At 45.4% G+C, this 57,671-nt stretch carries 39 protein-coding genes and 1 pseudogene (1 of these 40 running past the window's edge); 21 read left to right on the forward strand and 19 right to left on the reverse strand.

Annotated elements, in window-relative coordinates; all coding sequences use genetic code 11:
• Window positions 1–510: 510 nt before the first annotated feature.
• The 4 genes from RH949_RS26840 to RH949_RS26855 all read left to right on the forward strand — a co-directional run bounded on the left by RH949_RS26840 (window position 511) and on the right by RH949_RS26855 (window position 4,310).
• Window positions 511–1,416, forward strand: a complete 906-nt coding sequence (locus RH949_RS26840; RefSeq protein WP_006106272.1) for an MBL fold metallo-hydrolase — start codon at window positions 511–513, stop codon at window positions 1,414–1,416.
• Between the two features lie 140 nt (window positions 1,417–1,556).
• Window positions 1,557–2,534 (forward strand): bifunctional riboflavin kinase/FAD synthetase, encoded by a 978-nt coding sequence (locus RH949_RS26845; protein WP_446357434.1) that lies wholly within the window; start codon window positions 1,557–1,559, stop codon window positions 2,532–2,534.
• Between the two features lie 17 nt (window positions 2,535–2,551).
• Entirely contained in the window at window positions 2,552–3,460 is a 909-nt protein-coding gene (locus tag RH949_RS26850) for an AAA family ATPase (RefSeq protein WP_006106271.1), read from the forward strand.
• A 304-nt stretch (window positions 3,461–3,764) separates the two neighbouring features.
• Window positions 3,765–4,310 (forward strand): cytochrome c, encoded by a 546-nt coding sequence (locus RH949_RS26855; protein ID WP_006106241.1) that lies wholly within the window; start codon window positions 3,765–3,767, stop codon window positions 4,308–4,310.
• Window positions 4,311–4,604: 294 nt separating this feature from the next.
• On the opposite strand, the gene RH949_RS26860 is transcribed toward RH949_RS26855, so the two are convergent.
• Window positions 4,605–5,546, reverse strand: coding sequence for a phosphodiester glycosidase family protein (locus RH949_RS26860; protein ID WP_446357437.1), 942 nt, complete (start codon window positions 5,544–5,546; stop codon window positions 4,605–4,607).
• Here RH949_RS26860 and RH949_RS26865 point away from each other — a divergent pair.
• Entirely contained in the window at window positions 5,538–6,341 is an 804-nt protein-coding gene (locus RH949_RS26865; RefSeq protein WP_446357439.1) for a pentapeptide repeat-containing protein, read from the forward strand. The genes RH949_RS26860 and RH949_RS26865 overlap by 9 nt on opposite strands.
• Window positions 6,342–6,846: 505 nt before the next feature.
• Here the strand turns inward: RH949_RS26865 and aroF are convergent.
• Window positions 6,847–7,689 carry a 3-deoxy-7-phosphoheptulonate synthase gene (gene aroF / locus RH949_RS26870; protein ID WP_446357441.1) on the reverse strand — a complete coding sequence of 281 codons (843 nt, stop codon included), beginning with the start codon at window positions 7,687–7,689 and terminating at the stop codon, window positions 6,847–6,849.
• A gap of 706 nt (window positions 7,690–8,395) precedes the next feature.
• Between aroF and RH949_RS26875 the strand changes: the two genes are divergently transcribed.
• The 4 genes from RH949_RS26875 to RH949_RS26890 all read left to right on the forward strand — a co-directional run bounded on the left by RH949_RS26875 (window position 8,396) and on the right by RH949_RS26890 (window position 15,287).
• On the forward strand, window positions 8,396–9,526 hold the full coding sequence (locus RH949_RS26875) for a tRNA (guanine-N1)-methyltransferase (RefSeq protein ID WP_446357443.1): 1,131 nt from the start codon (window positions 8,396–8,398) through the stop codon (window positions 9,524–9,526).
• A gap of 254 nt (window positions 9,527–9,780) precedes the next feature.
• A complete protein-coding gene (locus RH949_RS26880) occupies window positions 9,781–10,518 on the forward strand; it encodes a peptidylprolyl isomerase (protein ID WP_446357445.1) in 738 nt (245 codons plus the stop codon).
• Between the two features lie 57 nt (window positions 10,519–10,575).
• A complete protein-coding gene (locus RH949_RS26885; protein ID WP_446357447.1) occupies window positions 10,576–13,626 on the forward strand; it encodes a peptidase domain-containing ABC transporter in 3,051 nt (1,016 codons plus the stop codon).
• A gap of 119 nt (window positions 13,627–13,745) precedes the next feature.
• Entirely contained in the window at window positions 13,746–15,287 is a 1,542-nt protein-coding gene (locus RH949_RS26890) for an HlyD family efflux transporter periplasmic adaptor subunit (RefSeq protein WP_446357449.1), read from the forward strand.
• A gap of 100 nt (window positions 15,288–15,387) precedes the next feature.
• On the opposite strand, the gene RH949_RS26895 is transcribed toward RH949_RS26890, so the two are convergent.
• Both RH949_RS26895 and RH949_RS26900 read right to left on the reverse strand, forming a co-directional pair.
• A complete protein-coding gene (locus tag RH949_RS26895; RefSeq protein WP_315897244.1) occupies window positions 15,388–15,756 on the reverse strand; it encodes a toxin-antitoxin system TumE family protein in 369 nt (122 codons plus the stop codon).
• A 16-nt stretch (window positions 15,757–15,772) separates the two neighbouring features.
• On the reverse strand, window positions 15,773–16,063 hold the full coding sequence (locus RH949_RS26900) for a hypothetical protein (protein ID WP_446357451.1): 291 nt from the start codon (window positions 16,061–16,063) through the stop codon (window positions 15,773–15,775).
• 261 nt (window positions 16,064–16,324) lie between these two features.
• Between RH949_RS26900 and RH949_RS26905 the strand changes: the two genes are divergently transcribed.
• Window positions 16,325–18,181: a protein kinase domain-containing protein gene (locus RH949_RS26905; protein ID WP_006106259.1), complete on the forward strand. Its 1,857-nt coding sequence runs from the start codon at window positions 16,325–16,327 to the stop codon at window positions 18,179–18,181.
• Window positions 18,182–18,408: 227 nt separating this feature from the next.
• Here the strand turns inward: RH949_RS26905 and RH949_RS26910 are convergent, their stop codons facing one another.
• Entirely contained in the window at window positions 18,409–18,645 is a 237-nt protein-coding gene (locus RH949_RS26910; protein WP_006106228.1) for a hypothetical protein, read from the reverse strand.
• 314 nt (window positions 18,646–18,959) lie between these two features.
• On the opposite strand from RH949_RS26910, the pseudogene RH949_RS26915 reads away from it, so the two are divergent.
• Window positions 18,960–20,325, forward strand: a pseudogene (locus RH949_RS26915) (IS4 family transposase).
• Window positions 20,326–20,497: 172 nt separating this feature from the next.
• Here the strand turns inward: RH949_RS26915 and RH949_RS26920 are convergent.
• Together RH949_RS26920 and RH949_RS26925 are read right to left on the reverse strand one after the other, a co-directional pair.
• A complete protein-coding gene (locus tag RH949_RS26920) occupies window positions 20,498–20,896 on the reverse strand; it encodes a hypothetical protein (protein WP_006106265.1) in 399 nt (132 codons plus the stop codon).
• Between the two features lie 533 nt (window positions 20,897–21,429).
• Window positions 21,430–22,188, reverse strand: a complete 759-nt coding sequence (locus tag RH949_RS26925; protein WP_446357455.1) for a calcium-binding protein — start codon at window positions 22,186–22,188, stop codon at window positions 21,430–21,432.
• 722 nt (window positions 22,189–22,910) lie between these two features.
• Here RH949_RS26925 and RH949_RS26930 point away from each other — a divergent pair.
• From RH949_RS26930 to RH949_RS26955, 6 genes are all read left to right on the forward strand, one after another.
• Window positions 22,911–24,227, forward strand: a complete 1,317-nt coding sequence (locus tag RH949_RS26930) for an HMA2 domain-containing protein (RefSeq protein ID WP_446357457.1) — start codon at window positions 22,911–22,913, stop codon at window positions 24,225–24,227.
• A 71-nt stretch (window positions 24,228–24,298) separates the two neighbouring features.
• Entirely contained in the window at window positions 24,299–26,566 is a 2,268-nt protein-coding gene (locus RH949_RS26935) for a heavy metal translocating P-type ATPase (protein WP_446357459.1), read from the forward strand.
• Window positions 26,567–26,781: 215 nt separating this feature from the next.
• Window positions 26,782–27,078: a DUF5132 domain-containing protein gene (locus RH949_RS26940; RefSeq protein ID WP_006106261.1), complete on the forward strand. Its 297-nt coding sequence runs from the start codon at window positions 26,782–26,784 to the stop codon at window positions 27,076–27,078.
• Window positions 27,079–27,165: 87 nt separating this feature from the next.
• Window positions 27,166–27,453: a DUF5132 domain-containing protein gene (locus tag RH949_RS26945; protein ID WP_446357461.1), complete on the forward strand. Its 288-nt coding sequence runs from the start codon at window positions 27,166–27,168 to the stop codon at window positions 27,451–27,453.
• A gap of 102 nt (window positions 27,454–27,555) precedes the next feature.
• A complete protein-coding gene (locus RH949_RS26950) occupies window positions 27,556–28,113 on the forward strand; it encodes an HMA2 domain-containing protein (RefSeq protein WP_446357463.1) in 558 nt (185 codons plus the stop codon).
• A gap of 460 nt (window positions 28,114–28,573) precedes the next feature.
• Complete coding sequence (locus RH949_RS26955) at window positions 28,574–31,606, forward strand: pentapeptide repeat-containing protein (protein WP_446357465.1); 3,033 nt, start codon at window positions 28,574–28,576, stop codon at window positions 31,604–31,606.
• Window positions 31,607–32,425: 819 nt separating this feature from the next.
• Here the strand turns inward: RH949_RS26955 and RH949_RS26960 are convergent.
• From RH949_RS26960 to RH949_RS27010, 11 genes are all read right to left on the reverse strand, one after another.
• Window positions 32,426–33,139, reverse strand: a complete 714-nt coding sequence (locus tag RH949_RS26960) for a PEP-CTERM sorting domain-containing protein (protein ID WP_446357467.1) — start codon at window positions 33,137–33,139, stop codon at window positions 32,426–32,428.
• A gap of 278 nt (window positions 33,140–33,417) precedes the next feature.
• Window positions 33,418–34,761: a DnaJ domain-containing protein gene (locus RH949_RS26965; RefSeq protein ID WP_006104119.1), complete on the reverse strand. Its 1,344-nt coding sequence runs from the start codon at window positions 34,759–34,761 to the stop codon at window positions 33,418–33,420.
• 223 nt (window positions 34,762–34,984) lie between these two features.
• A complete protein-coding gene (locus RH949_RS26970) occupies window positions 34,985–37,858 on the reverse strand; it encodes a type I polyketide synthase (RefSeq protein WP_006104113.1) in 2,874 nt (957 codons plus the stop codon).
• Between the two features lie 63 nt (window positions 37,859–37,921).
• Window positions 37,922–39,133 carry a cytochrome P450 gene (locus tag RH949_RS26975; protein WP_446357470.1) on the reverse strand — a complete coding sequence of 404 codons (1,212 nt, stop codon included), beginning with the start codon at window positions 39,131–39,133 and terminating at the stop codon, window positions 37,922–37,924.
• Between the two features lie 110 nt (window positions 39,134–39,243).
• Entirely contained in the window at window positions 39,244–41,265 is a 2,022-nt protein-coding gene (locus RH949_RS26980; RefSeq protein ID WP_044209762.1) for an AMP-binding protein, read from the reverse strand.
• 187 nt (window positions 41,266–41,452) lie between these two features.
• A complete protein-coding gene (locus RH949_RS26985) occupies window positions 41,453–43,354 on the reverse strand; it encodes a S9 family peptidase (RefSeq protein WP_446357472.1) in 1,902 nt (633 codons plus the stop codon).
• 296 nt (window positions 43,355–43,650) lie between these two features.
• Complete coding sequence (gene rnc / locus RH949_RS26990; protein WP_446357474.1) at window positions 43,651–44,817, reverse strand: ribonuclease III; 1,167 nt, start codon at window positions 44,815–44,817, stop codon at window positions 43,651–43,653.
• Between the two features lie 168 nt (window positions 44,818–44,985).
• Window positions 44,986–45,837 carry a heme-dependent oxidative N-demethylase family protein gene (locus tag RH949_RS26995; protein ID WP_446357476.1) on the reverse strand — a complete coding sequence of 284 codons (852 nt, stop codon included), beginning with the start codon at window positions 45,835–45,837 and terminating at the stop codon, window positions 44,986–44,988.
• A gap of 90 nt (window positions 45,838–45,927) precedes the next feature.
• Window positions 45,928–47,508, reverse strand: coding sequence for a BamA/TamA family outer membrane protein (locus RH949_RS27000; protein WP_446357478.1), 1,581 nt, complete (start codon window positions 47,506–47,508; stop codon window positions 45,928–45,930).
• A 128-nt stretch (window positions 47,509–47,636) separates the two neighbouring features.
• Entirely contained in the window at window positions 47,637–47,939 is a 303-nt protein-coding gene (locus RH949_RS27005; RefSeq protein ID WP_446357480.1) for a helix-turn-helix domain-containing protein, read from the reverse strand.
• On the reverse strand, window positions 47,936–48,538 hold the full coding sequence (locus RH949_RS27010; protein WP_446357482.1) for a hypothetical protein: 603 nt from the start codon (window positions 48,536–48,538) through the stop codon (window positions 47,936–47,938). Before RH949_RS27010 ends, RH949_RS27005 begins: the two co-directional genes overlap by 4 nt.
• Window positions 48,539–48,770: 232 nt before the next feature.
• Between RH949_RS27010 and RH949_RS27015 the strand changes: the two genes are divergently transcribed.
• The 3 genes from RH949_RS27015 (at window position 48,771) to RH949_RS27025 (ending at window position 52,880) form a co-directional block, all read left to right on the forward strand.
• Window positions 48,771–48,989 carry a hypothetical protein gene (locus tag RH949_RS27015; protein ID WP_446357484.1) on the forward strand — a complete coding sequence of 73 codons (219 nt, stop codon included), beginning with the start codon at window positions 48,771–48,773 and terminating at the stop codon, window positions 48,987–48,989.
• 94 nt (window positions 48,990–49,083) lie between these two features.
• Window positions 49,084–51,852: an N-6 DNA methylase gene (locus RH949_RS27020; protein ID WP_446357486.1), complete on the forward strand. Its 2,769-nt coding sequence runs from the start codon at window positions 49,084–49,086 to the stop codon at window positions 51,850–51,852.
• Complete coding sequence (locus RH949_RS27025; RefSeq protein ID WP_446357488.1) at window positions 51,849–52,880, forward strand: ComEC/Rec2 family competence protein; 1,032 nt, start codon at window positions 51,849–51,851, stop codon at window positions 52,878–52,880. Before RH949_RS27020 ends, RH949_RS27025 begins: the two co-directional genes overlap by 4 nt.
• Window positions 52,881–52,902: 22 nt before the next feature.
• On the opposite strand, the gene RH949_RS27030 is transcribed toward RH949_RS27025, so the two are convergent.
• A complete protein-coding gene (locus RH949_RS27030) occupies window positions 52,903–56,316 on the reverse strand; it encodes an alpha-mannosidase (RefSeq protein ID WP_446357490.1) in 3,414 nt (1,137 codons plus the stop codon).
• A gap of 254 nt (window positions 56,317–56,570) precedes the next feature.
• On the opposite strand from RH949_RS27030, the gene RH949_RS27035 reads away from it, so the two are divergent.
• Window positions 56,571–57,671, forward strand: the 5' portion of a protein-coding gene (locus RH949_RS27035; RefSeq protein ID WP_446357492.1) for a hypothetical protein. Its footprint extends 486 nt past the window's final position; 1,101 of the gene's 1,587 nt are visible here — the first part of the coding sequence; the start codon lies at window positions 56,571–56,573; its stop codon lies beyond the right edge, outside the window.

Here is a 57,671-nt window from a genome sequence, read left to right on the forward strand (position 1 = left end):
CGTTGGGTAATGCCAAGACATCTTGGACTAGGTGAGCGAAGGGACTTATTACAGGTTTTGCTGGTTCCTGGGATTATATCCATTTAAAAACCAGCATTTAATTGTAAAGCTGTCTTATAAAGACAGGGTTTGGGACCCAAAAGAGTTTCGATGAGCGGTGTGAGCAACTCAAAAGCGTCAGGAACGGATTTATCGCGATCGCGGAAGTTATTCCCTGGTGATAAATTCCGCAGGCGTTACGTGTTACTTGACGTCCCTAACCTCATCCATCCACAATCAAAACAACTGGTTCAAATCAGCTTAAACAGAAAAACTCCTAAACTACCATGACTATTCTATTTAAATCTCTCCGGGAGTTTTATTGGGTTGCCTGCCGCTAGCAAGAATATGTTGATGATTACTCCGGGTCGGTGGAGATGTTAAGACTGTGGGAATTGGATGAAAAAGACTCCTCATCAACCTGAAAACACTAACAAATGGACTGTCTGAAAAAGCCTGCAAGGAAAAATTATGTCTAGTCAGCACAACGGATTCACAATTCACTTTTGGGGCGTTAGAGGAAGTATTGCCTGTCCGGGTCCAGAAACGGTTCGCTATGGCGGAAATACCCCTTGTGTGGAAATGCGAGTGGGTAGAGAACGATTAATTTTTGATGGGGGTACGGGCTTGCGGGTGTTGGGACAGTCCATGTTGTCACAAATGCCAGTGGAGGCTCATCTGTTTTTCACCCACTCCCACTGGGATCATATTCAAGGGTTTCCGTTTTTTGTTCCCGCGTTTATCAAAAGCAATCGTTTCCGTATCTATGGAGCGATCGCGCCCAATGGTTCTACGATTAAGCAACGCCTCACCGATCAAATGCTCCATCCCAATTTTCCTGTCCCGTTGCAAGTCATGCAAGCTGATTTGCAGTTCTATGACCTAGAGGTTGGTGAAAGCGTTGAGCTGGGCGAGATTACCGTCGAAAATACTCTGCTCAATCATCCCGGTGAAGCGGTGGGATATCGAGTGAATTGGCGGGGTCATGCAGCCGCCTACATTACCGATACCGAACATAGACCCAGTGGTTTAGATGAAAATATCTTAAAACTGATTCAGGATGTGGATGTGCTGATCTACGACGCCACCTACACGGATACCGAATATTATTCTCCAGCAACCAGCAAAGTGGGGTGGGGTCATTCGACTTGGCAAGAAGGGATTAAGTTAGCCAAAGCCGCTAACGTGAAAACTCTGGTTATCTTTCACCACGATCCGTTACACAATGATGATTTCTTGGATCGAATTGGGGAAGAAGCCATTCAACACTTTCGCAATACCGTTATGGCTCGTGAAGGCTTGTCCATTTCTTTGGTGGAGTCGGCTGTCTCCGATCCAGTACCCCTGCAACAAGAGGCAAAAGCTTCGATTCGATAATATAGCACGCTATATCCCCGACTGTATCTCTCCTACCCGATCCCTGACGTCTTGAAGAAGTTGGGGATCTAATTTAACTCGAAGCCAACGAATTGGTCAAGATCTAGCCACGACTCCGAGAATGTGTAAAAATGTAAAGCGTGTGGGTTACTTCTTCTCTTGCCACTGCTTTAACACCAACTGCTGTTGCCCTAGGAAACTTTGACGGCATTCACCGAGGGCATCAACAGGTCATTCATCCTATTTTGCAGCACTCTAGCCTTTTACCCGGTCAGTCTGAGCCGATAAATCCTCAAGAGAGGGTTAATCGGGAAGGAAAGCATATTTATCCGACTTTGGCAACCTTTTATCCCCATCCCCGTGAATTTTTTTCCGGTCAACCGTGGAAGCTATTGACACCCAAGCCCGAAAAAGTAGATCAGTTGCAGCGCTTGGGCATTGAACAACTGGTACTACTGCCCTTTGACCGAGAATTGGCAGCATTAAGTCCAGAACAATTCGTGGACAAGATTTTAATTGAACAATTGCGAGCCACCCATGTCAGTATTGGAGAGGATTTTCGCTTCGGATATCGCCGGACTGGAACCGCGAAGGATTTGCAGGCGATCGCAGCCACTTATGGGGTTAAGGTTACCATTGTTACTATCCAAACCTGTCAAGGTGAACGAATCAGTAGTTCCTTAATTCGCCAATCCCTAGAGGAAGGAGATATCCTCAAAGCTAATCGCTTATTGGGTCGTCCGTACAGCATTATGGGTCAAGTGGTCAAAGGGCAGCAATTAGGCAGAACCCTAGGCTTTCCCACCGCCAATCTAGAATGGTTCCCCGACAAGTTTTTACCCCGCAATGGGGTTTACTGTGTGCGAGTCAGTCGTCCCTCATTCCCGGATCAATGGGGTGTAATGAATATAGGAGAACGTCCTACCGTCAAAGGAACCTGCTTGACAGTTGAGATTCACCTGCTAAATTGGTCTGGTGATTTATACGGACAGACGATAACCGTGAGCCTAGAGCAGTTTTTGCGACCGGAACAAAAATTTGCGTCCTTAGATGACCTAAGGACGCAAATCCAGGCTGACTGTGCGGCGACGACAACTTTTTTTGAAACCCAGCAATAGGGAATGGGGAAACGGTAATGAGAGAACGGATTGAGCAACTCAAAGAAAATCTGGCTAGGACGATTGTGGGTAAAGCCGATGCTATTCGTTTAGTCTTGGTTGCTTTGCTCTCAGGCGGTCATGCTTTGCTAGAGGATGTACCTGGGGTGGGTAAAACTCTGCTGGCGAAATCCTTGGCACGTTCCATTGATGGGCGATTTCAGCGAATTCAATGTACACCTGACCTCTTACCTGCGGATATCACCGGGACAAATATTTGGAATCCCAGTAGCCGTGAATTTGAATTTCTCGCTGGTCCAGTCTTTGCCAATATTTTACTGACTGATGAAATTAACCGGGCAACCCCGCGCACGCAGTCAGCATTACTGGAGGTGATGGAAGAACGGCAAGTGACTGTGGATGGGGAATCTCGTAAAGTTCCCCAACCCTTTTTTGTGATTGCTACTCAAAATCCGATTGAGTATCATGGCACGTTTCCCTTGCCAGAGGCGCAAATGGATCGATTTACCCTATCTTTATCCCTGGGTTATCCGACGCCTGAGGAAGAACTGCAAATGCTGCAACTGCATCAGGGAGGGATGGTACTTTCGGATCTTAAACCCTGTATTTCAACGGAGGATGTTTTGGAGTTACAACGTCTTTGTCAACAGGTGCAAGTTGAACGGGAGTTACAGCAGTATATTCTCAACTTGGTACGGGCATCTCGTGAGACGGAAGATGTGGTATTGGGAGTCAGTCCACGGGGTACTTTGGCATTACAACGGGCGGCACAAGCTTTGGCATTTTTAGAAGGGCGAAATTATGCGATTCCTGATGATGTGAAAATGTTGGCACCTCATGTTTTGTCCCATCGTCTCATGGCAGCCGGGGGGCGACAAGCCAAGCCGATTGTTGAACAGTTATTGCGTTCTGTGGCAATTCCGTAAGAGGAACTCGTGGAAAATTGTCATAAAAGCGACAAAATTATCTTGGTTAGGACAAAGGGTAGGTTTTGCTGTTCGATTATCGGTGGGGAGGAGAGGTTTTGTTTTTGATGTAGTTGATTTATGGGTGAGGAGGGCGGGTTTTGTTGAACATTTATTGGTGGATATCTGAATTAAGTCCCTAAACCCGCCCCTACGATTTGTCCCTAAAGGGAATTTCTCAAATTGACCCTGATACATTTTTGGAGGGTCAGAAATAAAAAATGACAAATGACGTAGCTTGCTTCTCGCTTAGCGAGTATGACGAATGAGAAACTATCACAATCTGCGATCGCACGCTGTCTTATTTGTACTTGTACTGGTGTGGAGTATCCTCCTCGGCGGCGGTATGGCAGGAGTTTTAAGGGCAGCAGAAACACCCCAATCCCCGAATTCAGAAACACTGGTGGCGATTGGCACTATTGACCCAATTCCAGAGCGTTATCAAACTGGATTAAAACTGTACCTGGAAAACTGTAGCAGTTGTCATGTTGCTTTACCCCCAGAAGTCATGCCAACTCAAACCTGGGAAACTTTGCTATTAGAACCAGAACAGCATTATGGACAACGGTTAGAGCAGATTCCGCGCCCGTTTATCTTCATTGTCTGGAATTATTTACGAACATTTTCTCGTCCTTTAGGGGAAGATGAGCAAACGCCCTTTCGGGTGACTGAATCACGGTATTTTAAAGCACTTCATCCCCGTGTTGATTTACCTCCGACATTGACGGCGGCTGGGTGCATCAGTTGCCATCCAGGAGCAAGAGATTATAACTATCGGCGTTTAACACCAGAGTGGGAAGATTCACCGTAAGGATGTGGAAAGATTATGGATTTGATGGTCATTTTTACACTGATAGAGCCTCTGATACCAAATCCGCCTTTATTACACCCTTTTGCTAAGGCGATTGAAATCGCTTCTACACAAACATAGGCGAAGCCTTCCCGAAGGGTAGTCCGCCTGCGCGGACTGGGTTATATAGCAACCGCCATGGCTGTTAGGACACATCATTTATGTAGAGACGCGCCATGGCGCGTCTCTACAATGATGCCTTAACTATCGTCACAAGCTGAGAAAAAATAACACATAATATCCCAAAAATTCGATTTACTGATTTTCTATCGCGGGTAAAGCGTAAAAGCCTAAGTGATTGGCAACTGGACGTTCAACCATGGGAAGTTTGGTATGAATTGGCGCATTTAATACAGTCGTTCCTGATGAGGTTGCCATTACTAATGTGCTGGAACCGCCTCCATCTAAGTTTAAGGCTTGATCAGCGCCTAAATTAATTACAATTTCAGCTAATTCAGCTAAGGTTACTCCTTCGCTGTAAAAGGGTTGTTTACCATCTACAGCAATCAGCCACAACTTTTGACCCTGTTGATCAACAGCGACAGCGATTCGTGAGTAGGGTTTGGTGTTACTGTGCTGAGAGAAACTAGCCATGACAGGCTTACCATGGTTGACAAAAAGACGATTACCCGCAACCGCTTGCACTGTACCCTCTGGACAGTTTCCCGGTTCAACGATTTGGGCGCGATCGCTCTCTAAAAAGCATAACGCCGACCAATTCGTTTTCGGGGGTGAGTAACGATTGCTATTGGATATGGCTTGTCCGATTACAGTCGTGCGATCGCCACTGTGAGGATAATAGTCCCAAGGCGTCTTTTCCCGAAAGGGATAGAAGAAGTTAGCATTGATTGCTAGTTGTAGTTTAAATTCGCGGACAAATTCTGAGGTGGTTCGCGCATTGGTTACGGTATTGTCTGACGTTGGTGTTCCTGGCGTAACAAATACCTTCACTCCGGGTGCTGTCAAGTCAATGGTGACACGATGAATAACCAGTGGGCGGGGTGATAATCGGACATCACGTTTATAAACAATACCTTGAAACAGGAGTTTTTCCACATCAGTACGGGGTGGGCGTAAGCTAATCAGCCGACTATAAAGTATTAGTGGGATAGCTAAGATACCCATACCCGCAATGATGAAAAATTGCTTCCAGTTAATCCAATTTCGGTGATTCATCGTTCTCGATTCATGATTCATTCGCACTCGCTCAACTTGACTAACCAAGACTTGCGAAACCGTTCTTTTAAAGGTCAAAACCTCAACGGTGCAGACTTTAGCGGTTCAGATATTCGAGGTTGTGATTTTAGCTATGCTTCATTAAAAGGAGCCAATTTTGAGCGCGTCAAGGTGGGTCAAACACTCAGACAGATCATCTTGGTACTAGGGGTGGTGCTGATAGTGGCATTATTAGCAGTTGATGCGATCGCGCATACAATTTTTGGGGCTTTGGGTCAGATTTCGGGAGGTTCAACTTGGGCTTATATTCTAGCCTTATATATTAGTTTGGGAATGGCTGGGGCGGGTTCGGGAGTTAGGGAGATTACGGGTATCAAGTCTAGCGTCGGACAGATTGCAACCGTGATATCGGGAACAGCATCTGGTGCTTTGCTGAGTTTCTTCTACGCCGGAACTACCACTGACAACAACCCTCAAATCGCTACGGCGGCGGCGGTGTTGGGAGGAATAGTCGCAGCGATTGTGAGTTTCAAAGTGAGAAGTCGATTCGTCGCCATTGCGATCACAGTGGCGGGAACTGTCGCGGGGTATGGGTTTGCCTTTCTGGTGGGAACGAGTGCGATCGCGTATTTAAGCGTGCAAAAGCTGATTGGAGGAGTTATCTGGAGTTGTTTATCGGTGAGTTTTCTCTGGTTGACAATGCACTCCTTGATCCTCGCGATTCGAGAAATTCAAGAGTTTTCGGGGACATGCTTTAGAGGTGCTAACTTGACGAATGCTGTGTTTGCAGCTAAGTCGCCGAGAAAAAGCGAATAACTCAATTCTTGTCTGGATCAGCAATTTTAGGGGATATGCCAATCAAATAAATAGTTTACCGGAGTATCAGGGGATGGGTTTTTTACCCCGATTGCACCCCCTATCTCTCTTGATGGAGGTTGTCTCTGATTCCTTGACTATCCTAAGCAGTATCTCAGGGGAAATCCCTGTTCATTCAACATTTTTGAGGCTTTAGCTGTTATTCATGCAATATCGAACAACAATAGGGTGGTCGCTTCTTACTTCGGGAATCGTAACCCTCTTACTCAAGAGTTTCCCAGGTAACACCCTTTGGTGGGGAATTGGTTTTCTCGTTATCGGAACGGTTATACTCTTGGCGCGAAAAGCCAGTTAGTGTTCCTGAAACCTCGCATTATTAGGCAAGATGACTCATTTTGCTCGACCACCAGCGACAAGGGAATCGACCTGACAAACGACAATATCCCGGAACTGTTTCCAAGTCCGGGATGAGGCGATCGCATCAGCCGAAAACTCAATTTAAACCTCAAGCTGACACAGCCGTTAAACTGGCTGGAATTTTTCGCCCGACGGCGGCGGCGACGGGGTGTAAGCTGTGAACCAACTGCACCATATCGTCTAACGATAACGCTTGACGGGCATCCGATACAGATTTTTCCGGTTCGGGATGACACTCGATGATTAATCCATCCGCACCCACGGCGACAGCCGCTTTCGCCAAGGCGGGAATTAATTCCCGTTTGCCTGTGGCATGGGAGGGATCTACAATCACAGGCAATGAAGTCATCTGCTTTAGTGCCACAACTGCCCCCAAATCTAAGACATTTCGGGTATAGGTATCGAAACTCCGAATCCCCCGTTCACACAGTACCACCTGAGAATTCCCATGACTGAGAATATATTCGGCTGCCATAACGAATTCTTCTAGAGTCGCCGCTAATCCCCGCTTCAGCAGAATCGGTTTATCAACTTCACCCAAGGCTTTGAGTAAATCAAAGTTTTGCATATTACGACTGCCCACCTGAAGCATATCAGCATGGGCAGCGACTAACTCGATTTGGGTAATGGACATAACTTCCGTCACCACGGGAATCTGATGACGCGATCGCACCTGGGATAATATCTCTAGTCCCTCTACCCCTAAACCTTGGAACGAGTAAGGAGACGTGCGAGGTTTGAAAGCACCGCCGCGTAACGCTTGAACCGGGGCGCGTTGCAGTTGAGTGGCGACGGTTTCCATCTGTGATCGACTCTCCACCGTACAAGGACCAGCAATAATCACCAGTTCCTCACCCCCGAAGGCGATATAATCCGACAGATGAACTAGAGTTTGGCGATCGGATTGAGTGGCAAGTGTAGCATTCAACATCAGACTAATTCCTTTAAACAATGAGTGGACAATAAAAAAACCCGGTTCCTTGCAGGTTCCGGGTTCTGAGAAAATTTAACGCAGCATCACCTACCCGGAACTGCTTCCGAACCAAAAAAAGTAAAACAAGGTAAACCAGTGACTCAGGTAGGTTGTCATTAGATACTCCTTAAAAAACAAAAAGACCGCAGCTTTCGCTCTGCGGTCCACCGGGGAGGTTCCATGAGGAACTCTGCTCACCTCCGGTGAACCTCCGTAAACCAAAAATAAAAGTAGTTGTTGTAGTTGAGCATAGCTGAGGGCTTTTTATGAAACGTTAACGAGATGCCTGTTACTGGACACGATAGCAAGCTGTTGTGGCTAAGTCAATACCTGATCTGGATCAAGTTTCTGTTTTCCACGGGTGTGATCATGCACCTGGGGGAGCTGGGGAAGCAGGGGAAGCAGGGGAAGCGGGGGGAGGATAAAGTTATAGCACTTCTCGATTGGGTGCAATACACCTTGGTAGAGACAGGGTGTGGGGTGTGGGGTGTGGGGTGTAGGGTGTAGGGTGTAGTGCTTTCAAATGAGAACCGCTATATATCTTTGAATGCAACTTGGTATAAAGTACAGTCTATTCAAGCAAGATCCCCGACTTCTTTGAGGAGTCGGGGATCTGTTTACATCACTTATTTAAAAAATAATATAAGACTCAAAAGCGCAAACAATGACCCGAAATTTAACCGAACATACAGAAGGCAAAGCCACATTTAAAATTGGTAATGCGTTTTATCGCCCAGGGACGCAAGTGGTGCGAGATTTAGGGGTTTTAGCTGCAACAATTTATAAATCTAAAATTGGTCACTTACGAGTAATTGATGCGATGAGTGGCTGTGGAGTGCGTTCTCTACGCTATAGTTTGGAAAGTCAAGCGGATTGGATCTGGGTGAATGAGGGAAATCCTGAGCTGAACCCGATTCTACAGCAAAATTTAGCAGGCGCGATCGCCAGCCATAAAGCTACCCTTACCCATCTCGACGCTAATCAGGTCTTTTTTGAGTGCTATAACCGCCGAGATTACTACGATTTCATCGATGTGGACTGTTTCGGTTCCCCTACTCCCTATCTGGATACCAGCCTCTGGGCGCTGAAACTAGGGGGACTTCTCTATCTCACCAGTACCGATGGGCGTAAACTAACAGGTCATGCTTCAGAAAGCAGTTTGGGGATTTATGGGGCGTATCCCCGCAACCATCCCGCCGCCCAGGAACAAGGATTGCGAGTGGTGATTGGTAAACTTCAGCAGCAAGCCATCGCCAAGGGTTTGGGAATTGAGCCGATTTTCTCCCTGTTTACAGGTCAAACCTATCGCCTGATGGTGCGTTTGGTCAAAACCCAGCCGTTGACGCTGCAAAATTACGGGTTTCTGGGTTATTGTCATCACTGTGGCAATTATCAAACTGTTTCCTGGCGTCAATTAGGGCGCGTGGTTTGTGCTTATGACCAAAAATCCCTGACCCTGAGTGGTCCCCTGTGGCTGGGACTGTTGCATAATCAATCTTGGTTAAGACAGATGCAGGGATTAGCTCAAAAGTGGCACTGGTCAAAACGGGTACAACTCCTCAGTCTCATGGAAGCCGAAGCCGATTTCCCGCCCTACTTTTATACCTTGGCGGAAATTGGACGCCGAGGGCGTTTGGATATCCCCAAACGAGACCATCTGATTCAGGCGTTGCGCGATCGCGGATATTTCGCCTGTGCGACTCATATTACACCGGGAGCGATTAAAACCAATGCCGATATTCACACTTGTATAGCTGTCGCCCTAAATTCTGTACACTGTACTAAGAAATGTTAACAAGCTTCAAACCCTTACGAAGGACGTAGCTTGCTTCTTTTCGGGAGCGAGTAGGGCAATGGCAAATGACGAATTATTACCGTTGCACAAAAAAATTAACCAAATTCTCCCCCCAAGGAAAAATCTTAACTTTCATAAACTTTTAATTCATCGTGGTGCTAGAGTATAACGCTGAGTTGAAGCAAGATGTTATCTTGGAAATCGCCCAGTCCATTACCTATTGAAAACACTACCTTGAGAGGCTTCTCACCACGATGACTGCCATTTTAAAGGTTGGCGACCGAACCATCACGGCTGAAGAAGTAATTCCCCTGTTAGCCAAATATCAATTACTCCCTCAGTTATTGCGAGAAATCATTATTGATCAAGCCATTGCCACCCTAGATTGTACCGACGAAGAAAAAAATGCTGCCTGCGAGCAGTTCTATACTAAAAATCAGCTAACTTCCGAGGAAGAGCGTCAAGCGTGGCGCGATCGCCAAGACTTAAGCTTAGAACAAGTTGAAGAATTAGCGGTTCGGGGACTGAAGCTGGAAAAATTTAAACAGGCAACCTGGGGACATAAGATTGAATCCTATTTCCTCAAGCGCAAAGGACGCTTAGATCGGGTCATTTATTCCCTAATTCGGACAAAGGAGGCGGCGATTGCCCAAGAACTCTATTTTCGTATCCAAGAAGGAGAACAATCGTTTAATGAACTTGCCAGGGATTATTCCCAAGGACCAGAGGCGCAAACAGGCGGATTAGTCGGACCTGTGGAACTGAGTACACCCCACCCCACCTTGGCGCAAATGTTAACCGTTAGCCAACCCGGTCAACTTCTACCCCCTACCCGCTTGGGGGACTGGTTTATCGTCATTCGTTTAGAAAAGTTTTTACCCGTACAACTAGATGATGCCATGCGTCAGCGACTTCTGGATGAAATGTTTACCACCTGGTTAAAAGAACAACTGCGACAACAGATATCCTTAGGTACACCCATTCAATCCTAAACCCTGTCCAGACGTAGCATGCTACGTCTCTACAATGCAATTCCCTGAGGCTTGCCCATGACCTACACAAAGACAACGATTCAGGATTTTCTGGCAGATATCGTTCCCTTCAATCAACTTGAAGCCTCGACGCTAAACAAGTTGGCGGAAAAAAGTCAACTGCTGCGCTATCGTATGGGTCAACCGATCCTGGTGCGAGACAAAATGCCCTCTCAAATCTCGATTCTCTATGAGGGAAAGGCGCGGCTTTTAAGTTACGAACAAACCACCCAAAAACCCGTCACCCTGGACCTGCTGAAACCGGGCGCAATTCTGGGTTGGGTGAGTCTGATGCGGGGTATCCCTTGTGAAACCGCGATCGCATCGACGGAATCGGTTTGCTTAACCATCCCCACAGGTCAGTTTTTAGCGCTGATGGCACAGGAACCCACCGCTACCGCCGCGTTCCAAAACCAGTGCAGTGTCATCGAAGCCTTCGAGTTAATTGGCGCGGAGTTGGTGCGCCAAGCCAGTGGGATTATGAATCTCAAAGAACTGGCAAAAAACGCTTACCAAGATGCCCAGGTGCGTTACCTCTATCCCATGACAGACGCCACTGAACTCCTGACACCAGATCGGGTGTGGTTTGTTAGTGGCGGGAGTGTCGTCCAAGATTTTCTCGTGGGCAGTCGGCTGACGCCAGAGGCAATTTCTCAGGGATTGGACATCCAAGGATCTACCCCCGCCCGGATTGTCGGCTTTCGCGAATCGGATTTAGTCGGGGAACCTGAAACCGAACCTCCCACTACCCCAGTGACAGTAGTTGGCGAACAAACCCCCCTAACCACCGACGATGACCCCTGGCTGGATGATAACAATGGCAACGAGAGTATCCCCTATGCCCCTGATAAACCGCCAGAAGCCACAGAGGACGTAGATCAAACCTCTGACCAACGCCGCAAATATCCCCATGTCCGAGGGAAAGGACTCCTCGATGGTACCCTAGCCTGTTTCCAAATGCTGAGTAAGCATTTAGAAATGCCTTTTCGCCGCGATGTGATTCGTCGGGTACTTAATGAACAGATGCAGCGCACCGGGGGGCTGTCGTTACCCCTGTGTGGGGCGGTGGCGGATTTAATCGGTTTACATGCCCAATTGGTAAATGTACCGCCCCAATCGATTAGTCGCCTGCAAACCCCCGCCCTGGTTCCTTGGTATGAAGGCTTTGCCGTTCTCTATGAAGCCAAGCCCCGGGAATTGCTGCTGGGCGTGCCAGAATTGGGGATTGTCCGCCGCAAACCTGCTGATTTACTGGATAGTTTACCGAGAAGCGAAGACGGGCAGTCACCGGAAGCGATCCCGGTGCTGCTGGTACAACGGACAAAGCACACGCCGCAACAACGGTTTGGCTTGCAATGGTTTCTCCCGTCTCTGGTACGCTATCGCCGCGTCTTAATTTTGGTGTTTATCGCCTCGTTTTTTGTGCAGCTATTTGGACTGGCGAATCCGTTGATGATCCAAGTGATCATCGATAAGGTGATCGTACAGAACAGTATTGATACGCTGCATGTACTGGGGTTTTTCCTGGTCATTATTGCCGTTTTTGAGGCGCTATTAACCAGTTTCCGGACGTATTTATTTGTGGATACGACGAACCGGATTGACATGCATCTGGGTTCGGAGATTATTGACCACTTAGTCCGCTTACCGTTGCGCTATTTTGAAAAGCGTCCAGTGGGGGAACTGGCGAGTCGAATTAATGAGTTGGAAAATATTCGTCAGTTTCTTACGGGAACGGCGTTGACGGTGGTGTTAGATGCGGTGTTTTCCGTGTTGTACATCGTGGTCATGTTTATTTATAGTTGGGTGCTAACCATTGTCTCATTAGCGATTATTCCCCTGTTTGTGCTGTTAACCGTAATTGTGTCACCGATAGTCCGTCGCCAACTGCGGGTTAAAGCTGAACGGAACGCCCAGACGCAATCCTATTTAGTGGAAGTCATGTCTGGGATTCAAACCGTAAAAGCGCAAAACATCGAGTTGCGAACGCGCTGGCAATGGCAGGAACGCTATGCCCGGTATGTATCGGCGGGGTTCAAGACGGTGCTTACCTCGACAACGGCGGGTTCAGCGAGTAATTTCTTGAATAAACTCTCGGCTTTGTTAGTGCTGTGGGTGGGTGCTTATCTGGTTTTAGATGGACAATTAACCCTAGGGCAATTAATCGCGTTCCGGATTATTTCCGGCTATGTTACCAGTCCCTTACTCCGATTAGCCCAACTGTGGCAGAATTTCCAAGAAACGGCGCTATCTTTAGAACGGTTGAGTGATATTGTAGATAGCCCCCAAGAAGCGGATGAGGCGGATCGCTTAAATATTCCCATGCCTGCGATTAAAGGGGAAGTGGAGTATGAAAATCTCTCTTTCCGCTTTGGCACGAGTGGTCCTTGGCAATTAACCAATATTAACCTGCATTTTCCGGCTGGCGTATTTGTCGGGATTGTCGGTCAAAGTGGTTCGGGTAAGAGTACATTAATGAAACTTTTACCCCGCCTCTATGATGTTGATTCCGGGAGAATTCTAATCGACAACTACGATATCTCCAAAGTTGAACTCTATTCTCTGCGTCGTCAGGTAGGCATTGTACCCCAGGATAGTCTGCTGTTTGATGGTACGGTACAAGATAATATTGCCCTCACCAATCCTGATGCTAGCGCCGAGGAAATTATTGCCGCCGCTAAAGTCGCCGCCGCTCATGAGTTTATTATGGGGTTGTCTAGTGGTTACAATACAAGAGTCGGGGAACGAGGATCATCCTTATCAGGGGGACAACGCCAGCGAATTGCTATTGCCCGCACGGTACTACAAAATCCGCGACTTTTAATTCTAGACGAAGCCACCAGCGCCCTTGACTATGACACCGAACGGCAAGTTTGTTTAAATTTAATTGAAGCCTTCAAAGGACGCACTGTCTTTTTCATTACCCACCGTTTAACTACCATTCGCAACAGCGACATCATTTTAATGATGGATAAAGGATCAGTCGTTGAACAAGGAACCCATGACGAACTGATGGCACTGCAAGGGCGCTACTACTGCCTCTATCAACAGCAAGACGCTCAACTTTAAGGTATTTGTCTTATGTCCTTTGTTTCTTTTCAAGACCTCAATATGACGAAATTGGTTTGAGAGGAAACAGGGACGAATGACCAATGACGAATGACGAATGACGAAGGACTAACCATACCATGAATCAACGCAACGGATCATCCAGCCAACCCCTTGCCACGCGATCGCCCGCACAGTCGGTTAAAACCGCAACCAAAGCCGGAACCACCCGTCGAACCAATCAACCCCCGGAATTTGATCAACCCGTTATCCTGCAACAATCTCCCCTGTGGCCCCGAATGATTGTGGTAGCGATTATTGGGGTGACGACATTAAGCGTCACCTGGGCGTGTTTGGCGAAAATTGAAGAAGCCATTCCCGCCCAAGGCAAACTCGAACCCAAAGCCGCCGTCAAGGAAGTCCAAGCCCCTCAAGGTGGGGTGGTTAAATCGGTGGAGGTTGAAGAAGGCGATCGCGTCGAAAAAGGGGATACCCTACTCACTTTTGACCAAACGGCGGCTCAAGCTCAATTTAAATCCCTCCAGCAAATTCGCGCCGCTTTAATCCAAGAAAATCAATTTTATCAGGCTCAGATGACGGGCAAAGCCGTTCCCATTGACCCCGAAAATCTGCCAGAGAAACTCCCGCCCCAAATTGCCTCACTCACCAAAAATCGGGCGGCTTTAGTGGCAGAAAAGAACTTCTATCAAGCTCAACGCACCGGAGATCCCACGGGTTTAACCTTGGCACAACGGCAACGCTTACAAGCAAGCCAAGATGAATATAATTCTCGCGTCGCCGCTGCCGATTTAGAAGTCGAACAACTCAAGCGCCAACTGGAGCAAACTCAAATCCAACTGGTTGATGCCATAAAAGTGTTCGAGTTTAACCAACAAATTACCGATCGCCTAGAGAATCTCTTCAAAGAGGGCGCAATCGGGGAACTGAGTTATCTGCGTCAGCAACAAGAGACTGATAGCAGCGCCGCTGAAGTAGCCCGTTTGAGACAAGAACAGGAACGGTTAGAGAAAGCGATTCAGCAAGCCCAGGAACGCAAACAAAACACCATGGCGCTATCGGAAGAAGAACTGCAAACGCTAATTGCCCAGAACGAACAACGGATTGCCGAAATTGACAGCCAACTCACCAAAATTATTGTTGAAAACCAAAAACGACTCCAAGAAATCGAAAGTCAACTCAGCCAAATCCAGGTAACGTTAACCAATCAGGAATTACATGCACCTGAAAGTGGCATAGTGTTTGACCTGCAAGCCAGCCCTGAATTTGTGGCAAACACCAGTGAGCCAGTGCTGAAAATTGTCCCGAATGACACACTCGTTGCCAAAGTTTATATCACTAACCAAGACATTGGTTTTGTCAACGAAGGAATGCCCGTGGATGTCAGGGTTGATTCCTTTCCCTATAGCGAATTTGGGGATGTCAAAGGCGAGTTAGTCCAGATTGGTTCTGATGCTTTACCGCCCAATGAAGTCTACCCCTTCTATCGTTTTCCCGCCGAAATTCGCATGGATAGACAAACCATATCTGTCAATGGAAAAGAAATTCCCTTACAATCGGGGATGTCAATCAGCGCTAATATTAAAGTCCGCAAGCGCCCTGTAATTAGTATCTTCAGCGACTTGTTTATGCGGAAAATTGATAGTATCAAAACGGTAAGGTAGTCGTTTGTCGGGGTGAGCCAAAACCCTGTAGAGACGTTGCCTGCAACGTCTCTACAATCTGTCTGTAAACATAACAGGGTTATGGATACAAAATTTGGTATCATGGGTTTTGTTGATGTATTATTTTTTCAACTTCCTTAAGCACCTCAGTTAAAAGTGGAGCATCTGATGTAATAACATTATCCTCGCTGCCATCATGTTTATGATGGGGAAAAGTAGAAAGATTTAATTTTCGGTGGTGTTCTGTATTGTCATAGCGAAAAATTAAATTATTTACTGAATCTATATATTGATAACTATACATTTTTCTATTCAGATAAATTTCTACATAGACAAATTCTCGAAAATGCAGTGATGAATTATCATTGAAGTCAATTTTTCCTCTAATAAAACCTTCATATATTCCTCTTTTGTCTCGTTCAAGATTAAATAATTGTACGATTGAAGAGGATTCAATTAAAAGCTGAATTTGCTAAAAATACTCTTCAATCAACAAAATCAATTTCCTCTATAGACTCTTTGGTTTTTTGTAGATGTGTCAACATTCGAGATTCTCCAATCCATTCATCAAAGTCAAAATCATGGGCGAATTCATCATTATTAAATCGGGTGATAAATTCCTCTGTCGATAATTGATAATTGGTTTCAAATGCTTGAAGACGTTCTTGTGTTTTTTTTATGCCTGCGTTAATGCTATGTAATCTTTCCGACAAAGCACTTTGAATAATTTGTCTGAGAGAATCTGGATCTTTTGATCTAAGTTTGAGTTCAGCCATCCTCTTTTGTTTAGATTTTGAAGGAGTTGTTTAATTGTATCGTAGTGCGATCGCGATTTTTGAGCCACCCTGCTTATGTACAATCGATGAAACTTATCTCATTGATGTGGCTCAACCCGCCCCGACTCAATTCAATCGGTTATCCCTAGCGCTAGTATGAAAGGCAGAGCCTCCCTAAAAGCATTCCCTTCTCAAGCCTGGAAACGAGGCGACGAGGCTACGGAGAGCTTCCCTGTTCCCTGTTCCCTGTTCCCTTAACGCATGAGTTACTGCATCAACCTCACCTGTCAATCTCCCCAAAACCAGAATGGGAGTAGGGTTTGCCAAAACTGTGGAGCAAAATTACGACTAGGCGATCGCTATACACCTATTCGCCAAATTGGTCAAGGGGGGTTTGGGAGAACCTTCTTGGCGGTGGATGAATATAAACCCTCGAAACCCCATTGTGTAATTAAACAGGTTTTTCCTCATATTCACGGAAGTCAAAACCAACAAAAAGTAGCAGAACTCTTTGAACAAGAAGCCGTGCGCTTGGATGAATTAGGTAAACATCCCCAAATTCCAGAACTCTTGGCACATTTTGAAGCAGAGGGTTGTCAATATTTGGTGCAAGAGTTTATTCAGGGACAGACTTTAGCTGAAAAACTGGCTCAAGAGGGTAGTTTTGATGACACTCAAATTATTAACCTGTTGCAGGATTTATTACCCGTCTTACAATTTATCCACAACCAACAGGTGATTCATCGAGATATTAAACCCGAAAATATTATTCAACGTATTCCATCTTCTCCGTCTCAACTGACTCAAATTTCAGTAACCTCTCAGACAGAATCAGTCACCTCTCTCCCGACTTCTGCCCCCAAACTGGTACTGGTCGATTTTGGTGCCTCTAAGTTTTCCCCTAGAACCGCCCTATCGGTTACCGGAACCGTGATTGGTAGTGTCGGCTATACCGCCCCGGAACAAGCCGCCGGGAAAGCCGTATTTGCTAGCGATATCTATAGTTTAGGTGTAACTTGTATTCATCTTTTAACCAAAACTGATCCCTTTGATCTTTATTCATTCGATGACGGGGTTTGGGTATGGCGAGATATTCTTAACCATCCAATTAGCGAACGGTTAGGTCGCATTCTGGATAAAATGTTGCAAGGTGCGACAAAGCAACGTTATCAGTCAGCGACAGAAGTCCTCCATGACTTAGAGGCGGTGACAAATCCGCCTTCATTATCTCTGTCTAAAACACCTTCCTTACTTCCAATAAAAAAAGAACTGATTGTCGCTAAACTGGGTGAGGCGAATTATCGACGTATTCGGGATGCGATTAAACAGGCGGAACCTCAGACGCGAATTGTCGTGCGTCCCGGTTTCTATCAGGAAAGTTTAGTAATTGATAAGGACGTGGAGATTGTGGGACAGGGACAACCAGAGGATATTATTATCGAAAGTCGATACCAACCTTGTCTGCAAATTCAGACCGAACAAGCCGCTGTTCGCGGGTTAACCCTGCGTCATCAAGATTGGTTTAACGTACAACAGGCAAATGGGATTGGGCGTTTGGTGAGTGAACCCCTACTGAAGCCTTATGCCATTGATATTCCTCAAGGGCAATTAATTTTAGAGGACTGTACGATTATATCCAACGGTATTGCCTGTATCTATATTCATGGCGCGATCGCGAATCCCAAAATCCGCCATTGTCAGATCCAGGGAGGGGCAATGTATGGGATTTTGGTGAGTCAGAATGGTCAGGGATTAATAGAACACTGTACCCTATCAGATCATAATACGGGTGTGTATATTCTTAAAGGCAGTCATCCTACGCTACAGCACTGCAAAATTTATAGAATGCAGCAGGATGGCGTATTTATTGGTTCGGATTGTAAAGTGACGTTAGCCGCCTGCGATATTGGCGCAAATGGGGGAGTTGGCGTCACAATTAAAAAAGAGGGTAATGCTAAGATTTGGCAATGTCAGATTAATCGGAATCAGGCACAAGGAATTTATATAGAATCCAATGGTGCCGGTCCAATTGAGGCGTGCGATTTGAGTGGGAATCGGGGTGGGGCTTGGTATATTGCGCCCCAGTGTTCGGTAAATCGGCATGGGAATCGAGAATAGAAAACGCGCCATATTCATGCAGCAAGCCCTACATAAAGCCAATGGTAGGGGCGACCCGCCGCATTCAATTCACACCGCCCAGCCCTTAATGCGATCGGGTCGCCCTGGGCTGAGTATCGGGAATGATCAGAAACCACGTACCGTTATAAAAGGGCGAGTCGAGATAGGTTAATTCTCACACAGGCTACGATATGCAGCGACTCGCCCCTACAACCGCGATAATTCCTCTAACTTTCGTAAGCACGCCCACCTCTCGACAGCGCTGTTGCCAAGGCGATTCCGGGTAAGGTGATCACGATAGCCCAAGGCGATCGCAACCAGTCTAGTTGTGCTTCTTTTTGCTGATAAGACTCAGACTGCTTATACATACAGGGTTGAGCGGAACTGGCTGAACCTAGCACCACACCCGTTGCGATCGCGCTCGTCGCCAAAATAGCGGTTATAACTAATTTAGGTTTCATCATCTTTAATAAATCTTAAAGGAGTTGGCTGGAATCCGTATTCGCACCCAGCTTGTCTAGATTTTATATCATGTCAGGCTATTGCAAGTTCTGTTGTTAACCCTCCCCTTGACAACTATGCATTACCCACATCTTTCTTAAACATTGTGCGATCGCGTCACGATCTGGCGGGACTGAGCGCAATTGTGTAGTCCAAGTCAGTACAATTGCTGGTTTACAGATGCGATCGGGTTACGGGATGGGATTGCCTGACTGGATGTATCAGGAGCCAGAGCTTATAATCCCTTCTTGTGGCATTCGCATCTGAAAATAAAGAAATGAAAGAACTTCGATGGGCAGCCCAAGAATTGCGGTACGCTAACTTAGGTGATGCTCGGCGAAATAAACGCCTGGTTAAAATTGTCGAAGACTTAGCCGCACAGCCGAATGAAAGCATTCCAACGGCTTGTGGAAATTGGGCAGCAACCAAAGCTACCTACAACTTGTGGAAATCACCACGCATCAAACCCGATGACATCCGTTTGTCTCATCAAATCAGTACTGTGGAACGGTCACAAGAGCATAGTGTTGTCTTGGCAATACAAGACACAACGGATCTCAACTTCACTCACCATCCGAGCAAGAAGGGTATGGGTCCGATTAGTAGCAAGCCAATGGTGACGGGATTAAAAGTTCATTCGGTGTTGGCGGTGAGTACCTTGGGCGTACCCTTAGGAGTACTACACCAACAAGTGTGGGCACGTAATCCACAAGAGGTAGGCAAGCGACATACTCGTCGTCAAAGGCAGACTGCCGACAAAGAAAGTCAATGCTGGCTAAGTGCTTCCGTTGCGACCGAGTTAGCCTTACCTGAAGACATAGAGGTGGTGACGATTGCCGATCGCGAAGCGGATATTTACGATTTATTTGCCATGACTCGTCAAAGGCGATCGCATCTATTGATCCGAGGTACTCATAATCGTCGTGTTGACCATCAAGCCAAGTATTTGCACGCCAGCATTGAGCAAGCGCCAGTTGCGGGATTGGTCACCATTACTGTACCTCGTAACGGGAGGGCGACCCCAGAGGCAAGCTACCCTAACCGTTCGCTTTGCTACCCTAGAGATACAACCACCTCGCCATCATCTCCAAAGAGCTAAACTGTCTCCAGTTACTCTTCAAGTGGTATTAGCTACTGAATCTCATCCACCCAAGGATACCACACCCATTTGCTGGTTATTGTTAACCACCCTACCTGTCAATAGTTTTGATGAAGCTGTCCAATGTATACGATGGTACTCTTTTCGCTGGCTGATTGAACGCTATCACTACGTTCTTAAAAGCGGTTGTCACCTCGAACAACTACAATTGGAAACACGAGAGCGTATTGAGTGTGCTTTGGCTACTTATTCCATTGTTGCTTGGCGCTTATTGTGGCTCACTTATCAAGCTCGCTCTAGTCCTGATACACCTTGCGATACTGTTTTACAGACCCATGAGTGGCAAGCTCTCTATTGTACTATTCACTCTCAACCTATACCTCCACAACAACCTCCTTCTCTCCGGCAAGCCGTTGGTTGGATTGCTCAACTCGGCGGTTTCTTAGGGCGTAAACATGATGGTGAACCTGGAGTCAAAACTATTTGGCGCGGTTGGCAGAGACTACAAGATATCGCTGCTACCTGGCAGTTACTTCACTCCTAGCTATTAAGTTCCATTTTAACTAACGGCTTGAAAACGCGATCGCACAATGTTTAAGAAAGATGTGGGTAATGCATAGCCTTGACAAGGGGAGGGTTAGGGAGGGGTTCAATCAAGGCAAGGTATGGTGGATTTTTGACCAATGGCACGCCATGTACCCCTACCTCGATTGGTGTTATCTATGAACCGATGCAGATGGGTTGATCAGTGTATAGGTGACTTCTGTAATCCGGTGGACACTATTGATCTGAATGCCGAGATTCAACAGAATTTCCCAACCTTCACCTAAAAGATTCAGTCCCAATAATTTTCCTTGCTCAAAGCATAGGCTATGTTCTTGGAAATTATTTAATTTGATGACGTTCCCATTCCAGACTAAAGACTCTAAAAGTACGGACTCCGTATTATTCCCATTCAGGAAATGACCAGAGCAGCTAAATGTACCTCTGCCAACTCCATGCACTTGAAACTCATAACAGAGGGAGTCATCTAAACCTGACTTGGCAGTAACTTTGGCTAAGGGTTGGGAAGCAGCCGGGGCAGCAAGGGAAACGGTTGAGTAATTGTGATTCATTGGAAGTCTATAGGTAAAGGACAATCCTCGTGTTTCAGATAACACCCCGTCAATATTTGAGTATTTACTATCGTATGTATTGCGCTTAATTAATATTTATAACATTTCGTTTACAATCTGTCTAGTCTTCTCATGAAAATTGCTAAAAATCTTCAGGTTATCAGTGAATTAATTAATTTTTAATTGTAGAATTAAGCTTTGGTAAATTTATTGGCTTTAGTATATTAAAAAAGGTAAATTTAAGCGGCAACGGTTTATTTAGAAGCGTAATGCGCTAATCTGAATGAAGAGTGTACATGCAACCTACTTCCACCCAGCGATCTCTCACGCTTGGGTTTCTTGAGTACCACTTGGCGTCATTGGGGCGTCATTGGGCGCGATCGCGAGATATCCGATTCATATTCTAATTTTTGTAGGTATCAAAATATACCTGTAGAGACGTTGCATGCAACGTCTCTACAAGGTTGGCATAAAAGGGGATCGTCAACCCGGAACCTGGATTTGGTATGATGACCTATGATCGCTGGACAGGATTAACTGGAAAACATAGTAAGTTCCGCGCCAAAAATATTAGTGGAATGAGCCGCTACAGTCTGAACATTAACATTATGCAGCGTTGCCATAATCGCATAATTACCTAAACCGATCATTGTGTCATTGCCTTGTCCGATCAAAACTACGCCGCTTAGATTGGAGAGTCCCAAGTCAATTTGGTCTTGATAGGGGTTAAAGTTATTAATCTCACTAGATCCCCACATTTCTAAGCTAATGGTATCCTGTCCACCACCCAGCCAGATTTGATTTTGACCTCTACCTGCATTAATTAAATCATCACCTGAACCACTGTAAATAATGTCATTTCCATCTCCGGTACTAATCGTGTTTACCCCTTCACCAGCGTAAATGGTATCATCACCAGAACCCGTGGTAATCGTATCATTTCCAGATCCACTGTAAATCAAATTGTCACCATCTCCAGCATCAATTATATTGACCCCTTCATTGGCATAAATGGTGTCATTGCCATTCCCAGCCTTAATTGTATCAGCAGCCGAACCGCCATAAATCAGATTATTGCCATCTCCAGCATCAATGACATTCAACCCTTCATTGGCATAGATGGTGTCATTGCCATCTCCAGCCGTAATTGTATCAGCAGCCGAACCGCCATAAATCAGATTATCACCATATATCGCAATAATCCTATTGATTCCTTCACCACCAAAAATGACATCATCACTTGATGTGCCTTCTAGCCAATCATCACCAACTGTTCCAAAAATGTAATTCATCGACTTGCTCCAAATGTGATTGTATGATATTGGATTATCTCTTGGATATGTATGCTAAGACGGCAACTTTCCACCCATGCATTAAATTAAATCTTGCGACAATAAAATCGCATTAACCCTCTTTTTGAATGCAATATTTTCTAGCCAGAGGAAAATTGTTTTCAATTTTATTTTATAAAGTTTTGTCTTGTTTTTTATAAAGTTTTAATAAAGAAATCATCAGGGGTTTATGAAGTTTTGGTCAAGACGCAACCTAACTGATAGGCATTCCCATGTCCAGCAATGTTCTCTTGACTCCGAAATGCTGCTGTAATCAGCGGTTCGGCATTTAAGCCTTAATGGTATTAAGGGCGAAATCACGTTCAGTGCGAGCGTCTCGTTCGCTACTCATCCCTAAATTAAATCCATGACAGCTAATCAAGTTTGTCTAAGTAGCCGGACAACATTACAGTTGACGGTTGAGATGGGAAAGGAATGGGAAGGAACAGTCAGACAGATAATGTATAGCAGAATACAAAGATTCGATCAGTCAAAATCTTAAGCAAAAATTCAACAAATGTATTCCTGTATACATAGAGTATAAGATTAGGTTAAGAGATTCTCTCACATTCATAATATTTTTTTCAGATAAAAAATTACAGATAGGGTGTATGCTTAGATATGGAGGTTAACCTGTTCTTAACCAGAGAAACTCCACACTACTGTTACGAGGGTCAATGCCAATGGTTGGTGTGGTTTCACCTCGCCCAGAGCGGGAGGTCGAAATTTTACATGTTGTTCCAGGTCGTCTGAGACTCCGAGTCTTAGGAGAGGAACCGGGAACCGTATTAAAAGCGGTTACGCCCCAGCTACGAAAGTGCGTTGGCGTGCGAGAGATACGAACCAATGAACAAATCGGAAGTTTACTCGTTACTTTTGATACGAATCAGTTATCTCTAGCTCAACTATTTAAGATTCTGGGGAATTTAGGACTTGGCGAAATTGAACAGCTTCAAAGTCAGGAACCTTTAGACGCAGAGGCTTGGAAAAAATCAGGAACTCAGCTTATATCCTTTATTCCCTTATTAATTGGACTGTTAACTACAAGGCAACTAGGACTGCAAGGATGGCGGTCAATTCTGGTCTATTTACTGACAGCGAATGTCGTTCGCCAGATTATGCAGAATTTGGATTGGTTAGAAGACACAGGACAGAAGGAAGGTGACAAGGCGGACGAAAATAATGTCAATTTAGACGGAAAGGTTCTTGCGAATTCTACACCTTATGAGCAAAATAATAAGCCGCCAACAGTCGCATTCAATACCGATTCATCGGTTATCTATGGCTTAGTTCATACAGTTCCTGGACGGATGCGTTTTCGTGTTCCTAAAGTTACCGAAGATTCAGCCTATCTGCGCCGATTGCAATCCTTAGTTAAAAAAGATGATTGGATTACCCAGATGCGCTGCAACAGCACCGTCGCATCGGTGGTGATCACCTACAACCCAATGCAGTTTTCCGAAGCGGAAGCTGGGTTACATTTCATTAGTCTGATTCAAATCGCTGCTAATCCTGACTCCAGGGAGCCGGGAAGCGGAGGCGCCGGGGAGCGGAGGAGCAGAGGAGCGGAGGATGTAGAGACGAGTCATGACACATCTGAGAACCCAGTTGTCGGGGTGGGTGTTACCGATAACATTGAAGAGAAAACGGATAACTTGACTCAACCTGTCCTTCCAGAGGAACCCAGGCGTGGGGAAGCTGAGGAGATAGCCGAGCCGGATTTGCCGCCACCGGAGACAAGTTCAGCCGAGGCGAATTCGTTGACTCCTCCGGTGCAGGTAGAAGAAGAGGATCACAGCAGTGAGGAGGCTGGGGAGAGTCCTGTTGATCAGGATGTACAACCAACCAACACCGATGATTCTGTTGCTGATAAACCAGAACCAACGGAAGACGCTCAAGCCGCGATCGCAAACTCAGTGAGTCCTTGGTTGGAATTTAAGTCAGCAGCGCTTTCCACCCTTCTCAGATTGATGGCAAAAATGCCAATCGTAGGCGTTTAATCCCAGTTGCGATCGCTCCCGATATTGCTCACCAAAATAAATTGTATTGACAGAAAGAGAGGGTGGTGAAAATGAAGCAAGTGCTTTTGACATCTGGCAATGTTTCCCAGAAACAGACAGCCGCCATGGAACGTAAATCGCCAACTGTGATTGAGCGAACCAAGCCAAAAACACGACAGTTTCAGGTAACCTATCGAGTGGTTCACTCAACACCTGGACGAGTGCGGTTTCGGATTCCGCGCATTGCTCATGATTCTAACTATGCTCAACGGCTGCAAAGGCTTTTAGCCGCAGAACCTCAAGTGACATCGGTGCGGTTAAAACCAGCCGCCGCATCGGTGGTGATTCGTTATCTACCCAGTGAACCGGATAGCCAGATGCGTTCCCGGTTAGGGAAACTGATTCAGCTTGCTACCAATGCGGCGCTAACGATTCCAGAGAATACAACTCAGGTAGAGAACTCACCGGAACCCGGAAATTGGTCTAGATTAAAATTACCGACGTTAGCCACAGTGATTTCTCTGGTTAGTGGTCCGTTGGGGTTATCGTTCCATCCTTTAATTGTCGGTGGGACGATCGCACTAGCAACAATCCCAGTCGCTCGACGGGCGATGGAAAGTATTATAGGGGAACGCCGCCTCAATGTGGATTTTCTGGATCTAGCCGCGATTACGATTATTACTGCTCAACGTCATTTCCTCACCTCCTGTAGTATGTTGGGGCTAATTGAACTGGGTGAGGCAATTCGAGAACGCACGGCGCGTTCCTCTCACAGTCAAACCCTAGACTTACTCAGTTCCTTGGCAAAGTTTGTTTGGGTGGAACGGAATGGCGAAAAACAGCAAATTCCGATTGAACAGGTACAGCCAGAGGATACGGTGATTGTCTATCCGGGGAATCAGATTCCCGTGGATGGGCAGATTCTGCAAGGCAAAGCCCTGATTGATGAGCAAAAACTCACGGGTGAAGCTATGCCCGTGGTACGAAGTGAGGGCGATAGCGTTTATGCGTCTACGTTGGTACGGGAAGGACAACTGTATATTTTAGCTGAACGTATTGGTGCGGATACGCTGGCGGGGCGAACCCTGAAATTACTGCAAGATGCCCCGGTTCATGATACCCGTGTGGAAAACTATGCGGCGAAAATTGCCGATCGCATGGTACTGCCGACTTTATTATTAGGGGGAGCGATTTTTGCTCTAACTCGGAATGCGGCGAGGGCGGCGTCGATTTTAACCATTGACTTTGCGACTGGGATTCGGGTATCGGTACCCACTACCGTAATGGCGGCGATGTTGAGTGCAGCCCGTCAGGGGATTTTATTGCGGAGTGGGCGGGCGTTAGAACAGTTAGCGCGAGTGGATGCGATCGTTTTTGATAAGACGGGGACATTGACACAGGGCGATGTGGCAATGATTGGGATTAAAACCGCTGATCCCGCCATTTCTGAATTAGATGTGCTGCGACTTGCAGCAGCAGCAGAACAACGGATTACCCACCCGGTTGCGGAAGCGGTGATCCGTTACGCCAATTATCAGGAGGTGATTATACCCCAGCGCGGTGAGTGGGATTACCAAGTCGGTTTAGGGATTCAGGCGCAAATTGAAGGACAGACGGTGTTAGTGGGGAGCGAACGCTTCTTGGTGAAAGAGGGAATTGACCTAGAGTCATTCTATACCGCCCATCCTGACGTGAAGACAACCGGATATCCAACCATTTATGTGGCAAGTAATGGCAGACTTCTGGGTATATTGCAATATACCGATCCCTTGCGCCCCGAAAGTGCCGAAGTGATTGCCATGTTGCGAGATGAGATTGGGGCGGAAATTCATATCCTAACTGGGGATAATTGTCAACGGGCGGCGACTGTGGCGGCTCAATTAAATATTCCTCCCAGTCATACCCACGCCGAAGCCTTCCCCCAACGTAAAGCGGAAGTGGTGCAGCAGTTACATGAAGCGGGGAAAACGGTGGCGTTTGTTGGGGATGGACTGAATGATTCAGCCGCGTTAGCTTATGCTGATGTATCGGTATCCTTCCGGGATGGATCAGATATTGCCCGCGAAACCGCCGATGTGGTGCTGATGCAGAATAACTTGCGCGGTTTAGTGGAAGCGATTGCGATCGCCCGGAATGCTAAAGAGATTATCCGCCAGAATACCAATATTGTCGCTGTACCTAATTTATCGGGTTTAGCGATCGCGGCGACGGTGGGATTAAATCCAATGACAGCAACTTTAATTAACAATGGCTCTAGTGTCATTGCTGGCGTCAACGGATTACGCCCTGCATTCAAGGGAGATAAAGCCGCGATTGAGGTTGAAGTTGCTAGCGATTAATTGGAGTTTTTCCGACTGTAGGGGCGGGTTTCATTATTATCTGATGTTGTCACCCGGATGTGACTAAACCCGCCCCATCTCCCCTGATTCCGTAGAAGGGCGGGTTTAGTTAAGTTAGAGACACGACAGAACGTTATCGGTAAAACCCGCCCCTACAACCAGGTTTCCCTGTTATCTCAACCTAAAAGTTTTCAATCTACGTTTGGAGGTGTTTTATGAGTTTATTTGATCTCGAAGATTTAGTCGAAGACATTGGTATTCCCGGTGTTCTTATCGGTGTTGGTGCTGTTGTTCTTGCACCAATTTTTGGTCCGGCGTTGGCGAAAGCAGGCAAACCTGTTGCTAAAGCTGCAATTAAAGGTGGCATTGTCTTCTATGAAAAGAGCAAAATTGTCATGGCAGAAGCTGGCGAAGCCTTTGGCGATTTAGTCGCCCAGAGTAAGGCAGAACTGGCGACTGAATTAGACGAGAATAGTATTGTCAAAGTGTCTAATCATCCGGAAACGAACTAACCCTGTATCTCTAGGATCATGCATTTTCCTAGGTAGGTTGCTAGAATAACAGTTCCGGAAAAGTTTTTTGAATGAAGGAGGTACATTATGGCGTTTAAAATAACTGATCTGTTTGAAGATCTGGGGGTTCCCGGTGTTGTGGCGGGTATTGGTGCCGTTGTTGCTGCGCCGTTGCTGATTCCGGCTGCTGTCAAGGTGGGGAAACCTGTTGCCAAAGCGATGGTCAAAGGTGGAATTATCTTTTACGAAAAAGGTAAAGGGATGATCTCAGAATCTGGCGAAGTTTTTGAAGACATCGTGGCAGAAGCAAAGGCAGAATTGGCTGAACAAAAAAACCAAGCCGAATTGGAACCCGCGCCGAATAGTGAAGGTTAATTTCGATTAACTGTGTAGAGACGTGCCATGGCGCGTCTCTACAATTCATGAGGCACAATTCATAATTGAGAATTAATTATGATCATCACCAATAATTCTAAAATGCCAAAACTAAAGGAAACGACGCCCGAAATAGGTGTTTCACCTATTTATGCTGAACTGATCAGTCAAACACCAGGGCGAGTGCGATTGCGGGTGGCTCCAGAGTATCGCCAATCTGAGGATATTGAACCGCTGATCAATTTGTTGAATGAACGTCTAGAGATTTATCGAGTACGAGCTAATATCCACAGTGGTAGTATTACTATTTTTTACGCCCAAGATCACATTAACTTCGAGGGAGTTTGGGCGATTTTGCAGGATTTAGGAGTTACGTTGAGCCAGCTTCCTGAACAAGAACCGAGAGGTTCGGAAAAGGGTCAATCTGATGCGGCGGCGAGTGTAACTTATGCTGTCACTCATCTCAATCGGCGCGTGAGACGGGCAACCGATGGGATCGTTGATATAAGATTTTTGATTCCTTTGGGTTTTAGTGTTTTAGCGATAAGGCAATTAATTGTTAAGGGATTGATGATTGAAGCGATTCCTTGGTATGTTTTAGCTTGGTATTCCTTTGATAGTTTTATTAAGCTGCATTATACCAGCGAACCACAGGAATAGATAGCCCATTAAGCCTGGAACTAAAGTTCCGGCTAAAAGCTTAAACCCGTTAAAACGGGTTGCAAGATTTACTCAGTAAGCTCGATTCTTACTTGAGCTTAAGCTGTTCGGCATTTAAACCATAATGTCAAGAATTGCGAGATCCTTGCCGTAGTGCGTTTAGCGAAGCCATGCCGCAGGCTTTGCATCTTGCTCGCTACATTGAGCATCTTGCTCGCTACTAATACCCAATTTAAATGCATTACAGCTTAAAGATAAGAAATTTATTTCCTGGCGCCCAAGTTGGCTACAAGTACAACTACGAACGTGGGTGAATTCAGGTTACAGCTCTTTGCGCTGTAATAAAGTACAGTAGATCAAAGTCCCCCTTTTTAAGGGGGATTTAGGGGGATCGACAATGTACCGCATAGCAGAGCAAACTGCTGTATCGTGTAAGGGAAAGTCTAATACCTGAGTGACGGTGAATAAAATTAAGCAGGTTTGGCAGCTTCTCAAGACTGATATCCGGGAATTAGGGAAACCGGGAGAAATTGCTGAGGCTGGTGCAGAGGTTTCCAAGGCGGGGTTAGAATTAGCGATCGCGTTAGGTTTATTGGGAACGCCAGCCGCACCTGTGGCGGTGATCCCGGCTGGGTTGTCGTTTGTGGGACTCACTCGCAAAGGGGTGAACCTGTATCGTGGTAAGGTTAAGGGAAAGACAAGCTTAGAAGCATGGGCTGCGATCGCGTTTCCTTTGGCGTATCTGGAAAGCTTCGATAAATTGGTGCGTGAGAATGATTGGTTAGAGCAAAAAATCGGTTCTGGGATATCGAATCAAGCGGCTAAATCACAACTTGACCAACTTGGAGAACTTCAACTTGACCAGAAATTAATTGAAGACGCTTTAACCTATTTTCCTGAATCCCGGTTAGGACAGGCTTTAAATCAACAATTAGCAGAATACTTAAACCAAGCGGGATTAGATCAGTACAGTATTCCTATTGTAACCGGATGGGTAGCCTGGGGAATCTATCCAATTATTGATCAGCTACTTTCCTACGAGTCAGAGACGATTACCCAACCCCTACAATTGACCCGCACCGCCGCGCGGGAAACCCAAGCTACCCAGAAATATAGCAGCATTGAATCCTATTTAACGGAACAGATATCTCCTCATACCAGTAATCCTCTATTACAAACCCAGTGGAAAGTATTGGGTGAAAATTTCACGCTTCCCGATATCTATGTGCCACTGGAAGCCCATTTAGTGGATAAAAATGGCAAAGTTGATAAAAAAGCAAACCCGGTTAATTTAGAACAGTGGGCGAAAAACCAGCTTACGAACCCGGATAAAAATGGTAAAGTCCTATTCATTCAAGCGGGACCCGGACGAGGAAAAAGTGTTTTTTGTCGGATGTTTGCCAATTGGGTGCGAGTACATCTTCATCCCATCTGGACACCGATTCTGATTCGACTCCGGGATATTGATGCATTTGAAAACAATATCGAAAATACCCTCCGCGCTGCGGTTAAGGCAGATTTTGTTAAGAGTAATGACGGCTGGTTAACTGACCGCAATACCCGATTTTTATTCGTCCTGGATGGATTTGATGAATTGCGAATGGAGGGAAGAACTACAGGCGGGATTGAAAAGTTTCTCAAACAGGTGGGGAATTTTCAAACCAGTTGTCAGCAACATTCCCAACTGGGACATCGGTTTTTAGTCACGGGTCGAGAATTAGCCTTACATGGGATTGAACAATTTCTACCTCGAAATTTAGAACGGGTAGAAATTGCCCTTATGAATGACCAACTCCAGCAGCAATGGTTGGGGAAATGGTCAAATTTAGTGGGTGAGGATAACGCTAAAGCATTTGGGGAGTTTTTACAGGCTGAAAACTGCCCAGAACGGGTGAAGGAATTGGCGCGAGAACCGCTATTACTTTACCTTTTAGCCGCGATGCATCGGGATGGTGAAATATCCTTAGAAATGTTTGAGGGAACCAGCCGCGCTGGTGCTAAAGTGTTAATTTATCAAAAAGCTTTAGATTGGGTACTGACTCAGCAGCGTTCTGAGAACCTGAATTTGGAACTCACCGAACAGGAGACAGATGACTTGCGGCGCATTCTCACTGAAGCGGGGTTATGCGTCACTCAATCGGGTGGAGAGTGGACTTCAATTCCCATGATTGAGGAACGTCTCAAGGGAGATGATCAAGCCAGGAAATTGTTAGAAAAGGCACGAGAACGCATTGGTGATAATCCGTTGAGAAATGCCCTAGCCGCGTTTTATCTACGACCGGCTTCTGCTGCTGACGCCACGGAAGGAGCGGTGGAGTTTGTCCATAAAAGTTTTGCTGAGTTTTTATGCGCCCAACGGTTAGTTGAAAGCTTAAAAGAGTGGGTGTTGGAAGAACCGCGCCGCAGACGTGGAGGTTTTCTGGTTAGCAGGGAAAAGTTAGCCGAGGAAGTGTACGACTTACTGGGTTATGGGGGACTGACTTGGGAAATTGTCGAGTATATGATGGCGTTACTTGATGTCAGTCACGAAGAATTTGTTCAATTATTCGAGCGTTTGGAAGAGTTCTACCTCGATTGGTGCAATGGGGAGTTTATTAATGCAGAACCTACGAGTAATCTACCTCAGAAAAAGATGCTGCAATTGCGAAAGCATGGCAGTTTGATGGGATTGCGAGAGGTGGATATCTATGCTGGGCTAAATGTGATGATTCTGCTTTTAGTATTGAATCGTTACGCTCAGAACACGGATAAACTGAAGGGTAAGATTAGCTTTAATCCATGTGGTAATACAGATAGTGACAGTTTTGAGCCAACTCGATTGCTTAGGATTATTAGTTATAGCAATAGCGTTGAGCTGGACACCTTTGTAAACACAGTTTATTTATTTCTTAGCCACGTCAATCTCAAGCAGGTAAATCTCAAAGGTGTGAACCTCGTTGACGCAGACCTCAGTGGCGCAGACCTCAGTGATGCAGATCTCACTAACGCAGACCTCGTTTACACAGACCTCAGTGGCGCAGACCTCAGTGGCGCAGACCTCATCGACGCCAACCTCACCAACGCAGACCTCAACGACTCATACCTGCTTGATGCAAACCTCACTAACGCTCAACTCATCAACGCTCAACTCATCAACGCTCAACTCGGCAACGCAAACCTCGGTAGTGCTAATCTCAGTAACGCTAATCTCAGCTTAGTTAACCTCAATACAGCCAACCTCAATACAGCCAACCTCAGTCGTGCCAATCTCTACTATGGAGATCTTAGCTACACAGATCTCAGCAATGCTGACCTTAGCTATGCAAACCTGACCAATGCCGACCTCAGCGACGCTGACTTTAGCAACGCCAATCTAGAGGGTATTACCTGGAATGCCAATACTCAATGGGAAAACGTCCAAGGATTAGAAACAGCCAAAAATGTGCCGAAAGGGTTAAAGCAACTGCTATCGCTTTCCCCACCTAATCCATCACCAGACGCGCCAAATTCATGAGCCGCTCAAATGCTGACCCATTCTAATGTTAAGACAACAGACAGGGAAGACGCGATCGCAAACTTTGGAAGGGCGGGTTTTGTACGAAAGTTATCGGTTATGTTTTGATAGGTTAGTCCCTAAACCCGCCCCTACAGATTGGGTTGACGATAACCCGATTAATTTAGTCCGCGCAGGCGGACTTGGTTTGTGTAGCTGCGATTTCTAATCGCCATAGCTGTCTAATCGCCATGGTTGGGGGAGGGCGGGTTTTGTACGAAAGTTATCGGTTATGTTTTGATAGGTTAGTTCCTAAACCCGCCCCTACAGATTGGGTTAACGATAACGCAATTAATTTAGTCCGCGCAGGCGGACTTTGTTTGTGTAGCTGCGATTTCTAATCGCCATAGCTGTCTAATCGCCAGGGCTGGGGGAGGGCGGGTTTTGTACGAAAGTTATCGGTTATGTTTTGATAGGTTAGTTCCTAAACCCGCCCCTACAGATGGGGTTTACGATAACGCAATTAATTTAGTCCGCGCAGGCGGACTTTGTTTGTGTAGCTGCGATTTCTAATCGCCATGGCTGTCTAATCGCCAAGGCTGGGGGAGGGCTGGTTTTGTACGAAAGTTATCGGTTATGTTTTGATAGGTTAGTCCCTAAACCCGCCCCTACAGATTGGGTTGACGATAACCCAATTAATTTAGTCGGCGTAGGCGGACTTGGTTTGTGTAGCTGCGATTTCTAATCGCCAGGGCTGTCTAATCGCCAGGGCTGGGGGAGGGCGGGTTTTGTATGAAAATTATCGGTTATGTTTTGATCTGTTAGTTCCTAAACCCGCCCCTACAGATGGCGTTTACGGGAAGCTATACCGACACCCGTAAGTGCGATTAAACCCATAATAGACGCAGGTTCAGGGACAGACTGAGGGGGATTGATTTGATCTCCTGTGACCAGAATGTTATCAAACGACAACAACTCTGTGGATGCAGTCGTGTTTAGCTGCACTTTCACTTGTAATGTACTACCATCACCGATCGCTTGATTCACCGTTTGATTCGTGAAAAACCCAGTCTGGGTAATTAAGTCAGCCGCCAGAAACTCAACATCATCCAGTAAATAGGACACGATAAAGTAATCTTTGTGACCAATCGGGCTGTTTTCCTCGTGTTCAAAACTGACATCACTGGCGAAAGCATCCAACGATAATGCCAGATTACTAAATCCAGAAATATCGATTTCTGGACTCAGCCACGCTGGAAATAAGGGATTAAGATTACCCCCAGAACATCTTACATTCGGACAACCCGCGTTTGTATCACGAGCGGTGAAGGCTTCAGCCTCGACTCTGAAGTAATCGTTGGAGTCAAAGAGAGCCGCATCATGCAACTCAATCGACCAATCCACGCCAACTACGTCTGTAGCTGCTCCGCCTGTTGCTCCTTTGCCGTTTTGACCAGAGAAGTCTTCCCCATACAAGGTAAGGGCTTGTACATTCTCAGGAACAAAGATTAAACCTAAGACTACACTTAAACTTGCCAATAAGGTTTTTTTCATAGCTTTTTAAGCATACTGATAACTGTACTGTTATCTAGCGTAGAGTGATTACGGTTGGCAAAGCAAGCGGATTAACTTAACTTCATTAGCTTTTCATATAACCTCAACTAAACTATAAGGAAAGTATTACTAGAAAATATGCCCAAAATGTCCGGCTTTAGTTCGTTTGGCGATAATATCTAGAATTGTTTCCAGGATTTCCTATTTTATTTAGGGAGTTTGTAAGTTTACACAAACTTAATGAACTATCGGCTGGGTACAGTGTCTCGATTGCATCCTCAAAAAGACGCCATTCCCAGCATCGCCATAAATGCCCAATAGGAAATCCAGCCACTGACTAAAACCATCACCGGAACCAATAACGCGGCTGTCTTTTCCGAGAAATTGGCGATTTGCGTGCAACCACTATACAGCGTCAGAATCGTGTAGCAGCTAGTGAATACGGTGATCATCACCATGAGTTGACTCGGCAAATTGGACGAAATCCCATTAGCGATCGCTAAAATAGTTAATGGCATCAATGTCGCCCCAGCCAGAAAACTATCCCCCGCCAAACTACCAGGATGACGCCGAATTAATCGCGCGATCGCACTCATCGCGGCTAGAATGATAAACGGCATCATACCCACACCGATTAACGGAACCAGGGAAACAAAAACTACATCCCGCCACCCTGCATAAATACCCCAGACAAAACAAGCATCAAAAATCACCGCCAACATGAATCCTACTACCATGGCGCGTTGAGCATCGAGACGGGCAAAACTGGGTAATAGTCCCCCCATGGGATTGAGTAAAAAGGACTTGATTGTAAATAGCGTGTCCCCCAATAACCCTTTGAGATAACGGATAGGATTTCGTTTCCGGGAAACTCCCCCTTTTCCGGGTGTTTGTTGCAGAGTTCGCAACGTTTCCTGAACTAACCGATATCCTGTTTTATCTCCTTGTTCACGTAACAATTGTGCCGCTTGGTGAAAATCCGCGATCGCGCTTTCAAATTCCTTCAAATCTTTATGAGCTAAACCGCGCTGATAGTAAGCTTTAGCATGAGTAGAATCATACGCGATCGCTTGAGTATAGGCATCAATCGCCGCCTGACTATATCCCAGTCGATAACGCGATCTCCCTTGGTAATAATAAGCTGGGGCAAACTGAGAATTAATCCTTAATGCCTGATTACAATCTTGTAGTGTTCTCCTAGCATTTCCTAGTTTATAATGCGCTGCGCCCCGTTCCACGTAGGCGTCTACAAAGTTAGGATTTAGGGAAATCGCTTGATTACAATCCTTAACCGCCCCCTGATAATTTTTAGCCAACGCCTTACTAACCGCCCGCCCATAGAAATCTTGAGCCGTCATTGACTCCGTTTTAGGCGGATTAGACTGAGGTTGAACCTCTTGGTTATACTGACGCCGCTTTACCTCATCCGACAGCACCTGATACGCCTCACAAATTACTCTAAATCGCTCCGTGGCGTCTGGATTATCAGGATGCAAATCTGGATGGTATTGACGCACGAGGCGACGATAAGCCTGTTTGATCTCCTGTTGGGTTGCGCCAGGAGAAATCTCCAGAATTTGATAGTAATTACGATAATCCTGCATCTGACTGGGTGGAAGCATACCATATTAATTCTGTCATACAATCGAGAATTTAATCAATCATTGAATTACTGCCCCAATCATTTATCCAATTCTATCTATTGCTTTCTAACCTACTAAGTAGGTTGGTGGAAATAAACTCAACCTTATGAAGTTATGTTAAAAAGCCTCAAACTCTTACAAAGGACGAATGACGAATGACGAATGACGATCCCTGCCGTTAACTTTAATTGTCCCCACCTACTTAGCTAGATTCAATCGGAAGTGTACTAGCCTTTAAAATTTCGTTAATTGGTTTAGCCAGATCGTTAATATAAGGTTGATCAAAAAGATGATGATGAGGTCCGGGTACTTGATAAATTTCTAAATTTTCTCCAGCCGCTTGTTTCAGTCGAGATAAATCTGCATTCTGCCATTCTAAGGAAAGGAGGAGATAAGTCTGCTCAGGATAAGGTTGGACTATATACTGCTTCCGAGAAACTAAATAGTCACTATAAAATTCTCCAAATTTGCTTTTTTGCTGTATCTGGCTTGAATTTTGCTGAGAAAATGATGAAAATTTTCTAAGAATATGCTTTTTAAATAAATTCTTGCTTTTGGCAAAAAGATAATTGACACCTAATAAACGGACAACTTCATATCGATGAGATAATTGAGGTTTGTATGATCGCAAAATTCCATCAATCAAGATAATAAATGCAACGTCTTGGTTTAATTTTCTCAACTGCCTCACAACTTCTAAAGTCAAATGAGCATCTCCACAAAAACAGATAAACTGATAAGGTGGTTTGAGAGTAGACTGACACAAATCTTGCACCATAGTTTCTGCTATTGCCGGAAGTTTATCCTGAGGTTCCAATAATGATATTTTTTGAATCATTTCCTGGGAAAATCTGAAGAGATTTAGGTTTACTAATGGATATTCTTCCCACAAATTGGCGGCTAAATTTCGCATTTGCCCCATTGAATTAATCGATATTAGAGGAGATATTTCCCTTTTACCTTGTGGTTGAATGATAGTTAAAGAAGATGAATTTTGTAGTGGAGACTGTTGAAGAACTTGGGCAAGTCCTCCGAGTGTAGGAAATTCAAAAATTGTGATCGGATATATTTTTTGACCAAATATATTTTCAATTTCTAAACATAAATTTGCGGCTAGAAATGAATTTCCACCTAGTTCAAAAAAATTATCTTCTGCTCGAACAGTTTTATTGTTGAGTAAAGCTTGCCAAATTTGCCTGAGTTGAAATAGGGTGGTATTCTCAGAGGCACTCAGAGTATCCGTATTGATAGATAGTTGAGAAGCAATAGGCTTTATGTCCAAAGGACTAGATGCTTTAACCGTCGATTCAAACCAATACCTCTGTTTTTCAAAAGGATAACTCGGTAATGAAGTTAACTGATAGGAATCGGCTCGATAAATTAAGTTCCAGTCAACTTTATATCCTTCTAACCATAGGCGTCCTAACTTGGTTAACATTTGCTGCCACAATGAACGATTTTCACCAATAACAGTAAAGATATTCTGAGATTCAGTAATAGCCAAGCTCTCCTGAATCGCCGATAAGGTATCAATTTTGCGCTGGCGTTTGTTTACTGTACCAGTTAGGACTACTGGGGTATTCCTATCTTGAATAAATTGTTCTAGATTATCTTGGAGTTGGTTGATGGAAGCAACGATGGTGAAGAGACGGTAGGAAAAATTTGATCGCGCAGTATTCGCACTGTAACAAAGATTACCTAAATCCACGTCTGGGTTTTGAGATAACCACACTAGGTAACCTTTGACAAGGGTGTGCAAGGCGGTTTCAGTTTGAGCAGACAGGGTGAGAAGATGAAACGGTGTAGTAACAGGATAGATTGTAGGCGTTGATGGTGCTTCTTCTAGCACTACATGAGCATTCGTCCCGCCAAAACCAAAAGCACTGACTCCCATCAGTAGGGGTTTTGTTGTCGGGGGTAATGACTCTAGGTGCTGTTGTACCTGTAGTCCTAAGGTTTCAAAATTAATGGCAGGATGAGGTTGCTGGAAATGAAGGGTGGGGAAAAGCTGACGATGCTGGAGGGAGAGAATCACTTTGATTAAACCCGCCATACCCGATACTGCTTCTGTATGTCCAATATTGGTTTTGACTGAACCAACCCGACAGGGATTATCTAGGGAACGCTGATTCCCCAAAACCTTACTAATAGCTTTGAGTTCCAACGCATCACCAATAGGAGTTCCAGTGGCGTGGGTTTCGATATAGGTAACTGTTGTCGGATCAACTTGAGCCTGTTGATAGGCTTGCTGGAGTAAATCCACTTGTGCTTGCAGGTTTGGTGCGGTTAAACCATTACTCCGTCCATCCTGATTTACACAGCTTCCCTTGATGATAGCGTAAATGCGATCGCGATCTGCCTGTGCCTGAGCTAGTGGTTTCAACACCACCATTCCCACCCCCTCACTCCTGACATAACCATCAGCACGAGCATCAAATACTTTGCAGCGATTATCCCCGGCAATTAAACCAGCCTTTTCAAATCTTCCTGTCGTATTTTCTACTAAGATCAGATTAACTCCCCCGACTAAAGCTAGGGTAGATTCTCCTGTCCAAAGACTTCGACAAGCTCGGTCTACTGCCACTAAAGCTGAAGAACAAGCGGTGTCAACAGACATACTGACTCCCCGAAAATCAAAGAAATAGGAAATCCGATTCGCCGCCATTCCTCGTTGGTTTCCCGTCGTTACATCCAGATGTTCAATTCCCTGATTATTGATTAATCGAGAGTAGTCATTACTGGCAATCCCCACAAAAACTCCTGTCCTGCTACCCGCCAACTCTTTAGGGACTTGACCAGCATCTTCTAAAGCATTCCATGTGGTTTCTAAGAGAAGACGGTGTTGAGGATCAATCATTGCCGCTTCCTGGGGAGAAATCTTGAAAAAATCAGCAGCAAATTGAGCGATATTTTCTAAAAATCCTCCCCAAATTGAGAAATCTGACTCACTGGAGTTTCGCGGTGATTGAGTGATTGCATCAATCCCGTGACTCACTAATTTATGAAGTTCTTGTGTGTTATCCGCTTTAGGAAAACGGCAGCTTAACCCAATAATTGCAATTGGTTCTTGACTCATATTAAATCTCTCTAAGGCTCTAAAGTAAAGTTTATCCGATTAACACTTCAGTGAATCAATAAATTAAGTTTCAAAGGTTACATATAAACTTTTTAGCCCTCGCAATGTGATACTTTCACGCCAGTCTAGCCTTTCCGTGTTGAGCTGAAGGTTCGGTAATCTTTGCACCATTGCATTAATTGCAATTTGTCCTTGGACTCTAGCTAGAAATGCACCCAAACAAAAGTGTATTCCTCCCCCAAAAGGCAAGCTATAGTTGCGGCGGTTAAAATCTAGTTGGTCAGGATTGGTAAACTGTTCTGGGTCGCGATTTGCAGCACCAATGCAGAGAATCACTTTATCCCCTGCTTGAATCATTTTCCCTCTCATTTCTACATCTTCTGTGGCTAAACGCGCAATCACTTGAACTGGACTATCGTAGCGGAGTAACTCTTCAACCACATTTTTAATCTGGTCTGGATTTTGTTTGAGTTCGGCTAGCTTCTCAGGATGCTTCAGGAGAGCAACAGTCGCATTTCCCACCAGGCTTTTCGTTGTTTCTTGTCCAACAATCAGTAACATGATACAAAAGCCAAGAATTTCTTCTTGAGTTAGACGGGTTCCTTCATCTCTAGCTGTAATTAAACGACTAATTAAACCATCATTCGGATATTTCTCTAAGTGGCTAATCTTTTCAGTCAGGTAGTCTCTGGCTTCTATTGCCATTTGATTTTGCTGTTGATAACCTTGTAAAGACATCGGTTGATCAAAAACAAAGAATAACTGATAAGACCAACGCACTAGCTTAGGATAGTCTTCTGGTGGGAGTCCCAAGATGCGAGTCACGGTCATCGCGGGTAGGGGACTGGCTAAATCTTTAATTACATCCATTTCTCCTGTGGCTTTTACTTTCGCCAGTAGGTCATTCGCCATTGTTTCTATCTCAGGTCGCATTCCTTCTACAGTGACAGGAGAAAAGTCTTTACTCACCAGACCTCGCAATCGTGTATGATCAGGAGGCTCTAGGAAAAAAAGCCAGTTATGAATCGTTTGAGCTAGGGGGTCAAGATTGCCTTGCTTCAGGTAATGGCTTTTCTGGATTAGGCGTTCGGGTAAGTCATCGACACAGAAGCGAGTATCTTTTAGAATGGCTTCCACATCCTCATAGCGCGTAATCACCCAAGCATTCAGAAAACTGCGATGAATTGGGTCTTCTCGACGCAAATATTCGTAGGTGGGATAGGGATTTTGATGAAATTCTGGTTGGAAAGGGTTAAAGCGGATAGTTGTTGTCATTTCGGTTAGTTCCTACGCTCTAAATTCAGATTGAAGCTGCAACAAAAGCCTCACAATATTACTCTTAGGGTTTTCCCTCGGTCAGTAGTAGTGATTGGCAGACTTAAAAGTTAGTCAGAGATTTCTGTACTGAGATACTCCGTTAAAGATTCAATATTGGTATATTCCCAAAATAGTGTAGGTTCTAATTCACGCTCCAGCAAAACCTCCAATTCTCCAGTAATTTCTAGCGCAACTGAAGAATCTAAACCATACTGAGCAAAAGATTCTTCTGGATCAATTTCTTCGGGATCAATATTGAGAACCGTTGCCAGTCTACTAATCAGCCAATTTTCCAGGGTTTCTGGGGTCAGGGTTGAGGATGTAATATCTGGCATGGGTATTGAGGTTGGCGATAAATTAGCTTGTTGCCATTCACCAACCACATCAAGGGTTTGCTGGAGAAATCTGTCTCGACAGGTGCGACGCTGAATTTTGCCACTAGATGTCTTAGGAATACTGGCAGTTTTGAGCAAAGCCACAGCATAAACGTCTAAATCATAGTCAGCCGCAACAACTTTACGAATTGCACCGACGACTTCATCCACATTCAACTTACGTAGATAACTACGTTCAACTTCTTGAGTAATGACTAATTTCTCCAAACCATTGACCTGAATACTGACAGCTGCACCAGCATCAGGACGTAACGCTGGGTGAGATTGAGAAACAGTATATTCAATATCTTGCGGGTAGTGGTTACGACCCCAGATAATAATCACATCTTTGATCCGTCCAGTGATAAATAACTCACCATCATGCCAAAAGCCTAAATCTCCAGTACGCAAAAATTGTCCTGGAGTTGTTTCCGGCACAGATGCGCCAAAGGTTTCCTCTGTAACTTCTACTTGCTGCCAGTACCCCTGCGCCACACTTGAACTAGAGACCCAAATTTCACCCACTTGATTCTCTGCACAGGGGGTAAGGGTTTCAGGATTAACAATGAGGACTTTCGTTTCTAGCCACGGATGTCCACAGCCAACCAGGTTTTTTACATTTTCGCTATTGGCTAAAGCTTGGACGACTTTATTTTGTTCTAAAGCTTGTGCGTCAACGGTAAGCACCGTTGGCTCATCTTGGAGGTTTCCACCACTAATCATCAGCGTAGATTCTGCCATCCCATAACAGGGATAGAAAAACTTAGACTGAAAGCCACAGGCGGAAAACTTAGAGGTGAATTGTGCTAAAGTTTCTGCACGAATCGGTTCGGCACCATTGTAGGCACTTAACCAACAACTGAGATCAAGTCCTTTTTGTTGTTCAGGGGTAATTTTATTGGCGCAGAGTTCATAGCCTAAGTTTGGACCCCCACTATGGGTAGCGCGATAGTGAGAAATGGCTTCAAGCCAGCAACCCGGATTTTGTAAAAAAGCCGTGGGTGGCATTAAAACCCCAAGGCAACCTGTATATAGAGGCTCGAGAATCCCATCAACCAGTCCCATATCATGATAGTGAGGCAACCAACTAACGGATACACTCTCTGGAGTCAGTTCAAAGGCTGCCTGAATCGTTTTAAGGTTATGGATTAAGTTAGCGTGACTCACCATCACGCCTTTGGGAATTCCAGTTGAACCAGAAGTATATTGTAAAAAGGCAAGGGTGTCAGGGGAAATTGTCGGAGGAGACCAGGTTCCTGGTTCTGGGACAGGGGTATCGGTAGTTATCCAGTTTAGTTGTTGTAGTTCTAGGATCGGGTTAACTTTATCTTTGAGCTTGGATAACAGAGATGTTGTGGTTAATGCTACCAGAGCTTGAGCATCTTGGGTAATGGCTTGAAGTCGATTGAGTGGACGGTTAGGACGGGGAGGATGAATCGGTACAGCGACAACACCAGCGTAGAGACAGGCAATGAAGGCAGTAACAAATTCTAAACCTGCTGGATAAATGAGTAAGGCTCTGTCCCCGGGTTGCGCTAGGGTTTGTAGATAAGTGGCAAGAGTTTGAGCCTGTTGGTCTAGTTCTTTGTAGGTTAAATGAGCCGTTTCTGTTGTGCCATTTCCGAGAAAGGTGTAGGCGCGTTGTTCCGGTTGTTGGCGCGATCGCGCTTTCAGGATGTCAACTAAACTATCTCCTTGACAATACATTGTATACATTAATACCTACAACTTATATCTAACTTGTCTAAATGAGTTCTTCATAATTAAGTAAGACAGATTTAATAATTATACTTTAATCAGAACAAACGAGGTTGGCAAGATGTAACAAAAATTCACCTTTATGCGTGAACCCCCAACTTCAGTGAAGCAAGTTGGGGGACTTCACCAGCCATTACTTTTCAGATTAACTCACCACCCCAGAATGACCCTGAATTTCACCAATCGGTTCAAAGCGTCCCTCTAAATATTTACTGAGAAACTCTTCCGCGATCGCGAAAAAGTGAAGCCGATTCTCTGGACGAGCAAATCCATGTCCTTCGTCGGTGTAAAGGGCGTATTCAACAGGTTTATCTGCCTTTTGCATCGCTTCAACAATTTGTTCACTTTCGGCTTGTTTTACCCGTGGATCATTTGCCCCTTGACCAATCAATAACGGTTTCTGAATCCGGTCAATAAAAAACAAAGGCGATCGCGCTTTGAGAAACTCCTCCTCTGTCTCCAAGTCTCCTAAGCGATGGGCAAACATGGCTTTCATTGGTGCCCAGTAGGGAGGGATACTTTGCATTAAGGTAACTAAGTTACTCGGACCAACAATATCCACACCTGCGGCAAATACTTCTGGGGTAAAAGCTAATCCCACCAATGTGGCATATCCACCATAGGACCCGCCCATAATTGCCACCTTATTCCGATCACCAATTCCTTGGTCTACAATCCAATTGACGGCATCAATTAAATCATCATGCATCTTTGCCGCCCATTCACGATTTCCGGCATTTAGGAACGCTTTCCCGTAACCTGTAGATCCTCGGAAATTGACTTGCAGCACTGCATAACCCCGGTTTGCCAACCATTGTACCGTTGGACTATAGCCCCACGTATCTCGCGCCCAGGGTCCACCATGAACCAAAAGCACCGTGGGTAAATTTTTTGCCTCAATTCCAACAGGTGTGGTGAGATAGCCGTGAATCGTTAAACCATCCCGCGCTGGGTAGGAAATGGGTTGCATTGATGCGAGTTGCAACGTTTCCAGTTCAGGTTGATTGCTAAATAACAAGGAGTGGGTTTTAGCCTCACGGTTATACACATAGTAATAAACTGGACCATCATCCGTGGCGTAAGCAACCAACCAAGTATCATCGGCTAAGGTGCGATTGGTGATGGCGAATTCACCGTCTCGGATTTGCGCGATCGCCTTAAAATCATCAGCAATGCTGTCATCGAGAATTTGCCATTCCACTTTATCCTTATAAAAGGACACCGCCTGAATCCGGCGCTGAGTCGGATGGATAACCACACCACCGATATCATACTGTTCATCAGCCGCCATAACCGTTTCTTGGCGGGAGGCTAAATCTAAAGCAATTAACCGTTGGGCATTGGCATCGTGTGATCCAGTAATATACAGGGTTTTGCCATCCTGAGAAAAGGTGACGGCTGATCCTTCATCATCGGGTCCCCAGTGGCGTAATAATTCAAAGGATTTATCGGGAGTCTCGCGGAATAACAGATCGGAACCCCCATCTGGCGTGGCTGCGATCGCTGCCCGAATCTGGAATTGAGCATCAGCCACCCAACTGACGATATTACCGGGGTTATCAGTCTCAAACTCCACTGCGCCATTATTCAGATTAACCCGATACACATCAAATTTTTGGCGATCGTTGAGATTCATTCCCACCAAGACTTGATCAGGAAACTCTGGATCAAGGTCAATCGGTTGGGCTTTCACGCCTTGGAAGGGGGTTAAATCGCGCACTAACTTGGATTGGACATTCACCAAGTAGAGGTGAAAGTTTTCGTCGCCGTCTGAGTCTTGCAGATAAATAAGCTGGTTAGGATTGTATGTCCAGACATAAAGTCGAATCCCCCGCTTTTGATCCGCCGTTAGCTGTTGATCATCATCTTCTCCCACGGTTCGTAACCAGACTTGCAACACATTCTTCTCATCTGGGGCGATATAAGCCAAATACTTCCCATCGGGGGATAGCTGCGGGCGAGTGCGATCGGGGTTTCCGAATAGGGTTTCGCGGGGAATTAAGGGAGGTAGTGCTTGGGATACTGGAGAAGTTGTTGCCGTTGCCATTTTAGTTTACGGATTCAATTGCTGTGATTGTCTTAGAGATACTGTAACGAATCTGGCTTGTTAGAAGCTACTCAGGGGTAAGCCCAATTATCGAGCGGTACAGCTAACATGATGGGATGGGGTGTCGGTTGGCTTGACGCTGGAAATCCAACCAGGTTTTAGGCGAAAGCCCTGATTACGAACCCAATTTAATGCATCAATTTTGTCATGCATTTAAATTGGGTATTATTAAATGCCGAACAGGTTATACAATTCTAAATTATTTAATGGGACTCCATTAGGGGGGTCACGCAGGTTTATTCAACTCCAACTTTTTTCAGCGCTGCTTCAGCCGCACGTTTTTCAGCATCTTGTTTACGACGCCCAGTTCCGACACCGTAAACTTTTCCTTTTACGCGCACTACAGCCGTGAATTCTTTAGCATGATCTGGTCCGGATTCATCAATAACAAAATATTCCGGCTTTTCGACAAAGTTGGCTAACGCCCATTGCTGCAATCGACCTTTGGAGTCTACGAGAATACTAGAATCTAGAGTTGTTTCAGTGGAACAGAGATCTCTAACTGCAGAACTAAACAAAGGTTCAATAAAAGTGATAACTGCATCAATGCCTGAATCGAGAAAGTAAGCACCAACAATGGCTTCAAACGTATCACTGAGCAACGACGAATTTTTGCGTCCTCCTTCTTTTATAGCACCATTACCTAACCTCATTTTTTTAGCTAAATCTAGTTCTTTTGCAAATACTGCTAACTGTTGTCCTTCAACTAATTTAGATCGCAGACGTGTAAGTTGAGATTCGTTCATCTTCATCGCTGGATCATAATTATAGAGAAACGCACCACTAATAAAATTTAGTACAGCATCACCGAGAAACTCTAAACGTTCGTTGTCTTCACCTGCACTAGGGTTTTCGTTAATGTATGAACGGTGGGTGAGGGCACGATTGAGAAGAGAAGGGTTGCGGAAGGAAGGAAGTTTTGATATTTCATCTAATCTTTCTATGATGTGGGATTCATCAGCAATATCAATTAGACTCTGACTCACCCCACCTTGTTGAGCGAAAATTATGACTTTCTTCCCTTTATTTTTTAAGACATGACCTAGACTGGTAAAGTCACCATCTCCTGATGCGATAATGAAGATATTAGCTGAGGCATTACTATAGGCTTCTTCAATACAATCAACTATTAGTTGGTTGTCTACACTGTTCCTGGTCAAGGAGGGAACGTTAATTCTTTGAAAACCAATACCACTTAAAAACTTGGCATATTTTTTATTTTCTCGCTGCCAATTGGAATATGCTTTTTGACAAATTACATCACCTTGTTCGTTGGCAAAGGCTTTCAAAAACTCGGCTCTTTCTTTGCTGACTTTAACATTTTGGCAATCCCAATAAAGTGATACTAGAGGAGATGAATTATTTGTTGTACTGCTTTTTAATGTGTTATTTTTTTGTGCCATGCTGATACATTAAATATACAAAAATGAATCATTAAACTAATCTACTAGATTAAGAGTTATTTGTTTTTAGTTTTTGAACGTTAAATCATTTAGCAATATGGATGTTTTCAATAAATTGTGTGTGAACGTCAAAGTATTTGAAAAATTTGTTCAACCAAGGCTGCCATTTTACAAAGGCTTGAAACTAGCTATATACTCAAGATACCCCAAAAGCACTTCCTGAATTGGCAGTAAGTTTTTATAATTCTGCATCTCAAGGGGCATTTGCTGGATAGTTTCCATTAAATTATGAGCCATCTGGGGATTATCTTCAAGCACTCGCAAGGGATGAACGTAAGTACGCACGGTAAACAGAATGTCACCACTGGTTGCTAACCGTCTTAATGTCTGACGTTCAATTCTCAGAAACAGCTTATCCCCAGCATTTTGGCAATTTATCGTTGTCTCCCAACCTGGTTTTGCGTTCTCTGGGGGAAAGAATAGTTCGGGAGACTCGACAATACTCCAGTTTAATCGCCAAACCGGATGATCAGATTTGAGGCGATTAAACACACTATCCACAGGATGCGCCAGCTTTTCAGAATATCCCGGAACCGGGGAGTGGATTTGAGTCAGGGGACATCCCAACTTTTCTCGCAGTCGCCAACGCAAGGGAAAGCAGAGGGAGGCGGCGACTAAACGATACCCTTGACGCGATCGCTCCATCAATAATAAATCCTCTTGTACCAGACGCCCAGCTAAATCCAGGGGGGCTGACTCGAAATCCGAAATATGCCAAACTTGATGGGTTGCGATCGCCTCAATCCTTTGATCGTGGCGTCGATAATGCTGGGGAAAGCGTTTCAGCAGATGATCCAGCAGTAACTCTAGCACCTCTTTCTGACTGGCTGCAGTTCCGGGGAGACTGGCAAATACCTCTGAATGTCGAGTCTTGAGCAGAGTATCCTTTTGTGACAAATACTTGACAAACTGGTCATCAATTTCAATCCAATCTTGGGGATCAAGAGCTTTGAGACTCATTCTCATTTGCCATTTTCCCTCAGCAAAGGGTAGATATAGATGAATACTTTACAATACATAAATACACGACGAATACATGAATGCATGATTTCAAAAGCGTTCCCCTACGCCCAAATGCACCTGAGAATCCCCCTGATCATTTAAGCCAAAATCAACCTGTACTGGACCAAAAGGCGATCGCACTCTCACCCCAACCCCATAACCCAATCCACTCCCTGGCTTATCCCGCACCTCTCCCGGTTCCCCAGTAACGGTATCCCCTGAGCCTAAATCTGTGGCATAATCCGCAAATATCCGACCCCCCAACCAAGTAAACACCGGAAACCGATATTCCGCCGTGGCTTGCAGGTAAGACCGACCTGCACCCACTTCCCCACTCTGATAGCCGCGTACCGAACTCCCCCCGCCGAGGCTAAAGGCTTCATAAGCCGGTAAATCGCCAATCACGGTTCCTCCCTGAAGATTAAACACCAAGGTTTGATCGCCAGTCGTGAACCCAAATAACTCCATCGGCACATACTGGGTATAACTTCCACTCACCCGGTTAAAAATAATATCGGCTTCACCCACAGGAACTGACTGATCCATCCCGACTCTGACATTAGATCCTTGGCTGGGATAATCGGTATCATCGCGATTATCTTGCACCGCCGATAGATTCACCGTCAATAAATCATCTTGACCGCGATCGCTTAAACTCAACGGATTGCCAAATTCATCCACAGGCTGCACCTGATCGGTAAACGCCTGATCCCGGATCGACACGCGCTGATAAGATACTCCTACCCCAGCCTGCCAATTCCCTCCCAGAGGACGAAACAGTTCCCCACTTCCCCCCAAACGATGCACCCACGGCGTTTCCCCATTCGGCAAATCCACCTCGCGATCGCCGCCAATAAACACTTCTGAGGGAGAACGCTGATTAAACACTGCCAAACTGTATCCTGTCCGCAACGGATCACCCGCAATCCACGGATCAGTAAAACTCACCTCAAATCCTAGGGTATCTTCGCCCCCTTCCAGTTCTAGCGCCAAGTTCTGATTATTTCCGCCCAGATTCTCCTCCTCTAACCGCAACACCCCATAAATCCCCTTTGCCCGACTTGAACTGGGAAAAGCCGTGACATTAAAGGATGAATCCTCAACCACATTCACAATCATGACAATTTGATTAGGTTGATTCGTCTGTTGGAGACTGAGGGTAGCATCCTCGACACTATCTAACTCCGTTACTCGTTCTAACCCTTGCTGGGCGACCTCTGGGCGATAAACGTCTCCGGGTTGCAGATCAAATTCTCGCGTAATGATATACGGACGAGTGTTTCCGGGAGTGGGTTGACCGTCTTGATCGACAAAGCGAACTTGGATATCCGCGATCGCAATAGATCTCCTAGAAGGAATAGGATTACGGTTTGGTGATTGAGGACGTTGAGGCACATCGGGGAGAGTCGTCTGCTTCTGGAAGGGTTGCGATCGCCTCTGGCGGTACGTGGGGTTTAATCGCGCTTCGATTGGCATCCCCTGATTATCCACAAACGAACCATACTCAACTGGCGAAACTGCCTCTATTTCCTGTCCCCGAATCGATGCAGCCGCCAATAATTCTGCACCTACCCCAGCCAATACTAGGGGAAGAATAAACCACTTGCGCCACCGTTGGTAGAACCCCATCAGCCACCTTACCCGCTACGTGCCAGTTCCGCTTTTACAACCGATTTTATCAGTATATTTCCCATCAGGGAAGGTAGAGATATTCCGCCGGAATATCTCTACAATAATGTTACGCTCTGTTGAAATTCCTAGAAATTCCCAAAACCCGGACAAAGCACATTCAAAAGTTCAGGCGGAATCTCCTCATAATGTTCCAGCACAAAGTCCATAAAGGCGAGATGGCGCAAATCTCTGGGTTGAGGACGGCGGTAATTGCCACCTCTTCTAAACCAACTATCAACAGTAGACATGGAACGGGAACAGATAAAAGCCATCGTTTCATGATTCACCAGCCATTTCGCATAAAACTGTTGCGGCGTCATTCCCAGTTGACAGTAACCATAGAGGTCAATTAAAGCCTGTTCGCGTTCAGTGAAGGGACGGGGTTTCATCGGCTTTCCTCCCAAGGTTCCAGGTCATCTTCCCAAGCCGTATCAGCTACCGTCCACCGGGAACTGGGGGAACATTTGTCCAGCCAAATCAGATAACACCATGTCCAACCACAGTGATGAGACGCAAAGCCGTAGAATCTGCCGATCGCAGTTCCCCAGTCTGGAGATGTTGGCGGATGGGGGAGTTTCGGGTTGAGGCTGTCTGCGCGATCGCGAATCCATTGCAGCTTGTCCCCATAGAGGAATCTCGGTGGCTTGACGTGAGGGAAGTCAGTGGGAAGTTCAACGGCTGAGAATCGCTTGTGACTAAAGCTGATGGGTAAGTCGCAGCAGCCATAACCCATAGTTTTAAGGTAGCCGGATACAATTTTGCTATTGAGAGTCGCGGTTAACTCGCGGATCAGGATCGCGGCGAGGCTTTCGAGTTCCGACTGGCTTACATTCATCCCGGCTGCATCAAACTCAGTGTTACAGAGGGTTTGCAGGCGAGAGAGGAGGGAGGCGATCGCAAAATCATCCAAGGCTTGCTGATAGCCCCTTTGGTCAGTGGATGGGCGAATTAAGCCGCGATCGCACGTACTTTTTGAGAAATTTGGCATAGGATTGAAATTGCTCCTATTCAATAGTGGGAGTCAGCGCCAGACCTATCGCTTTGGACGGCAGGAGGTCTGGCGTTTTTGTATAGTGCCTGCGCGTTTTCTAAACACTTGAAATACTTGAATTTAGTTAACGCGCATTTACTGTACATGACTATATTAGAACATGCGCGTTAACTAATCAATAGGGAATGTTAGAATTTTTTTAGAATATGCGTATGAACTAAACGATAATATGCCCAAAGGTAAAAAGCGCGTCAGGGGAGAACCCGTTGATCACAATGAATTAAAGAAAAGTCTTAACTTGACAGTTACACCTACAGGGGCGCGTGGACTAGAAGAAATCGCGCAGGAATTGGGGTTAAAGTCAAAAAGTGAGTTAGTGGATCAGATTGGGCGTAGACGGCTAATTGTTTCTCCGAATCCAGTAGTTGAGAAGGATACAGAGGATTAACCGATTTTTTGTTGTTAGTTCTGGGCAAGAATAACGATTTTTGTAGAAGCAAAGTCTTCTTGCCTTAAACTGAGGATGAAGCATAGATTCTGGCATGGCTGGCTCAGTGGGACTTGAATACGTAGTCGATACAGCGCGTCGAGTGTGGAACATGGAACCCCACTACAACGTGCGTATTCCGCCAGCGTCACAAGCATACAAACCTGTGGCAATTGACGCCTTATGGACAGATTATGGACTCCGCCCTAGTGCGACTAATCTGGCATTTATGGTTCAAGTTGTTCCACAGCAAAGTATGGAACAGTGGCGGAGATGGCTGCGTGATTTGCCCCTCCGTGCAGGGTTACTCGTTTCGGAGGAGAAGTATCTGCTTCAGTATTACGAGCCATCCGGTAAGTTAGAAGAACGGGAAATAGAACCAGAATCTCTCGCTGTAGAACTTACTGCACCCCAAAGTCGTCTGTTTACACCAAAAGCGTTGACAGAGTTTCGTACTGGTCAGCTTTCCTTAGCCGATTTAGAAGAATCGATTTCTGAGCGTAGCTTTTCCTTTATACTGAGACAACGAGAAGCGCTTGATCAAGCCTTTCAACAGGCAATTCAGGGAATAATTGAAGAGATTGGTCTTCCCACTCAGCGAAAACACTCACAAAGCGATCGATCCTCTCGTACCAAGATAGCCGGTCATGGGATTCGAGTCGCGATCGCATTTCTGGCTGCCCGTATCTTAGAAGACAAGGGATTCTTTGGTTCCGACTCTATCCCAACCAATGACCCTCGAAGCTTGCTCAACCGCACCGTACCGCGTGCAAATGGTTTTTTCAAGAAAGCGTTGGAGGAATCCATCCCCCACTTGAATGATCGGGTATTGCAACATCTGGCAGTTAACCTGGGAAGCCGAGTCAGCTTTGCTCTGGTTGATCACAAAGATGTGGGATTGTTGTATGAGCGAGCCATCAAGGAATTACCGCGAGAGCTTGGAGGTACAGCCTGGAGTGATTTACAGCGACATTATACTCCAGTTGCGATCGCGGAGCGCATGTTGGAATTGCTTCCCTTAGAACGGTTAAGACCAGAAGAACGAGTTATCTTTGATCCAGCCGCAGGTTCAGGTAGTCTCCTCTTAGCCGCCACATCTCGTCTGGCGGGAATGTCTGATATTCCTGAAGATATCAACCAGCGAAAAATCTATCTTGAACAGCACGTCGCGGGTAATGATTTAGACCAATATGCAGATTTGGTAACACAACTGCGATATACTTTAGCCAGAGAATCGCTGGGTGAAGCTGTACCCTTTCCCTTTCCTGCTCACTTTTCCCATCATAATTACGAGACTTTAAATAAAACGAATATCGGCATCAAGCCGCGTGTTGTTGTTGCTAATCCTCCTTTTGCTGAAGATGGAAATATTCAACGTGCTGCCCGATTTATAGAATGCGCTTTAAGTTGGTTAGAAGAGGGCGGTCAGTTTGCTTTTATCTTACCTCAATCTTTTTTGACCAGCACAACCCATGGTGTACCAAATGCCCGTAAATTAATGACTGAACGCTGCCAATTATTTGAAGTATGGCAATGTCCAGAAAAAACAGTAGGAATTGATGCAGAGCAAGCTGTATGTGTTGTTATGGGAAGTTTGGGTAAACCTAAAATAACACGACCTACTGCTGCACGAGCAATTTTTTCTAGAGTTAGAATTACTGAGGCTCGTGAAAATGGATTTCTCGGTTCTACATGGATTTCACAGTTAGCTTCTGATGGCAGTAATTGGGCATCTTTTACAGCACCATCCATCTATATTCCTGTCTCAACGGTTCCTCTGGGCAATCTTTTCTACGTTTTTAGTGGTGTCACTCTTAAGAAGGGTTACAAGCCAATTAAGAAATGCTCATCGGAGGATAAGTGTAAACTCTATTGGCAAATGAAATGGCGGGATAAAAAAAGACTCTGGGCTGATCCAACACAAGTGAATGAAAATGAGCGTTGGATCAAGTATACTTCTGACTTTCTTTACAGAACAGCAACAGAGTTTGCTGACTTGTTTGACCTACCCAAGATTTTAGTTGGTCGTGCAGTTAATCGTGGATCGGAAAATCCTCTAGCAGCCCAACTTGACACTACAGGTTTTTGCCCAGACAACCATATTTTTTGTATTTTACCCATTGAGCAGATAAGAAAGCATAACAGCGGATACAAAACGAATAAAACTCCTGAAGGATGGGAACATCTAGCCTATGAAGAGCAACAATTATGGCTACTAGGTATTCTAGCGTCAAAGCTTGCAGGTCAACTTTCCCTAATTGGACGCAATACTCGTGGACTTACAAAGAATGCACTTTGTCAACTACCATTGCCACTAAAAATTGATTTACGGATAATTGAGATTACTCACCGAATTATCCAACGTGATCAAAATCATAGTCCTATTCCTGCACCCGATAACTTACGGGAACAACTAGATAAGGTAGTAGAAGAGTCATACGGTAATCCTACCTGGATAGAGATTAAGCGCACAGGAGTACCTCCAGAATTGGAAGAGTGGAAACTAGAACGTACAAAACCTACATTGACTGTCATTGGTCAAGTTCTCGAAATTTCCAAAGATAATCGTCAGATTCTATTTAATCTGAGTGGTTTGTTAGATGATCAGGATGAAGCATGGCTTCCACTGCTTCCAGAAATCCCCGGTTGGGCGCTTGATGGTACAGTTTTCGAGGCTGAATTAAGCGAAGATGTGGAAACATTTGAAGAACTTGCTCAACGTCCTTGGGCACTTAGACGTTTCCGCCATACGCCTTATCCCTACCTGACTAATGCTGAACTTAAAGAGAAACTTAGGATAGACAGTATTGAGAGTCGCTTATGACATGTGAGATTGCCTTTTTACCTGTTGGAAATGCGGATAGTATCGTTATTTGTCCTGACAATGATACGACTGTTGTAGTTGATATAGGCAATCCACGCTTACTAGACAAGTGGCTTCAGAACAAGCCTTATCAAAATATAAGTCAGGTTTACATTACTCATGCTCACCGAGACCATTTTCCCCAGTTAGTTAAACTTGTACAATTCCTGAAACTTTGGATAAAACGCGGCAACGTTGAGAAATTTATGCTTCCTCATTCGGTATACAGAGATGCTGTAGAAAAATTATCTACAAAAAGAGGACAAACTCCTGCATATCAACAACTTGAATTTGCCCTAAATCAGCTAGATGATTGGGACAGAAGGAATATTATTCGTATTTTACCCGCTTCATCGGGTTCAAATCCATACTCATACGGACACTTGCAGATAAATGTTTTACATCCAAGAGTGCCATTTATTGAAACACACTTAGCTAAAACGAGTAGTAAGCTTAATGAGATATCCCTGGTATTACGAGTTACTTACGGGAATTTTGCCGCACTGTTACTTGCGGATATCGAAGGGGCTGGACTGAGGGAGTGTATAGAGATTTGCCAAGCAGAGGAACTGAACGCGAACCTTGTGAAAATTCCTCATCATGGCGCATTTCCTAAAAATGGAGAGGATCTCAGAGAATTACTGGAAGCAATTGATGCAGAAATAGCCGTTTTATCCGTTGGGAGTACGAATCGATATGGACACGTTATGCCAAAACTTTTTGATTTACTAATCCTTCTAAAAAATGATACTTCCCGGCGACTAGACAATTTTATCTGTACTGAAGTTACCAGAACCTGCGTTTACTCAGCAAGCCAACGTGCTGAGATGGGTAAAGATGGACTGAAGAGTAAACAGTTATGTGCTGGAGAAATTACTATTTTAGCTGAAACTTCTGGAGAGTGGGAACGGAAAACTCAGACTAATCATGCCGATGTCGTTTCTAAATTTAAATATGCGGCATGTGATGGTCGGGCTGACCTTGGTTAATTAGTCTCACCAACCTCCCATATTAAATTTGAACGATCGCGTAACTCCGAATCTGCCAAGGCGCTATCTTCAAGGCTTGCAGCGTCGGCGATTCTGGAGACTGATCCACAGGACGTTCCAATAAATCCACGCAACCATTTATCGCCAAACTTAAATCACTATTGAATGAAAATTCCGCTTCCTCTCCCTGAGATTCATAACACCGCAGAATCCAACGGTGGGGATTATCTTGCGATCGCTTGAACGCAATCATGACTAAATTTTCTGCCGATAACTCTAGCAAGGAACCCCCAGGGGGCAATGATTTAACACAAATGCCACTGACTTTAGAGTTTGTAGTAAGCGCTTTAGCGCTTCTGGCACGCTTCGTGCTACTACGAACCCAGCTTAAGTCAGTGCCATTCGATTTAACACCCTGATTCGCTGTATCTTCTAACCGAACGACTTGCAGGGGAAAATTTAACTCATACCCTCGCTGAACCGTTTTCGCGGCTTGCCAAGTTCCCGCATGAGGATAAAGGGCGTAGGTGAAGTGGTGAATTCCGCGATCGGCATCGGGATGGGGCCACATTGGGCTTTTGAGTAGGGTTAATCGGAGTTGAGAGGGTTGGGCGTCATAGCCGTATTTACAATCATTCAGGAGACTCACGCCGTAAGTTTTATCACCCAAATCTGCCCAACGTAAGGCTGGAACCTCCCACTTGGCTTGTTCGGCAGGGGTTTGGGGTTTGGTGGGGCGTTGGATGGCACCGCAGGGAATCTCATAGGTGGCGTAGTCGGCTTCTAGGTTTAAGGGGAATGCGGCTTTGACTAATACCTGGCGTTCCTGCCAATCTACGGTTGTGGCTATTTTAAGTAGGGGTGAATCTGATGTCAGGATGTACTCTTGGCAAAATTGGGATTGTCCTAATTGGCGAATGACTTGGAGACGCGATCGCAGATTTCCTTGTTCTAGCCATTGAATCGATTTTAGTTGGGTTGGCGGTAAGGGATGTTGATGGTAATTGGGGTCAATATTCCAGGCGTCCCAATATTGACCTTTGTCTTCAAAGGCTTGCAGTTGATTTCCTGCACCGCTTAAGATTTCTCGCTGGTTGGGTTTATCAAAGATGCTGCTTAAGTCGCCTGTATTGGGATTGACGATGACTCGCAGATAGTCATTTTCGAGGATAAATTCGTTGTTGGGTTGGGGATTGGGGTGATTGTTTTCTGGGGGGGTGTCTGTGGGACAAAGCCAGACTATTTTATAGCCGATCGCGGGGATATCTTTTGCCTGAAATAGCAGATGGGTTTGACCTTTCGCTTCGCTTATATGGAATCCGGTTTGGCTGGGGATTTTTTCGCCGTTACTATCGTAAATTTGCCAGGTTTGATTGTTGGTGATGGGGAACTGTTTTTTCAACGCAGAGGTTCGCAGAGGTTCGCGCAGAGGTTCGCAGAGGGAGGGAGGTAAGGAGATGGTAATGAGTTCTGAATGTTGCCAGTTGAGGGGATTGAATAGAATTAGGGGTTGGGCGTTGGGGTGAGGGGGTGAAGGGAGGGTGATTTGGGACGCGATCGCGTTTAGGGATTCGGCTATGATGTCTTGGGTGACTGTTTCCACGTCTTGCCATTTTTGGTTGGCTTCAATGAAGACTTCGGGAATGGAGGTTCCGGGTAATATATCGTGGAATTGATTAAATAGAACGTTTTTCCAGGCGGTTTCTAGTTGAGTTTGAGGATAGTTTTTTGTAGTGATTAGGGTGGCGAGGGAGGCAAAGAGTTCGGCTTGATACAGTAATCCTTCGCAGCGACGATTCCAGCGTTTTTGATCAGCGTGGGTGGTATAACAGCCGCGATGGAGTTCTAGATAGAGTTCATTATTCCAAATCGGATTAGGGATGGGTAATTTGTAGGGGCGGGTTTCACTATTATCGTTGTTTGTTTCCCTGATTTGACTAAACCCGCCCCCGGAGACGCGCCGTGGCACGTCTCTACACATCATTTCCCTATCTTCTAATTGATTCTCAAGATTCTGCAAATATTTCAATGCGGTGGTAAATTCTATATTGGGGAAGAAGGGAGACTGTTGCCAACGCTGGGCGACTTCTAACATATCGCGAGTGGGACCACCGCCATGATCGCCTACACCGGGTAACCAAAAGATATCCTTAATTTTTGTTTGGGTTTGCCACTTAATCCCATAATTGGTCATGGTAATTGGATTCGTGTCCATGACTCCAGTAATATTAGGCGGCGACATTAAACTGAGAATTCGAGTTCCATCCGGTGATTGCCACCAAAAGAGGTGATAGGGGAATTCTGTGGTGTCATTCCAGTGTAGTTTTTGGGTGACAAAATAGTTTATTCCGCCTTGTTTTAAAAGTTGTGGTAATTGCCACGTAAAGCCAAAACTATCTGTTACCCAGGCGACTTGATTAATTTGACCGAATTTTTCTTGGGTATAACGTTGACCATAAAGAAGTTGCCGGACTATGGATTCACCGTCAATTAAATTGAGTTCTGGTTCAACCCACATTCCGCCAATGGTTTCCCATTTTTTGTCTATGACTTGCTGTTTGATTCGGTTAAATAAGTCAGGACGATTCTGTTCTACCCAGTCATAAAGGGCAGGTGTCGTATGGCAATAGGTTAAATTAGGAAAGTCTTGCTGTAAATTGAGAACCGATTCAAAGGTTCGCACGGCAACATCCCAGGTTTCCTGAGTTGACCATAACCAAGCCATATCTAAATGGGCATGACCGAGTAGGTGGAATGTGGCGTTAGGGGTTAGGTTTTGGGATAGTAAATTTTGGCGTAATTGAGTTAGCGATCGCGTAAACTGATCGGCATCAGATACCCTCTGCCAGTCAATCTTAGATACAGCCACCGCCAGCGTTCCTAATTGTTCGGGTGCAAAGGCGGTTAAATAGTTCTGTAATACGGTTAATTCATCCGCCACAAATCCAGGATCAAGGGAGTTTGTTGATTCATAAATACAGGACGATCGCATTAACCCGCCAATATCATGACCTGGACTAACTAACCGTACCATGACAGTAATAATTTCCCCAGGACTAACGGCTGAACTGAGGAGGACTCTCGCTGACGAATCAAATAAGTCTCCTTCTTGGACTAACTCGCCATTAACAAAAATTTTGGCATCTTCCGCCCACCAGGTTAGGGCTAGTCGTAGGGTTAATCCGGCTAAAGGATAACCTTGTAAATCCTGGGGAATGATAAATTGTTGCCCGAACCACATTACTTGGCGTCCGGCTGACCAGATAATATAGCCTTTATCATTAAGTTCACTACTTGACCCGTTGGCAAAAATGTGGTTAATCATCTCCTCCAGAGGCAGATCTTCAGACCACAGTTTCCAATTAGTCTGCACATTCACCTGAGTTAAGGCGCGGAGTTTGGCAATAGAGTCAGAAAGGAAGGGTAAGGAAGACATAGTAATGAATGATAAAAATGAATAGTTAACAATCACAATTACGAAAACATCTGTCGCATTAATCCGCCTTTGAACCCGTTTTAACGGGTTTTAGCTTTTAGCCGGAAATTTATTTCCTGGCTAGACTGAATTAAGGGTGTATGGTGGGTGAGGCCAGCGTTTATGGCGAAGACAGCGCAACTACGAACATTCGCTAAGAAAGCGATAAAGTATGGAATAATAAATAAGTCATCGCTGCTTCTGCTTGCATCACCATGTCTGCTTCTACCCCAGGTGGCTACCGCAGCCGATTGTTCAATCTTATCAATCATCATTCTCGCCGATTCATCGATCGCGGTGAACGGGCAATCCGACATCTGAAAGTCGCGGCTGTTTGGGGAACGCAGATTCTCCTCTATCCTATATATATGGTGGTTCAAGCCAGTCTCACGGCTGGGCGGCAACTTTCGGCAGAGGCAAAAGCGGGATGGATTCGATTAAAAGCCTTGACCCAATCCCAACCGCCAGAACCACCGCCTGCTGTTGATACGCCGATTCAACGGGTTCTTAAGCAAGTCGAAACCTTACAATTCACATCTTGCACCATTCTCAATAGGGCGGTTAAAACCGCAGCTACACAAACGAAACCCGCCTTCGCGGGTTCCCCAATCCTGGTTCCGCTAGTCCGCGAAGGCGGACTTGGTTTGTCTAGCTGCGAATTTGATTCGCCAAGGCTTATTGGAATAGAACCAAATCAAATAACAGATACTCCTAATCTAAATATCTCCTCATCCTCACGGGTAGAGATTCAAGGTGTAGCCACCCTCCTCCCCACCCGAACCCTAGTTCTGGTTTCCATCACTAATGAAATTTTGGATATCCTCACCCCAGAACAACAACAAAAACTGGCGGCGAGAATAAGCTGGGAATTGGCTACCCTTTATCGTCAGTGGCGTTTAACTGATAATTTAAAGACTTCCAGAGTGCAACGGCAATTGAGTCACTTGGCTAAACCCTCTCTGTTTCTCCCCTTAAGACTATTCTGGCAACTCATGGCATGGGTGCAAACCAGTCCGGTTGCGATCGCGATTAATCTCTTCGGTGAGTCTAGTTTAGTCCCTGTCAGGGATTCAGCATTCTCAGAACCCGCATCTGATGCCGAAATTACCCAAAACCTTGCCTCTTCCTGGTGGGAACGATTGACACCAGGGGTAACCTTAGCCGCGATCGATGACACCATCGCCCAGTGGGAATTGCACCCGTTACAGACATCGAATCACGTTGCGATCGCACTCCGTCACCGCAGCCACAGTTTACTGCAAACCTTCCAAACCTCCTTCATCACCCCTCGACAGTCAACTGATCCAACCCAGACA

The sequence above is a fragment of the Coleofasciculus sp. A1-SPW-01 genome, assembly GCF_040217205.1.
GTDB lineage: Bacteria > Cyanobacteriota > Cyanobacteriia > Cyanobacteriales > Coleofasciculaceae > Coleofasciculus > Coleofasciculus chthonoplastes_A.

Excerpts from the sequence above, each read along its gene's own strand:
- RH949_RS26840 (WP_006106272.1), top strand. The coding sequence starts at position 511 with ATGTCTAGTCAGCACAACGGATTCACAATTCACTTTTGGGGCGTTAGA.
- RH949_RS26850 (WP_006106271.1), top strand. The coding sequence starts at position 2,552 with ATGAGAGAACGGATTGAGCAACTCAAAGAAAATCTGGCTAGGACGATT.
- RH949_RS26855 (WP_006106241.1), top strand. The coding sequence starts at position 3,765 with ATGAGAAACTATCACAATCTGCGATCGCACGCTGTCTTATTTGTACTT.
- RH949_RS26865 (WP_446357439.1), top strand. The coding sequence starts at position 5,538 with ATGATTCATTCGCACTCGCTCAACTTGACTAACCAAGACTTGCGAAAC.
- RH949_RS26860 (WP_446357437.1), bottom strand. The coding sequence starts at position 5,546 with ATGAATCATGAATCGAGAACGATGAATCACCGAAATTGGATTAACTGG.
- aroF (WP_446357441.1), bottom strand. The coding sequence starts at position 7,689 with ATGTTGAATGCTACACTTGCCACTCAATCCGATCGCCAAACTCTAGTT.
- RH949_RS26875 (WP_446357443.1), top strand. The coding sequence starts at position 8,396 with ATGACCCGAAATTTAACCGAACATACAGAAGGCAAAGCCACATTTAAA.
- RH949_RS26880 (WP_446357445.1), top strand. The coding sequence starts at position 9,781 with ATGACTGCCATTTTAAAGGTTGGCGACCGAACCATCACGGCTGAAGAA.
- RH949_RS26885 (WP_446357447.1), top strand. The coding sequence starts at position 10,576 with ATGACCTACACAAAGACAACGATTCAGGATTTTCTGGCAGATATCGTT.
- RH949_RS26890 (WP_446357449.1), top strand. The coding sequence starts at position 13,746 with ATGAATCAACGCAACGGATCATCCAGCCAACCCCTTGCCACGCGATCG.
- RH949_RS26900 (WP_446357451.1), bottom strand. The coding sequence starts at position 16,063 with ATGGCTGAACTCAAACTTAGATCAAAAGATCCAGATTCTCTCAGACAA.
- RH949_RS26905 (WP_006106259.1), top strand. The coding sequence starts at position 16,325 with ATGAGTTACTGCATCAACCTCACCTGTCAATCTCCCCAAAACCAGAAT.
- RH949_RS26910 (WP_006106228.1), bottom strand. The coding sequence starts at position 18,645 with ATGATGAAACCTAAATTAGTTATAACCGCTATTTTGGCGACGAGCGCG.
- RH949_RS26920 (WP_006106265.1), bottom strand. The coding sequence starts at position 20,896 with ATGAATCACAATTACTCAACCGTTTCCCTTGCTGCCCCGGCTGCTTCC.
- RH949_RS26925 (WP_446357455.1), bottom strand. The coding sequence starts at position 22,188 with ATGAATTACATTTTTGGAACAGTTGGTGATGATTGGCTAGAAGGCACA.
- RH949_RS26930 (WP_446357457.1), top strand. The coding sequence starts at position 22,911 with ATGGTTGGTGTGGTTTCACCTCGCCCAGAGCGGGAGGTCGAAATTTTA.
- RH949_RS26935 (WP_446357459.1), top strand. The coding sequence starts at position 24,299 with ATGAAGCAAGTGCTTTTGACATCTGGCAATGTTTCCCAGAAACAGACA.
- RH949_RS26940 (WP_006106261.1), top strand. The coding sequence starts at position 26,782 with ATGAGTTTATTTGATCTCGAAGATTTAGTCGAAGACATTGGTATTCCC.
- RH949_RS26945 (WP_446357461.1), top strand. The coding sequence starts at position 27,166 with ATGGCGTTTAAAATAACTGATCTGTTTGAAGATCTGGGGGTTCCCGGT.
- RH949_RS26950 (WP_446357463.1), top strand. The coding sequence starts at position 27,556 with ATGCCAAAACTAAAGGAAACGACGCCCGAAATAGGTGTTTCACCTATT.
- RH949_RS26960 (WP_446357467.1), bottom strand. The coding sequence starts at position 33,139 with ATGAAAAAAACCTTATTGGCAAGTTTAAGTGTAGTCTTAGGTTTAATC.
- RH949_RS26965 (WP_006104119.1), bottom strand. The coding sequence starts at position 34,761 with ATGCTTCCACCCAGTCAGATGCAGGATTATCGTAATTACTATCAAATT.
- RH949_RS26970 (WP_006104113.1), bottom strand. The coding sequence starts at position 37,858 with ATGAGTCAAGAACCAATTGCAATTATTGGGTTAAGCTGCCGTTTTCCT.
- RH949_RS26975 (WP_446357470.1), bottom strand. The coding sequence starts at position 39,133 with ATGACAACAACTATCCGCTTTAACCCTTTCCAACCAGAATTTCATCAA.
- RH949_RS26980 (WP_044209762.1), bottom strand. The coding sequence starts at position 41,265 with ATGTATACAATGTATTGTCAAGGAGATAGTTTAGTTGACATCCTGAAA.
- RH949_RS26985 (WP_446357472.1), bottom strand. The coding sequence starts at position 43,354 with ATGGCAACGGCAACAACTTCTCCAGTATCCCAAGCACTACCTCCCTTA.
- rnc (WP_446357474.1), bottom strand. The coding sequence starts at position 44,817 with ATGGCACAAAAAAATAACACATTAAAAAGCAGTACAACAAATAATTCA.
- RH949_RS26995 (WP_446357476.1), bottom strand. The coding sequence starts at position 45,837 with ATGAGTCTCAAAGCTCTTGATCCCCAAGATTGGATTGAAATTGATGAC.
- RH949_RS27000 (WP_446357478.1), bottom strand. The coding sequence starts at position 47,508 with ATGGGGTTCTACCAACGGTGGCGCAAGTGGTTTATTCTTCCCCTAGTA.
- RH949_RS27005 (WP_446357480.1), bottom strand. The coding sequence starts at position 47,939 with ATGAAACCCCGTCCCTTCACTGAACGCGAACAGGCTTTAATTGACCTC.
- RH949_RS27010 (WP_446357482.1), bottom strand. The coding sequence starts at position 48,538 with ATGCCAAATTTCTCAAAAAGTACGTGCGATCGCGGCTTAATTCGCCCA.
- RH949_RS27015 (WP_446357484.1), top strand. The coding sequence starts at position 48,771 with ATGCCCAAAGGTAAAAAGCGCGTCAGGGGAGAACCCGTTGATCACAAT.
- RH949_RS27020 (WP_446357486.1), top strand. The coding sequence starts at position 49,084 with ATGGCTGGCTCAGTGGGACTTGAATACGTAGTCGATACAGCGCGTCGA.
- RH949_RS27025 (WP_446357488.1), top strand. The coding sequence starts at position 51,849 with ATGACATGTGAGATTGCCTTTTTACCTGTTGGAAATGCGGATAGTATC.
- RH949_RS27030 (WP_446357490.1), bottom strand. The coding sequence starts at position 56,316 with ATGTCTTCCTTACCCTTCCTTTCTGACTCTATTGCCAAACTCCGCGCC.